The sequence below is a fragment of the Rhizobium sp. P38BS-XIX genome (genome assembly GCF_012641435.1).
In the GTDB taxonomy this organism is placed as follows: domain Bacteria; phylum Pseudomonadota; class Alphaproteobacteria; order Rhizobiales; family Rhizobiaceae; genus Rhizobium.
This window is the reverse complement of record NZ_JABAIJ010000013.1, coordinates 56892-114385: the sequence shown is the minus strand read 5'-3', so window position 1 is coordinate 114385 and position 57494 is coordinate 56892. Positions and strand designations below refer to the sequence as shown.

Here is a 57494-nt window from a genome sequence, read left to right as displayed (position 1 = left end):
TTGCTATCCGTCGTGAACGTGGCGAGTTCGCCGGCGAGCTCGATGCACTGCTCGTAAAAGGCCATCGGATGCATTTTCGACGCATTCGCCGAGATGTGGCGCAACATGGGATCGGCGCGATTGAGAATGTGCAGCAGAAAATAATCGCCAACTTCGGCGGTCCCGCGCACCGTCGGGTCGCCGATGCGCTCCGCAATCGCTTCGGCACGGTGGCGCACGATGCCGAGCAGTTCGGTAATCAGCTCGTTCAACCGTGCTTCGGCGGCGCAGTTGAGGCACGGCGCAATATAATCCGGATCGAGGATGACGGCCTTGTCGGAGCGAACCTCGATGATGCGGGCAAGGCCGATCAGCTCGTAGCCCGCGAGTTCGTCGCCGGTTTTAAGATAGCGCAGGCTCAGGCGGCCGACATCGATCGGCGCCATGAAGTCGGTCTCGATATTGGAGTCCGGCGCCTCATATTGCGTGGCTGTGATGCGAACGCTGTTGCGCATGGCGCTGCCATTTTGCGCGACGTCCGCCTTGCCCGGCTGTCGTGCCGGCAGCGCCAAATAGACGACGGCGTTTTTGGTGCTGTCGTCCAGATCGAGCGGCGGCGGAAGGTCGGCATCGATCGGTGCCTCGAAAGGTGTCCCGTCGGGCAGGATACCACGCAGGTTCGACAAGGCGAACTGGCCGATGGCAAGAGCGCTGCGGTCGATACCGATCTCCGCGACACCCCAAGGATAGGGTGCCAGGCCGCGCGCTGTCGTGCGGACCAGCCGCTCCGTCCAGCGATCTGCCTGCTGGAAATGCTGTACGCGAAGGAACATACCCTCGCTCCACGCCACTCGATTCTCGTTCTTCATCGGGTGTTGCCCGTCCTCTCTGCAATGGGATCGATGTCCTGTTCGTCTTGGCTGTCTGCCGAGGCACGGACGGCCTCCGTCAACAGATCGCGGACGGAAAGATGCTTGCCGTCGCGCTCGAACTGAACCCGATAGTTGTTCCAATAATCCCGGGTGCCCCGCCAAAATCCTTTTCGAGGAGAGGCATCAACCTGCGTCTCAATCATGTGAGGCTCAAACATGTGGCTGGCTTCGCGAAATAGGTTTTCGAGACCCGCATTCAGCGAGGATTGCTTTGCTATGAGCGCGCGAAGTCGATCCGTGAGCCGCTCGGCCCGTTCCCGACTGAAAAGTGATGCAGGGGAATGAAGGCGATCGCCCTCAAGACCAAGGATCGAAGCCTCGTCGCCGAGCGTCTGTTCGAGAATCCCGACCAATGCTTCGAAGCGCTGGAGCGGATCACTTGCTAGCAGCAATGCTTCCTCTTGGGGCTCGATGTGATGATCCTCTGCCGCAAGTTCGGTATCGTTTGCAGGAACGATCGTCTTCGTCGGATCGGTCGCATCACGGCCTGCGCTGCGTGCAACGGCGACCGAGATATGCGTTGCCGCTCCATGCTCCAACTGGCTGCCGAGATTGAAATCGGCATTCCAATCATCCGGCAAGATCGGCTTAAGCCCGTCGATATCCGGCGGCCCGCTCCAGCCGATATCGACATTGCGGCTCGATTGCTTGTCGCTCCGTGTCGATTGGGGAATTGCGGCAATCCAATCCTCTCCGCCGCGCTGGCCGAGAATACCGCTTGCCGTACCGCCGCCAGGCGTAACGTCGGCGAGGATGGAGGAGATCGTCATGGTTTCGTCGCTGAGGCGCAGATCCGCAGAAGGGTCCTCGATATCGCGGTCGGCCTCGCCGGTGATAACGACATTGAACGCCAGTTCGCCAAAGGCGATCTTGGATCTGTCCGCGAGTCTCGCCGTTTCGCCTTCCAGAACGGTGACGCCATCCACGCGCGTGCCGTTGGCGCTCTGGTCGCGCAACAGGAAACCGGCACGGTCGCGTTCAATGATAAAATGAATCTTGGACACCAGACGCTTGGGGTCTTCTACCTGCCAGTCGCAATCCGGAGAGCGTCCGAGCGTGCGCTTGCCGCGCTCGAGGAACCATCCTTTGGTCGCGCCGTTTCCAGAGGTTTGGCGCAGCTCAAGCCGCATGGGCGCCTCCTTCCGTCAAGTGTCCGCGAGCCGAGCGCGGCTCGGCGATGACGGCATCACCGCTATCGCGATCGGCCGCAGCGACACGCGCCCAGCTGTTCCATCCGAGCCGCGGCGGATCACCGTCTTCGCCCAGTTTGCAGAAGGGGATATGCTCTTTCTTCAGCATGACCTGGATATCGAAATCGAGCGTTGGGCCGACATACAGACGGATGAGCGAAAAGAGCGCATCTATGTTGGCGCCCCCAGGCGATAGATCGCGGTATTCGTCGTAATCGACGGGGCCAAGAACCACGCGGAAACTTCCGCCGAAATCATGAATTGCCGTACCGGCCGTCGCATTCACCCCCAGCTGGACACCCTGCGGCTGCCCCATGCAGCTGCGTTCCTGGATCGGAATCGAGAGCCAGCGGCCTTTGAAAAGCTCGATCGCAACGGGCAGTCCCGTAAATTCACGCAGCATGGCTTCCAGGTTGACGGCGTTGCGAGTACGAGCCGAGAAGAAACCGGAAAAGCGCAGGACAAGTTCATTGTCCGGACGAACCTTCTCCCTCAGTCGAGCGGTGCCAAATCCGGCGAGGGAAAAGAGCGTCGTTATGAAGGCGTTACCGGCCCTGCTTCTGTCCCATCTCAGCCGGCGGGCAAGCCGATATTTCTCGCTTGCGTCAACGAAAAGTTCCGTCAGGCGGGCAGTGAAAATATCGAAGAAGCTTGCGAGCCCGTATGCGCGGTTTCGCTCCTCGCGCATGACAAGTTCGTTGTAACTCGGCGGCATGGCCCCGAGCGGACCGAGCAACCCCGCCAGGCTCGCACGCAGCGACGCACCCTTGCCCTTGCGTTTAAAATCGTTGACTGCCAGCGGAGCCGGTGACACGCCGATCGGGGAGGATACCGAAAGATGGTCGCCGACCGTTTCCTGAGCAACGCGAAAAGCCGTCGTCGGCTCGAAGCGACCGGGATCGCTTTCAAGCAACGTCGCGAGCATCGCGCTGTCATTGGGTCGAAGATCGTCCATCGGGTTCAAATCATCCTTTCATCAAAGCAGAGGCCGTTCGGCGGCGCGCGCCGGCCAGACAGCAATCGGCTTCGATTGCCCCTTCATGGAAATGGAGAGGCGCGTGAAACTGTTGATCGAGGTGTAAAGTCCGAAAAACCGGTCGAGAACGCTACCGAACAGATAGGCTGAGGGCCTGTCGATGGCTGCAGGGTCGAATTCCAATTTGACATCCATGCCCGGAACCATGCCGCCGCTACCGAGACGCGTCATCGAGTTTTTCGCCTCGATCCGAACCAATGCATCGGCAAGTTGCCTGGTTTCGCGGCTGTCGCGGAAGGCGTAAAGCGCGAGAATATCCTTCAGCGCGGCACCGTCATTGTCGAAGATCGACAGGTGATTGAGCTGTAGATGCGACATGAGCCGCCAGTTGCGGCCCTGCTGCTCATTCATGCGCACAGACGGCGTCGGTGCTATCAGTGCTTCCACGGCTCCGACGGCCTCGCTGCCGGAAGCAAGCTGCAGATACGGGTGACCGCCACCGAAGGGCAATTGTTCGGGCAGATCGCGATTGAGGCACAGGGAGTCGATACTGGCGATCTTGTCGATAGGGCCGGCTGCCCGGCGCGCGCGATCAACGAAGGCGATGTCCATATCCGAGGTGCCGTCATCGGCGTCGAAACGACGGGCGCATTGCCAGAACAATGAGGATGCACCACCTTTCAGGCTGCGGCCGAAAAAGGGCTGGCATTGCTCTTCCTCGCCGGTGCGACCGGATACGAGCACCTTTTCGATTGTATAAATTTCGCGTGTCTTCTGGCGCCTGGCGTCTGGCAAGACGCGATATTCCGTACGGGTCCCATCAAGCGCAAGTGGCTCGCAGGTCTGCCGAAACAGATTGACCACAGGCGTGGCGTTCAGGACGAAATCCCGGGCGGAAATCGTCCGCTCCAGTTTTGCGCTCGTTTCATCAAGGTAGATGAAGATCTCGAGCGTCTCGCCATCCCAGGCCTTCAGTCCGACAATATCGATGAAGAGAAACTTTTGCGGCAGCGCGAAGAACTCCGTCAAAAGTCGGTAGCCGGCAAAGCTCGATGGCGGGTAAGGCAACATCGCTTCGTCTGGTTCAAAGCCGACCGTCCGAAGAGCCTTGGCCGGCAGCATGACGGGCGCGCGATCGTCCGCATGATGCGCAAGTGCTATGCCAAGCGTATGGTTGGCGAGCAATTCGTGGATTGCCACTGCCTGTTGCCAGGAGGAAGCAATATGCAGACGAAGCCGATCAGGGCCGACTTCGCCGAGCGGCTTGCTAGTATCGCGTGCACGAATGGAAAGACGCAGACAGCCGGCCGCGCCGACATGTGGCGATGGCGGCGCACTGATGGGATGTCCTGTCAAGGAAGCCGAGACGATGTCGATCGGAGCAACGTCCGTATCTTGGGTCGTGCGAAAACGGCAGCTTTCGCCACCGATCGGTTCGGCGAAGATTTCCGTGTGGCGAGGAAGCGTCTGAACGGAAGCGAGCGTATTGCTCGGCGCGAGGCGCACTATGCTCATCGACGGCAAGGGTGCCAGATAATGCGGATAGAGCGTTTCCAGCAGCCCGTCCGTCAACTCTGGAAATTCGTCGTCGAGTTTCTGCCTTACGCGGGCGGCGGAATAGGCAAAGCTCTGGATCAGGCGCTCGACATGCGGATCGTCTGCCACTTCCCCTGTGACGCGCAGTCGGCCGGCGATTTTCGGAAAGGCATCGGCGAAGCGTGCCGCGCGCCGGCGGATCGCGGAAAGTTCGTCATTGTAGCGCTGCAGGAAGCCATCAGCCATTGCCGGCCTCCACCAGGAAGCGCTGCGTCGAAGGATCGATCGTTGACTCGAAGCTGATCGGCGGCATGCCTTCATGCACCCGGAATGTCGCCTGAATGCGCATGCGCAATGCGCGCTCGCCATTGCCGCGGCTTTTCAGGATACTCACCCGCACATCGGAGAGCCGCGTTTCGAAGAGTGCGATCCGTCGCTCGACCAATCGCGCGAGCCGGCTTTTCGCTTCGTCGGTGACGAGGTTTGCCGACACCATGCCATCGACGCCAAACGATACAAGCGCATCGCCAAGCTCCTCATGGATAGAGGGCGGCGCCGTTGGGCGGCGGCGCGTATTGAGCAACGCCTCGAGATCGCGGCGGATACATTCGCGCAGCTCGCGCAACTGCTCGGCCGCCGTCTGTGGAGCGTCCTGCAATCGATCTGGGTTTTCATCGATCAGCCGATCGATGATCGATCTAGCGACGATGCGTTCCCGAGGTCTGTAGCGTTCAAGCGGATCAGCCATGAGCCGAACGCCTCGTTTCATCGGCATTGCTTGCTACTGTTTCCAGTGTCTCCAGGTCATGAAAAGAGACGAGATCATCGCCGGCCAAGAAGCATTTTTGCCCTCTGCCCGTCGTGATGCCGGTTGGTTCATCCACCCATTCGGTTTCGCGGCCAAGCAGCAGCTTTGCGCCAGTCGTGCCATGATAGATCGAAGGCAGGAGAACCGGAGCAATAGCACCGTCGGCAAGTTCCAGCTCGGCTGCCCGAAAAGCGAGATCCCGCGGGCGCGCAATCGGCTCTACACGAACGGCGGTGATCTTGGAGAAGTCGATCCAGAGGTAGGCACCACCCGTCATGATCACTTCAAGTGCGTGTGGAATCCGATCGTCGAGATCGCGGAAGTCCGATACGAGGCGGCCGTTCCAGCTCATGGGTTGTTCGCCCCTGATGTCTTCCAGGGATTGAAGAGCGTCGGCTGCGTCCTTCGAACCATCGCGATGGGCAATCGCGACTTTCAACGCAGCCTGATCGAGGGCTGTCGGGCCGTTGGGGAAGTCCGGCGTGGCTGCCGCATCGAACCAGGCAGATCGGGCGGCCATGGCACGCAACTGGTTGCGCAGCAGGGCGAAGCCCATCGTATCCTCAGGAGCGAATGTCGTGGCCAGATTGCATTGGGCATCGGCGCGCGCATAGTCGCCTGAGAGGATCAGCAGATCGATGAAGAGATGTCTTGCATCCTTGTCGCCCGGCGTTGTCTTCAGATGCGATTTCGCCAGCTCGATCGCTTCATCGAGGGCGTTTTCACGAAGCGCTTCGGCGATCTTGGTGGAGAGGGTCATGCAGACATCCTTTGGGGCGCGTTTGCGGAGCGGGATAGCGTGTGGGTCGTATTTGCCGTCTCTGCGACGAGGTGGAAGCTCGTCGACACATCGTCGAGCTGGAAATGCGGTTGCAGCCTTACGGTGCAGGCAAAAATGCCGGGCTTGCCGGGGATTTCGTCGACGGTGATACCGGCAGAGCGCAGGGGAAAGCGAACGCGCAACGGAACGTCCGCATCGTCATTGCCGAGCGTGTAGCGCGATAGCCAATCGTTGAGCTTGCGCTCGATCGAACCCGCATCGGCCAAACGACCGATATCGTCGCGCATGATGACCTTCAGATAGTGCGAGAAGCGGGAGGCGCAGAGCACGTATTGCAGCATGGCGGCGATGCGCGCGTTCTGTCGTGCCTGTTCGCTCGAATAATGCGGCGGCGCATGCAGCGACTGATTGGAATTGAATATGACCGATGAAGAGAGATAGGTGGTTGCGACTGGAACGAGGCCCAGTTCACAGAGCTGCTGTTCCTGAGTGTTGGTCAGCCTGATCTCGACCGGGGCCTGTTGTGAAAGACCGTTGCTTTCTGTCCCGAAATCGTAGGGCGGCAATTCCTGTGTGCTCAGCATGCCGCCGTCGATTTCATCCTGGGTGACGCCGCGAATATCGGCGAACCATCCGGATTCGACGAAGTTGCGGATGACGATCAGTGCAAAGGCAAAGGCGCCGTTGCCCCATAGCAACGAACTGCCATCGGCGGCGATGTTCTCGCGAAAGGGAAACTGGTCGTCGCGGTCGCGTGCAAATGCTTCGTAAGGCGAGCGCATGAGAACGCGTGGGGCGACAAGACCCAGGAACCGCGAGTCTTCGCGTGAGCGAAGACCGTTCCATCGAATGCGATTGGGATCATAGGCCAGCCAAGAGAAATCCTGGACGCGGTTCAATTCGTCGAAGTCCTGAAGGCCGATCGTCTGCGGTGAGGCGGCTGCAATGAAAGGACAGAAGGAGGCCGCGGCGGCCATGCCGATCTGCGTGAGCGCACCGATCGTGTCGCCCCCATTCGGATCCTGCGGCGATAGCTCATAATCGCCGACGAGCAGGCCGAAAGGTTCTCCGCCCGGCATCCCGAATTCACGGCTATAGATGAGTTCGAACAGGTGGCTTTGATCGAAGTCGGTCGTGCGCTCGAGATGCCGCGAAAGCTGCGCCCAGCTGACGCTGAGAAGCTTTATTTTCACCTCGTCCGATTGCCCGGAATGATGCACTAGCATGCTGAGGCCGCGCCACCGCGCTTCCATCGCCTGGAATTCGGGATGATGCAGTATGGCGTTGACTTGCCGGTTAAGCGCATCGTCGATCAGAGCGATCACGCGATGCACCTGACGGGGCCAGGAGGCTCTCGATTCCATCGTCGTCGCGATCATTGGACTGATTGAAGGCGCGCGGCGGCGGATGACCGCCGCGCGGTCTCTCCCTAGTTCTTGCTCGGGATGCGGGCGACCATTCGGAGCGACGTGGTCAACTCTTCCATCTGGAGCCACGGGCGCATCCAGGCGACGGCGTTGTAGGAGCCGGGCTTGCCCGGAACTTCCTGGACCGTCACCTTCGCATCGCGCAGCGGATACTTGGCGCGAGATTCCTCACCAGCATCGTCATTGGCGTTGACATAGTTGGAAATCCAGCGGTTCAGCCAGTTTTCGCAGTCCTCGGCTTCCATAAAGGAGCCGATCTTGTCGCGGCCCATGACCTTGAGGTAGTGCGCGAAGCGCGAGGTCGCCATCATGTAGGGCAGACGGGCGGAAACCGCGGCATTGGCGGTCGCTTCCGGCTTGTCATAGAGCTTCGGCTTGTGCGTGGTCTGCGCTCCGAAGAATACGGCGTAGTCGGTATTCTTGTAGTGGCACAGCGGCAGGAAGCCGAGCTTGCCGAGTTCAGCGTCTCTGCGGTCGGTGATGCCGACTTCCGTTGGGCATTTAAGATCGAGATCGCCGTCATCGCTGTGAAAGATGTGCATCGGCAGGTTTTCAACCTTGCCGCCGTTCTCGGCGCCGCGGATCGCCGTGCACCAACCACTCTGGGCGAAGGCGTCGGTCAATCGCGTTCCCATGACGTAGGATGCATTCATCCAGCAATAGGAATTGTGCTCGAGTTCGCCCGTCTTGGAATGCTGGGTTTCGTCGAAACCGAACTCATCGATCGGGTTGGTCTTCGGACCATAGGGCATGCGGGCGAGAACGCGCGGAAGTGCGAGCGTGACGAAGCGCGAATCTTCGCTGTCGCGAAGGCTGCGCCACTTGGCGTATTCCACCGTCTCGAAAATCTTTTCCAGGTCGCGCGGACGAGCAAGCTCGCGATAATCATCAAAGCCGAACATGCGAGGGCTTGCGGCCGAAATGAACGGCGCGAAGGCTGCTGCGGCAATAGATGAGATGGCCTGCAGGGTCTGGACGTCGTCGAAGGAATTGTCGAATTCATAGTCGCCGATGATGGCACCCATGGGTTCGCCACCGGGGGTGCCGAATTCGTCTTCGTAGATCGACTTGAAGAGCCGCGACTGATCGAATTCGACGGCCTTCGCCAGATCCTTCGAAACGTCGCGCTTGGACGCGTTCAGAACGCGGATTTTCAGATTGACGCTGGTTTCGCTGTTCTTGACCAGATAGTTCAATCCACGCCAGCTGCCTTCAAGCTTGGCGAATTCCGGCGACTGCATGATCGTAGCCAGCTGCCGCGAGATCTTCCGATCGAGCTCGGCAATCGCGTTGTTGAGGGTCACAGTCAGATTGCGGTCGTAGGTGACAGTGCCCTTCAAGGCCTGATCGGTCAGCGTCCTCAGCAGATCCTGGGCGCGATCCGGTTCAGTTTGGCGAGTGGCGGAAACGATCTGGGTCAGCAGATCTTCCTCTGGCGCAAACTCTGCCTCTTTCGTTTTCAGTTGGCTTTCAGCGCTCATTTTTTGATCCTTACGGAAAATGCGGCGATATCGGTGAGGCTTGCGCGCTTGCCGCTATCGGCTGCTTGAAACGGGTTTGGGCGATCCGCGTTGCGGATAGCCGATTGCGATCAGCTTGCTGCCGGCTTTTCGACGGCACCGAGTTCGGACATCAGCTTCGAAAGATCCGCCTTGTTCTGCAGGACATCTTCGAGTAGGCGCTCCAGCTCTTCCGAACGGTCCGCCTTGCTCATGAGATCGCGCAGCTGATTGCGGGCGTCGAGGAGTGCCTTGAGTGCCGGGACCTGATTGACGACCGATCCCGGTTCGAAATCGTCCATGCTCTCGAATTTGAGCGAAACCGGAATCTGCGAGCCATCGCCTTCCAGCGTGTTCTCAACCGAAATATTCAAGCCGGGGGTCATGCGGCGCATGACGTCGTCGAAATTATCGCGGTCGATCTGTACGAACTTGCGCTCACCAAACGGCTTCAGAGGCTGGGTCGGATTGCCTGAGAAATCGCCGAGGACACCGACGACGAAAGGCAATTCCTTGACGACCATCGCGCCTTCGGTTTCCACTTCATACTTGATGTGGACCCTTGGCTTGCGCACCCGCTCCAGTTTTTCATGAACACTAGCCATAAGCTTCTCCTTCAATCCCAAGCGGCAAAACTTGCCTTGTCAAATGTGGCACAACCCGATTTTGGAAAGGGCCAGTTGCAAAAAGTTCAGTCAGGCGGTTGTATCGATCACCCGCTCTTGTTCGATTTGAGCTGGATCCCAGCCGCCGTCAGCACGGCATTTCGCGTCTGTTGCTCAGGCAGCAATTCCGCCAGCAGCTCCGAAAAATCCATGCGTCCACGCCGCACCATCGTCTCGATGGACATCGACATCGGCGAGTGCGGCTCGGTCCGGCGGAAATAGCGCGCAACGGTCAGCAAAAGTTCAAATGCCTCCTCACGCGAATTGATCGTCTCGGCAGTTACGGTCTTCACGCGGGGCTGCGAAGTCTCTTCCGAGCCTGTCGGTGCCTCCGTAGGCCCTTCGGACGTTTGAGCCTCGATACCTGCAAGCGAACGCAGTGCAGAGGCTGCTTCATGAAGGACGTTGTGCGTGTTGGAACTCGGTGGCGCCATAGCCCCGCAGCGCTCGTTCAGGATCGCCACGAGCCGGTCGAAAGCCGCAATGCAGCCGTTGAGATGGTCGAGATGCGCGCTCATCGCAGCCGTGCCGGTCTCGGCGATGGCCTGGTTCAGTTCATCGCGCCGTCTTGTCTCATTCGGACGCTGTGAAAGCTGGAAATCCCAAAGGGATAACTGGCCGAATTTCATGCCGGGAACGAGTGGTGAAAGCCGGATAGCCTGGATGATCGTGCCTTCGCCGCCCACGCCATTCAGGCCTGAAAGAGGAGCCAGGCGTTCTTCCATGTCGTCGTCGCCGACCGAATGAAATCTCTCCCAATGCTTGTCTAAAAGCGACGCAATTGCATCGTAGACATCCTTCAACCCTTCGAAACCCCGTAAGCGTAATTCTGCTTCGGCAAGCCACGCTAATACTTCGAGATCCTTACTTTTTGAAGAAATAATCTGCAATCCCAGATTGCTTACGTCTGACCAAGCAGGTGGAAGGCTAATATTTTCACCAGGAGATATACCTCGTTCTGCAGAGCGGGCCTGGTTTCTGGCGTCCTTTATTCTATAGTATATTTCCCGCAACGAAGTACTTTCGCGCATGTTTTCTCCACATGGCGCGTTTTCTTCAAGTGGAGTCTCTATGTCACGGACATTGAGCAGGGGCTTAACTCCAAAAAATCAACTACATTGTTCAGGCGCAAGATAGTTATGGCGATATATTCCATTGTCAACCATGTATATTCTGCAACGGAATTGTGACAACGCCGATTTCGTAAGACCTGAAAAATTTAATGTTTGCGGTCTGGACACATTTCGATAAGCGCCCTAGTTGTTGCACCGGCATGGAGGATACACCTAGTTAGAAACCTAAGGAGGAGATTTCCACGTGTCTAACATCGATCTCAATCGTCTGATCAGAACGCTTGAGCCCGAATTGCGTGTCGGTCTTGAGGCTGCGGCGTCGCTTGCTGCGCGCGAACGGCATGCTACCGTGGATGTCGCAAACTGGCTACGCGTTCTACTCGACGTATCCGAAGTTTGCTCTTTTTTTGAAGAACTTAACGTATCTTCACAGGCGTTGCGTTCCGAGCTTGATACCGCCATTGCGGAGTTGCCGCGCGATGGTGGCTCGGCGTTGGTTCTCTCTCAAAATCTACTGGCGCTGATGCGCGAGGCCTGGCTGGTTGCATCGCTTCAATGCGGTCGTAAAACGATCGCTCTTGCCGACCTTCTGACGGCGCTTACCGACGATCAGTCGCTGCGAATCATGGCGCGTGGGATGGCGCCCTCGCTGCGGGATCTGGACCGAAACGCGCTTGAAAAGCGGTTGAGTGCAGCGTCGTCAACTGCCGATATAGCGGCGATGCCATCGCAAACCCAACCAATCTCGGCTGGCGAAAACGAATTTTTGCGTCTCTATACCCGCGATATGACGGCCGATGCCAAGCTCGGTCGCATCGATCCTGTCATCGGGCGTGATCGGGAACTGCGCCAGGTGATCGATATCCTGATGCGTCGCCGTCAGAACAATCCTATTCTCGTGGGCGAGGCTGGCGTCGGCAAAACGGCTGTCGCAGAAGCTCTGGCTCTCGAAATCGCCAACGGCAATGTCCCGGACATGCTGAAGCCTGTGCGTATCCTCTTGCTGGATCTCAGTCTGCTCCAGGCCGGAGCGGGCGTGAAAGGCGAGTTCGAACGGCGCCTGCATGGCGTCGTGGCCGCGGTGCAGGCGTCTTCCGAGCCAATCATCCTCTTCATTGATGAGGCGCATGGTCTGATCGGCGCAGGTGGACAGGCTGGGCAGGGCGATGCCGCCAATATCCTGAAGCCGGCGCTTGCGCGCGGCGAACTGCGGACGATCGCAGCCACCACATGGAGCGAATACAAGCGCCACATCGAAAAGGATGCGGCTTTGACCCGGCGTTTCCAGGTCGTTCAAGTGCTGGAGCCGGATGAAGAGACGGCCATTCGCATGTTGCGTGGCGTGGTCGACAGTTTCAAAGCGCACCACAAGGTTCGCATTCGCGACGAGGCACTCGCAGCAGCCGTCCTGCTTTCGGCCCGCTATATTCCAGCGCGGCAACTCCCTGACAAGGCGATAAGCCTAATCGACACCGCCGCCGCCGCCGTTGCGCTTGCCAAACAGACGGTACCCGAGGCTTTGGCAAGCCTTCGCCAAGAGCAGACGATGCTCGAGAGCGAGGCCGAAGCGTTGTCGGCGGAGCCTCCGACGTCCGAAATCAATGAACGCCTCGTCATCATCGGCAACGAGAAGGCCGAGGTCGTAGCTGAGATCGAGCGTCTTCAGGCCAAGCTCGATGAAGAGCTTCGATTGTCGCACGAAGCCGACCGCATCGAGGCTTTGCTGAAAGATCAGGACGGATCCGCGGAGGGCGAGGTCGCCCCGCGCGGCGACAACGTCGCGCTTTTCCCACCGCATGGTTCTTCGCCGGAGGTGATCAAGGCCGCCTTGGCACAGGCGGAGCGAAACCTCGCAGATTTCGCCGGTGAAATGCCGCTTGTTCCTCGTGTTGTCGACAAGGAAGTCATCGCGGCTATCGTCGCGCGCTGGACCGGCATTCCGGTTGGCAAGTTGCTGACGGACCAGGTTCAGACCGTCAAAACCCTGGACGCGAGGCTGAAGGAGCGTGTTCTGGGACAGGACGGCGCTATCGACCGGATTGCGGCTGCGATGCGCTCGGCACGCGCCGGACTTTCCGACCCGCGTCGTCCGCCGGCTGTCTTCCTGCTCGTCGGTATGTCTGGAACGGGCAAGACGGAGACGGCGCTTTCGCTTGCGGATCTCCTCTATGGCGGAAGTCAGTATCTGACGACCATCAACATGTCGGAATTCAAGGAAGAGCATAAGGTCTCGCTGCTCCTTGGTTCGCCTCCCGGTTACGTGGGCTATGGCGAGGGCGGGGTGCTGACCGAGGCCGTACGCCGCCGTCCCTACGGCGTCCTGCTTCTGGACGAAATCGACAAAGCGCATCCCGGTGTGCAGGAGGTGTTTTACCAGGTGTTCGACAAGGGCACTCTGCGCGATGGCGAAGGCCGTGACATCGACTTCAAGAATACGACTATCGTGATGACGGCCAATACGGGCTCGGAATTGCTGACGGCGCTTGCCGCCGATCCCGATACCATGCCGGAGGGCGAAGCGCTCGAGGCATTGCTGCTCCCCGAATTGCAGAGGAATTTCAAGCCCGCTTTCGTCGGACGCACAACGGTTCTGCCCTTCATGCCTTTGAACGGCGAGACGCTGAGCGGCATTGTCGACATTCAGATCGGCCGGATTCGTGACCGCGTCGCCGCCTCTTACGGCACGACGGTTGCTCTGTCTTCGGAGGCGCGTAACGCGCTGGTTGCTCGCGCCACGGCAAGCGAAATGGGCGCCCGCGCGATCGAGACCATGATCGGGCGCGACCTTCTACCAGAGCTGTCGACCTTCTTTCTCGATGCCGTGGCGGCAGGGCAGAAGGTTGCCGGCATCACTATCGGTTTTGGAGACCATCGGTTTCTCGTCGAAGAGAGCCCGAAGGTCCAAGAGGAATTCGCTGACCGCGAAAATGGCGGCACGGCGAATGAAGCAGCCCCGGACGAACACAATGTCCGGATGCGGCATTAGACGGAAAGGTAAACCGCCTTGCAGCGACAAGGCGAATTTAATCCCAACAGGAGAGTTGAGAGCATGCCGATTTATCTGCAAATCGACGGAATTCAGGGCGATGCAACCCACGAGCAGCACAAGAAGTGGATGGACATCGAAGTCATCCACTGGAACGTCTCGCGCAACATGAAGACTTCTGCCGGTTCGGCCGCGAACCGCGAAGCTTCCGAGCCGACCGTTTCGGAAGTCATCCTGACCAAGGTCAGCGATTCCTCGTCGACCAAGCTGTTCCAGGAAGCATGCTCCGGCCGCACCGGTAAGCAGGCCGTCATTCACCTCGTGACGACCGGCAACCCGGGCGACACGTACATCGAATACACGCTGACCAACACGCTGCTTGCCAGCTACTCGGTCGATTCCAATGGTGATCGCCCGGTCGAAACGATCAAGCTCAACTTCACCAAGATGGAAGTGAAGTACACCCCGTTCGACGACTCGCAGGCACCGCAGTCGCCGATGATCGCTTCTTACGATCTGGCCACCACCAAGGCCGCCTGACGATAGCAACGTTTTCCGGCGCGTTGAAAATGAACGCGCTGGAACGATGTTCGAAGGCAGATCGCCGCTCAAGCGGCGGTTTGTCTGTTTTCGACATTGTTTTTCATCGAGGTCGCCATGGTAGATTTTTCCGTTTCGTCGCCGGCGCTGCAAATGGAGCCGGTGAAGCAGACTGACCTTCCGCCGATGCGGCGTGCGGGTCGCGGTCCGTCATACGATTATTTCTCCTATCCAAGCGGCCCACGGGAATTCGCGGCCAGAAACCAGGCCCTGGGAGCCGCGGCATCACTTTTCCGGATGTTTTCGGAGAAGGCCAACGAGATGTCATTGACGCATTGGCTGCAACGATGGCTCCGCAATAATGAAGCCAATATCATCGCGAAGATGGATGGCAGCCACCATTCCGTTTTCATCGCCCAATTCAATTATTCGGTGACCGATGGCGAGACGCGCGCCTACATGGCACGAGGAGCCTACCTTCTGGGCACCGTCGCCTCGCGCGCCGAAATCGGCAAGATTCTCACGCCGCAAGTACTGTATGGCCCCGGGATGCATGAGACGCTGCCAAACGGAACTTTGTTCCAGATGGTCTACCTGGTCGGTGGCCGCAAGCAAGCGCTCGGAAGTGCCGGCAATGCCGGAGCCGCAAGCGCACGAGTAGGATGACGAGCAGATGAACGACCAGCCTTCGGCTAATGATTTCATTCAGGCGACCCGAAATCTGCGGGTTGTCTCGCCGCTCGGTACGGATCAGCTCCTGCCTGAACGCGTGATGATAACGGAAGGCGTGTCCTCGCTTTTCGAGATCCGTCTGGCCGTTCGCGCCAAACGTGAGGTTATCCAACCGCAGGATCTGATCGGCCGCCTTGTCGACATCTCGATCGAGGTTCAGCAATCGGAAGATGGCGGCGACGGCGTGCGCCGTCCGTTCAACGGTCTGGTCACGTCTCTTCAGGAGGGGCCGCCGATCACGCGTGGGCTACGCTCCTACTCGATGATTTTGAAGCCGCAGATGTGGCTTTTGTCGCAACGTTCCGACTGCCGCATATGGATGGACAAGACCAGTCTCGACATCGTCGAAACCCTGTTTTCCGAACACGGCATTCCAGCGCCCGACGTTTCCGGCGTCGTGACGCCTCCGCCGCCTCAGCATTATTCAGTGCAGTGGAACGAAACGGACCTGGACTATCTGACCCGCCGTTTTGAAGAGGATGGACTGTTTTACTGGTTTTCTCATGATAATGGCAGCCACCGGCTGCACGTTGCCGATGGCGCGAACTCATGGGCCGGACCATCGCCATCAGCTGAAGGTGAAACCCGGGTGCGCCTTGCGCAAGGCTCGACCGATCGCAACCATATCAGCGAATGGATGAAGCACTACGCCTATGTGCCCGGGCAACGCGCCGGCGCCGACTGGAATTTCGAGACGCCGCAAATGGTGCCGGGAACGACGACGCCGTCACTGGTGCAGATGCCGGGTGCCATGAAACGTGAACTCTATGAATATCCAGCTCGTATCTCAAGCGTTGCCGAGGCCGAAAGGGCGCAGAAGCTGCGCATGCAGGCGAGCGAAGCGGATCACAATCGCGTTCTCGGGGAGTCTTCCTCGCGAATATTGGAAGCCGGGCGCCGCTTTACACCTTACGAGGTGGCACATCCCGAACATGTGTACGAGGAGCATGTGATCGTCCGCGCAACCCATTTTGCGGTCGATCCCTCCTATGAAACCAATATGGATCAGCCGGAATATACCAACGAATTCGAGGCTGTACCGTCACGCGTTGCGATGACGCCGCACCGCAAGACCGAGCGCCCGCGCATCCGCGGTACGCAGGTGGCAATCGTGGCAGGCCCGGCGGGAGAGGAAATCCATCCCGATCAATATGGTCGTATCAAGCTCTGGTATCCATGGGATCGGCGGGCAAAGAAGGACGGATCGGATACTTGTTGGGTGCGCGTCGCCCAGAATTGGGCCGGTGGAACATGGGGCGGCCAGATCATTCCGCGTATCGGCATGGAGGTCATGGTCGCCTTCATCGATGGCGATCCTGATCGGCCGCTGATCACCGGCATGGTTCCAAATCCGGCAAATAGCGTGCCCTACACGCTGCCAGCGAACAAGACAAAGTCTACATTCCGGACACAGACACACAAGGGCACCGGCTTCAACGAACTGACATTTGAAGACGAAAACGGCAGCGAAGAGATTTATATGCACGCGCAGCGAGATCACCGCGTGCATGTCGAGAACTCACACTCGAAGCGCATCGATAACAACCAGGCCGAGTCTATCGGCCACAATAAATCAATCGAAGTTGGCAACAACCATCATGAAGTCATTGGTGGCAACATGACTTTGATGGTCGGCCCGAACATCCTGCAGAAAGGTGTGACGGCGGCCATGGGCATATTGCGTGATACGGTTGGCAATGTGCTCACCAGCAGGCTCGGCGGCTTTACCGACATGCTGGGCTTTCTTTCGCAAGCCACGATGGGTGAGGGCAATATGATTGTCGGCGTCGGCAAGAACAAGGCCGAGACCGTGATGGTGTCATCCACGGAAATCGTCGGTGCCGCAAAGGCGACGACAGTCGGCGGCGGCTATCAGCTCACCGTCGGCGGCGTCAAGAATGAGAGTGTCGCGATGGGCTCGTGGGAAGAAGTCGGTCAAACGAAAGTGTCGATGATCGGATACAAATACGAGATCATCTGCGGAAAATCTCGGTTTGTCATGGAGCGCGACGGGACGATCACCATTGAAGGCGTCAAGCTGAATATCAAGCAGGATACGTCCGTCACCGTGAATGCCGGAAAAATCAATATGAATTGAGGATGTGATGGCGACAAAATTCCTCACTGGCGGCTGGGAAGGCGACGAGACGGACAATCAGCAGAAACGCGATGACCGTCGGAAGACTTTTTGGGAAGAGCTCGGCGTCACGCCTGCCCGGGATACGGCCGAGATTGATATTCCGGTCGCAGACCGTATGGCGCTTTATCAGTCGCTTGTTCAGCAAACCGTGTCCGGTCCCGTGGACAATGCCCAGATGAGAGCGATAACGCTTGTTGCCGCGCAGGCGATCGGTGGCATGACGCTTGGCTCGCTTGATCCAGGTGTGCCGAGCATGGCGTTCTCATGGAACGAACTGCTGCCGATCGAGATGAAGAAGTTCTTCATGCAATGGCATGTCACCGCGTTTGAAGCCTCCAAGATGGGCGGTGAATAATGGGCCCCAATAGCGGCGCAGCAAATAATCTCGCGAGTGCCGGGAGCAACCCCGGCGCGGGCGCCGATATTACCAAGGGCACGCATGCCGACAATGCATGCTCCATCGTCGCCTATACCGGAGAGAAATTCTACGAATATGTCGCTATCGCCAAGATGGTCTATGTGCTTGCGACGGACGAGGAAGCACGCAAGCAATTGATGTCGGGCATTTCCGAGAGCGGATTTGGCCATCTCATGTCCGGCTATGGCTACTCCCAGATGGCTCAGAGCAATTTTCAGCTATCTGCCACCGAGCAGATCCTCAGCTGGTTCGGACTGGGGGACAAGTCAAAAGCTGAAAAATATGCCAATGACGGCATGAATATGCAGCTTTTAAGCCAGTCCGAATATAGCAAGGCCGCCGATGCGATCGCCGGATATTTCAGCGAAACATGGAATGCCATCAAGAAGCGCTTCACCCAGTGCGGTTGGCTTTATGGAATTGCGACACTGACGGTTGATGGTGTTTTTCTGGTCGGTGACCTCGCGCTGGGCGAGGGCATCAGCGCCGGTGCCAAGGCGATGTTGAAATCGCTCAAGGTTTTCGTCCGCGTGGTGAAGGCTGGTGAAGAGGGTGCAAAGGCTTCGAAAGTCGTCGTCGAGTTCACGCACGCCTCCGGTGGTAAGGTCGAGCGTGAATTTGCGACGGAGCAACTGGAGAAAGAATTCGGCAAGCCGGAAGAGCATCATCCGGGGGTGAAGACCGAAGATCCCAATCACAACCCTTCGCCGCAGAATGACGCCAAGAATGGCGAGGCGGCAGCAAAGCCCAAGACCAGCAAGCTGACGCGCGGCAAAAACGACAACGAGATTACCTACGATCCGAAAACAGGCCGGCCGATCAATGCGCAGGGAACTTTGCGCGAAGATTTCGGCGCGACGACCAGAGGTGACAATGCCACGGCCGTTGGGAAGCTTGGTGACCCGGGCGATCACGGCGGCCACCTTGTCGCGCACAGGTTTATGGGAGATACGCCTGATTATGGTATTGCTCCACAGGCCGGCAATCTGAATACCGGCGCCTGGAAAACCATGGAGAATGAGTGGGCGGACTGGATAAAAAAAGGCTATGAAGTCGACTATAAGGTCGAAGTGTATCCGCCTGGGTCCGTTCGCCCCGATAGTTTCAAGTCTACTTATACGGTTCGTGATCCGAAAACAGGTGCCATCAAGTACAAGAATTCGCAGAAATTCAAGAACAAGGCCGGTGAGACGTTCAAACGAATCCCCTTCAGAGAGATGAATTGAAGATGACCGAAAATATGGCACTCATGGGCGATATCGCCCGAAACATCGTCACCTGCGGCGAGCTCGATGGCGTCGATTGGGTGGAAGTTTCCGCGATCTTTGCTTTTGACGATGATGGCGACGTGAATAGCAGCTACGGTTACGCTTATGATGCGCAGGGTGAGGCGCATGCGGCGGCCTTCCTTTACGACGACGTCGAAACCGCAGTGAAGGCATACCGTGAATGGCTTAAGCAGGAAGGCGATAAGGGCATGATCAAAATGCTCTTTCAATTCAATCGCGAAAGCAGAAAAGTGAATGCCGATTTCGAGTATGCGGACGCCAATCGTTGGCAGGTCACGCCAAAGAATGTCGATACCATTACGCACCAGCTGAAACCAAATCTGGGCTAGGGCTAAGCCTTAAGATGCGCCCTGGTTTCCGTCGCCAGTTGTCCGGAAAATAAAGCACAGGACATTCCGGCGCCTTGAAGGAAAGCGGAAACGTTCCGGAGGATCGGAAAAGGACATGAATGAGGACCAGCCTGAATCGTTGTCTCGGGCCAGACGAAAGCATCATACCACGATTATATTGAGGGAGGTGCTCGCGGATGATCGGCTTTCCGATCCCCGCTGGTCTTCGCTGTCTTTACGATTTTTGCTGACCAATCATGGGCGTAACTTCGGAAACACGGGCTATGCCTATGATGAAGAGCGCAACTGGTGGGCGCTCGCATTCCCCACCGCGCGTCTTTATCCGATGGTGCTTGCGTATGTCGAGGAGAGCTTCGGCGGTTCGCCAGACAATGTATGCAGTGTGCTTTTGCAATATCAGAAGAGCACAGGCAGAGCACTTTTGACGATCGAGAAGGAGATACCGCCCTATTGGCCGGTCACCAAGCGGGCTGCGGGGGAAGCCGCCATAGCCCTTAAACCTGATTTCTCACCTCAGTCGTGATTTTCGTCGACGCTATTGATCTTGACGGATCACTCTAATCCAACAGTTTTCCCTCAACGAACGTATCCCGCATCGCTCGCAGAATAATCACTGCTGACGCCGCGCCCGGATCGACGTGACCCAACGAGCGCTCTCCGAGACGTGCCGCGCGGCCACGGGCTGCTACCATGGAGCTTGTGGAATTTGCGCCGGTTTCGGCGGCCTCGAGAATGGCATTCCACATGACGGCAGCCCCACGTGCATCGTCTGTTGCCTTGAGGGCGGCTTCGGCGGCGGGAATCCAGGCGTCGAGCATCGTCTTGTCGCCACGCTGGCCCTTACCGCGCTGCTGAATGCCGGCTCGCATTTCGTCGATGATCATGGCCTGGCAATTTGGAGAGAGGGATTCGTCGCTCTTCAGTGCTTGTGAGGCGCGGCGAAAGGCTGTCGCGTAAAGAGGGCCGGTGGACGCGCCGACGGCGTCGAGAAAGGCGGAGGCTGCGACGGAGAAGATCTCGGATGGCAAAACTTGCGCGGGATCGAGTTTTGCCAGTTCAGCATTCACCGCCATGAAGCCGAGGGACATGGTGATGCCGTGATCGGCGTCGCCGATTGCGCCATCCAGCTCCGAGAGCCGGTCCTTTTCGGCATTGATCGCGATTGATATGCGCTGGAACATGGTGCCCAGGCATCGCGCGGCTTTTTCCGACATCGTCTTCCTCCCGCCCCCGGTCATTTTTATTGCTGCCGGGTACATTCTTATAGGTTCATCCGACCCTCAGCGCGAAGGTGTCGCACGGATGGTAGAGCATATCAGTCAATTCCTGATCGAGATGCAGAATGGATATGGAAGCGCCGGCCATATCGAGCGATGTACAATAATGTCCCACCCAATTCGCCTCGATCTTGATGTCCTTGGCGCTTAGCCGCTGCTCGACGCGACGGAACAGGATATAGAGCTCCATCAGCGGCGTCGCGCCGAAGGAATTGATGAGCACGGCCACTCGGTCGCCCGCGACGGGCTTCATCTCAGAAAAAATCCGGTCCATCACGCGATCGGTGATCTCGTCCGCGCTCATCATCTTTTCACGCGTAACACCGCGTTCACCGTGAATGCCCATGCCGAATTCGATATCGTCAGGTCCGATCTCGAAGTTATGGCGCCGGGTCTGCGGCAGTGAGCAGGGCTCCAGTGCTACGCCCATGGTGAAAGTCCGGTCATTGGCCTTGCGTGTGATTGCCTCGCAGGCGTCGAGCGACAGGCCTCTGTCGCAGGCAGCGCCGGCAATCTTGAAGATGAAGAAGTTGCCGGCAACGCCGCGCCGTCCCTCCCGATCCTCGATCGGCGAGGACGAGATATCGTCCGTCGTCAGGACGGTGCGGACATCAATCTGCTGCTCCTGCGCCATTTCCGCGGCCATTTCGAAGTTCATGACGTCGCCGGCATAATTCCCATAGACGAAGAGTACGCCTTCGCCGCCGGAAGACGCCTTGGCACATTCGAGGATGGGTGTTGGAGGCGGTGAGGAGAAAATGTTGCCGATCGCAACTGCGTCCGCAAGGCCCTTGCCGACATAGCCGAGGAAGCAGGGTTCGTGACCTGTGCCGCCGCCGATCACCAGCCCGACCTTGCCCTTCCTCGGACCATTGCGCGCCACCAGCGCTCGGTTTGATCCCTTGATCGGCAGGATATGCGAGGCATGCGCCTTCACGATGCCCTCGAGCATCTCGTCGACGACATCGTCTGGATTGTTGAGGAATTTCTTGATGTGCGTTCGATAGCTGCTGGGCAGGGCAACGCTGTTGTCCACTCTTGGACGCTGCTGAGCTTTCTGATCGAACTCGGTGACACCGTCAGCATTCAAAATTCCGCGGCCTGTGGCTGCATCGGTGATCAGTACGTTGATGTAGCCACCGCGCAAGGCGGCGAGAATGCCCGGGACCTTATCGAAACCGCCGGCAACGGCGATCCGCAGGCCGATGGATTTCAGCATGTCCAGGGATATGCCGATGGTGCGATCGTCAAGCGGTCCTGCGACCGGTTGGCCCTTGGCATCAATAAAGCGACCGGCGAGGACGCCGACGGCGTTCTTCGCGAGATAATCCTGCAGCGAAACGGACTCGAAGAGGCCGCTGCTGTGAATCGTGGAATTCGGTCTTAGCGATGCGACGCCGAAGATCGCCTTGTTTGCCTTGGAGAGCGTGGCGAACTGGTCTTCGACCAGCGGCTCGCGCAGCAGGATGTCACGGACTTCCGGGGTCGAGACGATGGCTGGTGCCGTGATGTTGATGAGCTTGCCGTCCGTCGCGTTTGCAAAGGCTGCGGCACAGAGTTCCGGCGTATAGGCAAAGCGGGCGCGCGTGCCGCCGGTTGCCTGGACGATGGTGACGTCCTGCAGGTTCGGCACATTGGCTTGTTCAGCGACGGCGAGAACGGTTCGGCCCCATGCGACAGCCAGCGTGTCGCCGGATTTAAGCAGCCTGGCAATCGCCTGCGCACCGGCGGTTCCAAGACGATCGATCAGCGGCCGGGAGCCGTCATCGCTGGGCACGACGAGACAGTCATGCAGGCCGAAATGGCGCTTGAGCTCCTGGGCGATGGAGAGCGAACTCAGGCGGGACGGTTCGAGCGAGATATTGACGATGCCGCGGCTGCGGGCGTCGGCGAGATAGCTGTTCACGGTTGCCCGAGAAATGCCCATGATTTCGGCGATATCGCCTTGGGTCTTGCCATCTTCGTAGTAAAGCCAACAGGCCCAGACGTATGGGTCGTCGCCATAGCGCAGCGGCATGCTGTCGGACGCATCAGGAACGCCCGCTTTGCTTACGCTATGTTTGCCGACCGAAGATACCTTGCCTGTCATGACGATTCACTGTTCCCATTTTCCGCCAGAAGATGGAAGCATTGGAGCAGGTTTGCAAATGCTTCTTCTTCGAAGGGAGCGGCGCGCGACCCCGTGGTGGAGCACGAGATCGCGCAGCCTTGGGAGAGCCTTGTTATTGAAGGCGCGCGCGCGCGCCCTCGGAAAGCTCCTTCAGAATGATCGCGCAAGAGGTCGCGCCCGCATCCAACACGCCAAGCGAACGCTCGCCCAGCCGGCTGGCGCGACCGATCTTGGCAACGAGATTGAGCGTGGAGTCACGACCGGCCTCGCCTGCTGCGACCAATGCGTCGAGCGCTTCGGCGAACGATTTGCCGGCTGCGTTGGCGGCGTCGAACGCTTCGATTGCTGGAACCAGCGTGTCGAGCAGCGTCTTGTCGCCGACCTTGGCCGATCCGATCGACTGAATGCCTTCGAGCCCGGCATGCAATGCCTTGCTGTAGGCTGAGCTATCGATGGCTTCCATGCCTTCCAGTTTCTCGGCGATCTCGGTGAACATGACGCCGTAGAGCGGACCCATGGAGCCGCCGATTTCGGTCATCAGCACTGTGCCCAGCGTGTCGAGCGAAGCTGACAACGACTGGTCCTTGCCCTTCAGACGTTCGGCAGCCATGCCGAAGCCCTTGGCCATGTTGACGCCGTGATCGCCGTCGCCGATCTTGCCGTCGATCTCGCTGAGATAGGCACGGTTCTCGACGATGCGATCGGCCATCGCCAACACGATGTCACCTGATGTTGCGTTGTTGAATGTCTGCATGCGTGCGTCCCCCTCAGAGCAGCGTCGTGCACTCGACCTCGACGTCCAAAAGCTCTTTCAGCTCCTCGTCGAGCGCCAGCACGGTGAGCGTCGCGCCGACCATTTCGAGCGACGTGAAGTAGTTGCCGATATAGGTCTTGTAGATCTTCAGTCCCCGTTCGGAGATCTTCGTCTCGATCGTGTCGTTGAGGATGTACAGCTCGTTGACCGGCGTCGCGCCGAGACCCGATACGAGGACGGCCACTTCCGTTCCCGCTGCCAGATTATGGTCGTCGAGCACGATCTGGCACATGTCCTCGGCAATCTCTGCAGCCGTCTTTAGCGGCTCAACACGAACGCCGGGTTCGCCATGATGGCCGATACCGACTTCCATCGTGCCGGGTTCGATCTGGAAGTTCGGATGCCCGACGGCGGGCAGGGTGCAGGGGCCAAGACCGATGCCGACCGAACGGCAATTGTCGATCGCCTTCTGCGCGGCAACACGGACTTCCTCGAGGCTTGCGCCCTTGGAGGCCTTGGCGCCTCCAACCTTCCACATGAAGATTTCGCCGGCGACGCCGCGGCGCTTCTCGCGTTCCTCGGGCGGTGCGGAGCAGACATCGTCGTTGGCGACCACGGTCGCGACTTCGATGCCGTCCTTAGCGGCCAGCTTGGTTGCCATCTTCACGTTCATGTTGTCGCCGGCATAGTTGCCGTAAAGGCAGATGACGCCGCGGCCGCCATTGGCTTCACGAATGGCATCGTGGAAGCTCTTGGCCGTCGGAGACGAAAAAAGTTCGCCGACTGCGACCGCATCCAGCATGTTCTTGCCGGTATAGCCGATGAAAGCCGGCTCATGGCCCGAACCGCCGCCGGTGATTACGCCGACCTTGCCGGCATGCGGAGCATCCTTGGCGATGACGACGCGCGGATTTTCGGCGACACGAACGATATCCGAGTGTGCCTTGATGAAGCCTTTTACAGTATCTTCAACGACTTCATCGGGATTGTTGATGAACCGCTGCATGGTCTCTCCTGTCGAATTGTCGAGCGTTTGCGCTCAAAGAATGGTGTAGCCGCCGTCGATCAGCAGATCGGCGCCGTTGATCATCTCCGCGCCGGACGAAGAGAGGAAAACAGCCGCGGCTGCGATCTCCTCCGGAAAAGCGAAACGGCCGGTCGGGATGCGCTTCTTGGCGGCCTCGCCTTTTTCACCGGCCCAGGCCTTCTTGCCGAGTTCGGTCAGCACGATGGTCGGCGAGATGGTGTTGACGTTGATGCCATGCTTGCCCCATTCGGCGGCAAAGGTCTTGGACATGCCGATGACACCGAACTTGGAGGCGCAATAAGCAACATGCTCTTCGATGGCGACCGTGCCAGCCTGTGAAGCGAGGTTGACGATCTTGCCACCCTTGCCGGCGGCGATCATGGCGCGACCCACGGCCTGCGTGACGAGGAACGTGCCCTTGAGATTGATGTTGATCGTCTTGTCCCAGTAGTCGAGCGGCAGATCTTCGGCAGGGGCAAGGAAGACGACACCAGCGCTGTTGACGGCGATATCGATGCCACCGAACTGCGCGACAACGTCGCTGACGGCCTTATTGACCGAGGCGGGATCGGAGACATCGCAGACGAATGCTGCAGCACCGCCACCGATTTCGGATGCCTTGGCCTTTGCCATGTCGACATTGATATCGAGAACGGCGACTTTTGCGCCCTTGGAGGCGAATGCCGTCGCCACTGCGGCACCGATGCCGGAGCCGCCGCCCGTAACAAGCGCTGTCTTGCCTGAAAGCGGGAAGTTCAAATCAATGTCTGGGGATGTCTCGGTCATCTTCTTCAGCCTCTGTCCAGGGGGGTGAAGCGGGGCGAAATTCGCCCCGCCGCATTGGTCTTACTTGCGGGTTTCAAGCAGCTTGTCGACGTTCTCAGCCGTTACCGGGGTCCACGGAACATTGTAGTTCTTATCCTTGCCATCGTTAAACGGCATGGCCGGATACTGTTCCCAGATCTTGGATTCCGGCTTGTAGTTGCCTTTCTTGGCGGCAAAGATCGCGAGATCGAGGGCACCTTGTGCCTGTGCGCTGGCGTCCTGCAGGATGGAGGTCATCGTACCTTCCTTGACGGCATGGAGCGCATCGGTGATGCCGTCGATGCCGGCAATGGCGAAGTCCTTGACGTTGAGCTTGGCAGCCTTGATCGCCTCGATGGCGCCGAGAGCCATCTCGTCGTTCTGGCCGATAACACCATTGATCTGGCCGGGGTGCGAGGTCAGCCAGTTTTCCATCAACGTCTGGGCTTCAGCACGCGACCAGTTTGCGGTCTGGTCTTCCAGAACCTTCACATTCGGGCACTCGGCAAGCGCCTTCTTGTTGCCTTCCAGGCGCGAAATCTGCGCCGACTGGCCGATCGGGCCTTCGAGGATGACGACGTTGCCCTTGCAGCCGATCTTATCGAGAACGGTCTTGGCTTCCATGTAGCCGGAGATCGTATCGTCGGAGCCGACATAGGAGGTCAAGAGATCAGAGTTGACGCGGGTGTTGGAGCCGACGACCGGGATGCCGGCGTCATGAGCGGCCTGAACGGCTGTCGCTGCAGCCTCGATATCGATCGGCACGAAGATGATCGCGTCAAACTTCTGCGTAATCATCGTGTTGACCTGTTCCTGCTGAACAAGCGCGTCATAGCGGCCGTCGAAGATGGTCAGATCGACGTCGCCGTTCTTGACGGCGGGATGTTCTTTCAGTGCTGCCGACCAGATCTGCATGAATTCGGCGTTGAGGCCGTAGGGTGCGGCGCCGATTTTCAGTTTTTTGTCCTGAGCAAGAGCTGGCGAAGCCAGAATCGCCGTCGCGGCAGCAAGAGCAATCAATAATTTCTTCATTATAAGTCTCCTCCGTTGAAAGTCCGGCCGTCGCCTCGACGCGCCGTTTGGTTTTCCGAATGCGAGCACTGGAATGTCTTTGGGCTCAGCTGCCCAGATTTCGCTTTTGATCGAGCATGACGGCGCCAACGATGAGCGCGCCCTTGAGGACCTGCTGGTAGTAGGACTGGATGCCCATCAGATCGAGGCCGTTGTTCATGACGCCGATGATCAATGCTCCGATCAGGGTGCCGGTGATGCGGCCGACGCCGCCGGAGAGGCTGGTGCCGCCGATAACGACAGCCGCGATCGCGTCGAGTTCGTAGGCAATGCCGGCCTGCGGCAGGGCGGAACCGGTGCGAGCAGCAAGGATCATACCTGCAAGCCCGGAGAGACCGCCGGAAATCACGTAGACCAGGAAGCACAGCTTGCTGACATTGATGCCCGAGGTGACGGCGGCATGCGGGTTGCCGCCAACGGCATAGATGTACCGGCCAAAGCGGGTGCGGTTCAGAACCCACCAGGCGACGATGAAGACGATGGCAAGCAGGATGACCGGCATCGGGATCGACAGAACGCTACCGGTGCCGATCCAGCGGAAATCGGGCGTCAGAGCCGGAACCGGCTTGCCGCCGCCATAGATGAGGGTGAGGCCGCGGGCGGCAGACAGCATGCCCAACGTTGCGACAAATGCGGGAACGGCAAAGCGCGAGACGATAAGACCGACCATGGCGCCGCAGGCGACACCTACGAGCAGACCGACGGCAAGCGCGACATAGGGCGGGTAGGGCGCACCAACGATACCGGCCGTTGCCGAGGTCGTCGCAAAGCTTGCGCTGACGATGCCTGTCAGCGCGACCACGGAGCCGACCGATAGATCGATGCCGCGCGTCAGGATGACGAAGGTCATGCCGATCGCCAGCACGCCGTTGATCGAGGTCTGCAACAGGACGTTGGAAATATTGCCGGCCGTCAGGAAGTATTCGTTCGAGAATGACAGGACGATGGCGAGCAACAGGAAGGCGAGAAAAATCCCGTATTCCTGAATAATCAACCTGCGCCGGTCCGAGCCGAACCACGAGTTGGATTGATTGTTGTCAGTGGCGGACATTGCAAATACCTCTTGTTGCCGGGCGCTTCATTGTTGTCTTCGTGCGCTGTCGCATTCAGGTCGACAGATGCACGAGTGATTGCGCGTCGGCCTCCTCCCTCTTGAGAATTCCGGCTGACCGTCCCTGCCGCATCACCAGGATGCGGTCGGACATGCCGAGAACCTCGTCTATTTCGGATGAGATCATGATCACGGTGCCGCCTTCGGCGGCGAAGTCGCAGATGATGCGATAGATTTCGCGCTTTGCGCCGACATCGACGCCGCGCGTTGGTTCGTCGAGGAGCAGCACCTTCGGCTTGCGCAGGAACCATTTGCCCAGCACGACTTTCTGCTGGTTGCCCCCGGAAAGACCGGAGACCGGCATGCTGTCGCGCGCCGCCTTGATACCAAAGCGCTGGATCATGTCCTGGCTGGCACTGGCCTCGGCCTGTCGATCCATCGAAAAACGCGGGCTCATTTCAGGCAGGCTCGCAAGGCAGATGTTGTTGCGGACGCTGTCGATGAGGTTCAGCCCCGTCAGTTTGCGATCTTCCGTGACAAAGGCGATGCCGTGCTGCATGGCTTCGGCCGGCTTGCGCACGGTGATGGGCGCTCCTGCAAGCTTGATCTGGCCATTGCTGATGGCATCGACGCCGAAGATGCAGTTGAAGATTTCGGTCCGGCCGGAGCCCATCAGGCCGTAAATGCCGAAAATCTCGCCCTTGTGTGCGGTAAACGAGATGTCGTTGACTTTGCCTTCTGCGCTGAGACCGGCGACTTCCAGCCCAGGCGTTGCCGTTGGCACGTTGGTCTTGATGTATTCCTCGCCAAGCTCGCGGCCGACGATCATGCGGATGAGACCTGGCCGGTCGATATCGGCAAGCGCGCCGCTGCCGACATAGGACCCGTCGCGAAAGGCGGTGTAGGAATCGGCGATCTGGAAAATTTCAGACAGGCGGTGCGAGACGTAGACGACGCCTTTGCGCTCCGCCTTCAAGCGCTCGATGGTCGCAAACAGCTGCTGCGCTTCCTTCTCGCCGATCGCCGAGGTGGGCTCGTCCATGAAGATCACTTCGGCATCGTGGCTGAGCGCCTTGGCGATCTCGACCAGCTGAACCTGGGCAACCGAGAGGTTCATCATGAATTGCGTGGCGCGGATGTTGAACTGCAGCCGGTCGAGCAGCGCCTGCGCGTTGCGGTTCATCGTCTTGAAATCGATGCCGCCAAAGCGGGCAGACGGCTCACGGCCGAGATAGATGTTCTCCGCAACCGTCATGTGCGGGATGGGGCTGAGTTCCTGCTCGATGATGGCAATGCCGGCTGCAAGCGCTTCGGCCGGGCTTGCATAATCCACATCCTTGCCGCGACGGCGAATGGAGCCGGCATCGCGCTTGTGAATGCCCATCAGGATCTTGAGGAAAGTCGACTTGCCGGCACCGTTGCCGCCGCAAAGGGCATGAACGGAGCCGGGCCGCAGCTGAAAGCGCCCATCGCGTAATGCCGCAACGCCGCCAAAGGACTTTTTCAGCCCCTCCACTTCAAGCAGGAATTCCACTTTCCCCTCCGCACTCCGGATGATGGAACAAACATCGACGACATCGACGATCATTGCTCAGCACCAATGTTGACAATATTCGAAGTGGTTTCGACAAATGTCAATATGGCTTTGCGGATTTTGACGATGTGACCCTGCGGGCGCGCGCTTTTGGTCGTCTGATAGCTAATAAGTCAGCTTAGATTTCGTACTTAAACCGCTGATTTATCTTCGATAAATTTTACATGAGTGAGCGCGCTGGTGACCGTCAAGGCCTTGGGGCGCAGAGAAGCTGGCGCGTTTGCGTAGGTTGCCGTTCACAGTAGCATGTCATATGATGAATTTAGAGGCGAGCGCCGCTGTCATGCGGTGTCGCTATATGGTCCGATTAGATTGGGATATGATGGGCGGTCAGGGACGACAGAGATTGGCGCAACAAGTTATCGATCAGCTACGTTTGCAGATCGAGACAGGCAAGCTGCGGGCCGGCGCCCAATTGCCCACGGAACCGCAGCTGGAGGCGGCCTATGGCGTCAGTCGAACGGTCGTTCGCGAAGCGATTGCCGATTTGCGGGCTGCCGGTCTCGTTCGGCCTATCCAAGGTAAGGGTGTCTTTGTGTCGGAGGCGGCAACCCGGTCTGGGTTGACGCTCACGCCTGTCGAAATCAGGAGCATCCCGGAGACTCTGGAATTGCTGGAGTTTCGGATGGCTGCCGAAGGAGAAGCCGCCGCCATTGCGGCCTATCGCCGGACGGCTGAGCAGGAGGCGGCGATCGCCGCGGCGAACCGCAAGATGGCAATGAGAATGGAGCAGGGGCTTTCCACCATAGAGGCGGATTATGAGTTCCATCTGGCGGTCGCTATCGCCACCAACAACCGTTTCTATGTGGATGTCCTCCGCCATTTTGGTGCGAGAACCATCCCGCGCGGACAGTTCCCCACTCTGCCGGAAGCAAATGATCGTACCTACCTGGAAAAGGTTCATTTGGAGCACGCGGAGATCCTGGCAGCGATCGCGGATCAGGATGCTGAGCGAGCACGCCAGGCGATGCGGGCGCACATGCTCGCGAGCCAGCGACGTTATCGTTTTCTCGCGGAGCAGCAGCCGGATTAGGCTCGACTCATCAGTTAAGTCATACTATGTCATATGATAGGAATTTGACGGGAGGAGTGTTGCGTGTACTTGGGAACGCAGGTTGCCGTGCGAGATGACGATGATTATCGGGTTTTCGCGCAGTTGGGCGTCAAGCATATCAGCGCGGACCCACCCGGAAGACCCGATAGCTGGACCTTGTCAGACCTCCAGCGTCACCGGGACAAGGTCGAGAGCTTCGGTCTCGTCCTGGATATGATCCAGCTCCCTTTGCCGTCACGGCCGATCGAGAATGCTTCCTATCCCGATATCCTGCTTGCCGGACCGGAGCGCGACCGCCAGATCGACGCCGTGTGCAAGTTGATCGAGGATGTTGCCGCCGCGGGCATTCCCTCCGTGAAATACAATCTCAACCTCATCGGCATTCCGCGCACACCGGATGAGCCGGGCCGCGGTGGCTCGATGAACGCGAGCTTTCGCTGGGAAAAGGCCGACCATCAAGCGGCGCCCGGACTTGCCGGAGTATTGGCGGAAGACGAAAACTGGGAGCGGATCGACTATTTTCTGGAACGGGTCGTTCCTGTCGCAGCGAGCAACCGGGTTCGGCTCGCATGCCACCCGCATGATCCATATACTCCACCTGGATATCGCGGCGTCACGCGTGTGCTCGGCTCGGTCGAAGGACTGAAGAAATTTGTACAGATGCGAGAGAATCCCTACCACGGATTGAATTTCTGCCAGGGCTCCATTGGAGAAATGTTGGAAAACCCGCGTGAAGAGATCGACGAAATCATTCGCTGGTTTGGCACGCGCGGCAAAATCTTCAACGTCCACTTTCGCAATATCAGAGGAGGGAAGTTGTCGTTTATGGAGACTTTCCCCGAAGAGGGCGACATGGACATGGTGCGCTCCGTTCGAACCTACAAGGATGTCGGCTATCGCTACATGCTGATGCCTGATCACGTGCCTCTGATCAGCGGTCGTGATTCGAGCGGCGTCGCGTTCGCGTTTTGCTACGGCTACATCGCCGCCCTCCTTCAGGCGTTAGAGCAAGCCTGAATACCGCCCACGAACGATCAAAGAGGATTTGCCATGAACCCGAATGAATTGAAGGAAGTAGTCGGCAGCGGGCTGCTGTCGTTTCCGGTTACTCATTTCAACCAGGATCTGACATTCGACGAGGCCAAGTATCGCAGCCACGTCGAATGGCTGTCGGGCTACGACGCCGCGGCGCTTTTTGCCGCCGGTGGTACGGGTGAGTTTTTCTCCCTCAACCCCTCGGAAATCCCGCAGGTTGTGCGCGCGGCCAAGGCTGCGGCCGGCAGCACGCCGATTATCTCCGGAACCGGTTATGGCACATCGCTTGCCGTTGAAATTGCCAGGTCGGCTGAGAAGGCTGGCGCTGATGGACTGCTGCTGCTGCCGCCCTATCTGATGTTTGCGGAGCAGGCGGGTTTGATCGCGCACGTCAAAGCGGTCTGCAGGGCCGTCGGCATCGGCGTTATCGTCTACAATCGCGACAATGCTGTGCTTACCGCCGAGAGCTTGGCGCGGCTTGCGGATGAATGCCCGAATCTCATCGGTTACAAGGATGGCGTCGGCGACGTCGACAAGGTGATCGAGATTACCACGACGCTGAAGGATCGTCTCGTTTATGTCGGCGGCATGCCGACCCATGAGGTCTATGCGCAGGCCTATTTCGCGGCTGGCGTGACGACTTATTCGTCTGCCGTTTTCAACTTCGTGCCGGCTCTGGCGCAGCGCTTTTATGCCGCTCTGCGTTCGGGAGATCAGGCGACCGTCGATACGATCCTCAAGGGCTTTTTCTTCCCGCTGGTCGCGCTGCGCAATCGCAAGAAAGGTTATGCGGTGTCGATCATCAAAGCCGGCTTGCGCGTGCTCGGTAAGGATCCGGGGCCGGTCAGGCCGCCATTGACCGATTTGACGGCTGAAGAAATGGCGGTGCTCGAAAAGATCGTCGGCGCTGCCGGCTGATCTTTGCTAGAAGGCGAGCTCGAGCCAGAGCCGCAGTCGGGGAAAGATGACCATGAATCAAAGCGAATCCCATGAGCCTCGCCGGATGGTCGTCTACGTTTCCACCGGCACGACAGGGACCATTGATGTCTATGGAATGGATGCGCAAACGGGCAATCTGACGCCGGTATCACGGTTCGAAACCGGCGGAAGCGTCATGCCGATGGCGATCGGGCCGGATGGAAGGCATTTATATGCTGCCATCCGGTCGGAGCCTTATCGGGTGTTGACGCTCGCGATAAATCCCGTGACCGGCGAGCTTAAACATGAAGCGTCTGCGCCGTTGCCTGAGAGTATGGCCTACATTTCGATGGATCCCAAGGGCCGGGCACTTCTGGGTGCCTCCTATGGCGGCAATATGGTGGCCGCCTTGCCCATCGGCTCGGAGGGATTGGTGTCGCAAAGCGGAGCGCAAGTGATTCCGACGGGGCGCAATGCGCATTCTATCGTGACAGACCGAAGCGGCAGATACGTCTACGCCACCAATCTCGGCTCAGACACGGTTCTGCAATTCGTCCTCAATTCCGAAACGGGTTTATTGGAAGCGAACGAACCGCCACACATCGCGACGGGTAAGGGATTTGGCCCCCGCCATATTATCGTGTCGCCAGATAACCGACATGTGTACGTTCTGACGGAGCTGACCGGACATGTCATTCACTACGCGCTCGATTCGACAACTGGCGTATTGACCGAGGTGGAAAGCGTCTCATCCGTGCCGGAAGGCGCTGATTTGTCTCCCGGTCTTGCGCCTCCATTGCCCTCAGCGAGAGCTGTGTCGTCGGTACATGCAGACGATGGCAAGCCGAAGATCTGGGCGGCCGATATCGGCATTACGCCCAATGGCAGGTTTCTTTACACCACCGAACGGACGACGAGCACCATCGCGCTCTTCCGTATCGGGGAAGACGGAAGATTGAGCCGTGTCGTCCATTATTCCACGGAGCGTCAGCCGCGCGGCATTCGCATCGATCCGGTGGGGCGATATCTGGTGGCGTCAGGCGAGAAATCCGAAAACTTTTCGGTGTACTCCATCGATGCCGCGAGCGGGGAGCTTGCAATCCTTGGCAGATATCCCGTGAGTGTCGGCGCCAACTGGATCGAAATCGCCACACTTGCCTGAGCTTGCTTTGCATCGGGATCGGGCGTCGTCAGTGTGAACGAGCCTGTGGCGCCATGCCGGCGATAAGCGCCTCTACTTCCGGCGCGGGAAGAGGTCTGGCGAACAGAAAGCCTTGGAACATCTCGCATCCGGCACCGGCCAGAAAATGAGCCTGTTCCTCGGTTTCGACACCTTCGGCGACCACCTCAAGCTCAAGCGTCCTGCCAAGCGACACGATGGCAGATGTAATCGCCATGTCGCCGGCCTTGCTAGGGATATCGGTGATGAACGAGCGATCGATCTTCAGGCGGGAAAGAGGGAAGCGGCGGAGTGTGCTGAGGCTGGAATATCCCGTGCCGAAATCATCGATCGCTAGGCTGACGCCAAGCGCCTTCAATTCATGCATTCGTTCTATCGCGCCTTCGACGTCGCGCATGATCAGGCTTTCCGTCAGCTCGAGTTCAAGCCATTGCGGGTCGAGGCCGGCAGATTGAAGCGCGGAAGCGACCTGGCTTGTCAGAGAGCTTTCGAGGAACTGTCTTGCCGACACGTTCACCGCTACACGCAATGGCGATAACTTCCGATCCTGCCAGCTTCGCGCCTGCTCGCACGCTTTACGCAGCACGATATCGCCGATCGGCACGATAAGGCCTGTCTCCTCCGCCAGCGGTATGAATGCACCCGGCAGCAGAAGACCTTCCGAAGGATGCTGCCATCGCACCAGCGCTTCAACGCCGATGACATTGCCGCTGCGCGTGTCTTTTTGCGGTTGATAGTGTAGCACGAACTCGTCGCGCTCGACGGCGCGACGCAATTCCTCGATGCGTGTCAGCTTGTTGCGCGCTTCTTCTCCCATGGAGACATCGAATATCCGAACCGCATTGCGTCCGGCTTCCTTCGCGCGATAAAGAGCCATGTCGGCATTGGCAAATAGCTCCGACGCGGTATCGCCGTGTTTGCCGGAGCAGGCGACACCCACGCTGCACGTAATCCGGATTTCGACGCCATCGATCGTCAGCGGCTCGGCGATGCCTTCCAGGATACGTCCCAGGCGGGCGGCAATCGGATCGGAATCTTCTTCTTCGAGGACGATAATGAATTCGTCGCCACCGATCCGCGACACAATTCCGTTGCTGCCGGTGCGCGCCGATATCCTCTGCGCGACGACCTTCAGCAATTCGTCGCCGGCAGCGTGCCCGAGATTGTCGTTGACCAGCTTGAAGTTATCCAGATCCACGAAGGCCACGGCGATAGCCTCCTTTTCACGCGAGGTTCGCTCGAGGCGATCGACGAGTTTGCGGTCAAGTAGCGTACGGTTCGGCAATCCGGTCAGCGCGTCGTGCTCTGCGAGATAGGCGATGTGCGCGATGTCCTCATGCCTGTCGATCGCAATGCCAACGGTTTGCGCGACGCCCGTCAGGAATTCCGTGATGCTGGTTTCATCGCCGACGGCTTTCGTCGTCATCAGGCTTCCGTGACGGCCGCCATCGCGCGAGAAGATGGGGAACTCGATGGTTTCTCCTGCCAGCACGTCAGCCTTGCTGCCGTTGACGGCAAAACTGATACGTCTGCCGTCGAGCAGGCGCTCGAGAAGGGCCCGCGCATCCTTCAGGAAGGAAGCAAGGTCGACACCTCTTGCAACGTCCTGCAGCAGTTTGGTTTGCGCACTCATCAGTTCCTCGGCGCGCTTGCGGGCCGAGATATCTCGTGATGCGCCAACCACGCCGATGATGTTGCCGCCGCGATCGCGCAGGGGCACGCGAGACATCATCAGCCAGCCTTCCCCTTTCAGTCGTCGCTCTTCGACACCGAGATCGGGCTTGCCGGTATCGATGACGCGTTGCTCGACTTCGTCGATCTTATGCGCATCCGCCATCGGATGGATCTCGGCATCGGTAAGGCCAATCAGCTCCTCGACATGTGTGAAGCCGTTGTTGATGACGATGGCTTTATTGGCAAAGAGGAAGCGACCTTCTCGATCCTTCGCATAGATGAAGTCCGGGACATAATTGATCATGGCTTCAAGCCACTCGTATCGCTCCCTGAGCGACAGATACATCGCCCGGAGCGCTTCTTGAGAATGCTGGCCTTCGTCTTTTGCGTCAGATTCCGTGGCTTTTGACGGTATATCCAGCTGCTGCGTCATGAGTGGTCTCTCGCTTGGTCGCCGGAGGATATCGACAACCAGTTATGCAACTGTGAAAGCTCCGCTACATTTTTGCCATAATGACGACGGTGGCAAATCACATCACATTGCGAACATGCAGCGCCGTCATATGGCCGAAAAGCATCGCCTTTTTCGAGGTGCGCTAGCGCAGCTGTTTACCGATGCGTTCGGGATTGCGAGACGCTAGCACGGAGACCGATACTCCGATGATGTTTGCGCGTTTAACGAAGCCGTCACCGTTGAAATACTGCGGATAGCGGCTGTCCATGGAATTGTCGCGATTATCGCCGAGCACAAAATAGCTGTCTTCAGGAAGGGTGACTGGTCCGAAATCGCGTATGACGCCGGACGAAGGATCCGATGACATCAGGATCGAGTAGCGACGACCCTCCGGCGTCGTCTCGGTATAGATGTTCCCGGAGAAGGAGTCCGACGTGACTGTTTGTCCTGTTGCTACGTTCGCCAGGGTCGCGCCGTTGATGCGGACGTGGCCATCTCGCATCTCCACGGTTTCTCCCGGCAAGCCGACGACCCTTGTGATCGCGATGGTTTCACCGGCATCGTAAAATTGCGCCTTGTGCACGATGATATCGCCACGGCTGATGGGGCTGTATTCCAGGATCTGGGCGGCAACCAGCTCGCTCTCCTCAATGTTTGGTGACATTGACGAGGAGGGGATCGTGAATGGCTTTATGCCGCAAAGATCGCGCTTCATTCGGGCAACATCGCAATCACGGGGCAGCATGGGCGACAGGCCGGTGATGGCACGCTCTGTCATGGATGCTATCGACTGGGTATCCGCCGTCCAGCCTTTCGCCCGTGCCAACCAGATCGGAAATGCCGGCGAAACAAGTGTTTTCGCAGCCATTTCACGAGCATCTTCTCCCATCGCGTTGGAGGTCAGTGCTGCAATGGCGAGAGGCAGGGAGAGTGCGAGAATGCACAGTGATTTGATCGGCGGCAAGAACATCGCTTTCCTATGGCAATCGGAGAACATCGCCGCCGTCGCCTCAAGCGGGTTGCGATCAATATTTGATGAGCAGCGAAATATCGCTGCTCATCCGTTCATGCATGATGATTTCTACTGATAGTACAGCCTGTTATCAGGGCAACTTGATCTCAAGCGTGATCATGTAGTTGCTGTAATTGGGGGGAGTGTAATCCCGGGCGCCTGGTCCGAAAGTCGGTATGCGCGGCGGTGTTGTCGGCGGCTTCACATCCGGCCTCCACGAAGCCTTCACTGTGAATCTATCATTGGGGTGAAATGACAGATCGAGCTGACGATTCTGCTTGCCGCCGTCACGGGTGCGCTGGCCCGCCAAAGACCATTTCTCGTAGGAAGCCTCCAACTTTTCGGTAGTGGCTGTCCCGTTCCGCTCATAGCTGCCGCTTAAGGCAGCTGGACCGTCCTTGGCCGCCAACGAATAGGCTTGGCCCTTCACCTTGCCATCGAAGTCGGTTGTGATCGTTGCGTTGGCGTCGAGTGAGCGGTTGCCGTCCGAGAGGCGCCCGTGGATATCGAAGATGACCGTGTTTTTGCCGACATAAATGCCGCCGATCGGGTTCGTACCATTCGTCTTGAAGCCGATATCGCTCTTGGTCTTGCTGTCGAGAATGATCGGACGTGGCGCGGTCGTAAAATACTTCTTGAGCAGATCCTGCTGTGGCTTGGTGGGCGCGACAGGCTTGCCCGATGGATCGAAGGCTCCCATCACCGTGCAACGGTGGCCGCTGACCCAACTGTTGACCGCAAAGATCAGGCTCCCGTCATCGACGACGCCGGCAATCCCCTGATGCAGGCTATTTTTTATATTGTAGCGACCGCAGCATGAAAGCGGGTTATCGCCCGTGGCGTCGAAAGAGCTGCCGCTGAACATGACGCCTGTCTTCGTATCTCCGCCCAATATCGGGCAGCTCGAGAGAGGTATCAGGCGAAAATTATTGATATCGTTTTGCGGTGTCTGGCCCATCGGCCTGGTAAGTGGTGCTAATCCCATATTTGACCTGCCATTTTTCAAGCTGTCGACGAATGATGGAAAATCGACTTTCGCAAATGTTTGCGTGCGATTGCGTCGGACAAAGAGCTGATGCGATCTATGCGTGTTCCGACACACGGAAAGTAGGAAGGCGACCTTATTTGTCCAGTCGAAAAGATGCGGAAAAGAAGGTTCTTTCTTATTGATCGGCAAGTGGCAGCAGACAGCGATTCTGCAGATGCTGTATGTCGGAGTTCATGAGGCTTACGACACCGCCGGTGCGTAGCCCTCGCTCACATGCCGCTCCTTCGAGCGAACCAGATAGCCGATGTTGCGCACCGCCCGGATTTCGACACTGGCGCCCGCCTGGATGAGCTTTCGGCGAATGCGGGAGATGTGCGCGTCCAGAGCGTTCGATTCGATTTCGTCTTCGAGCGCATAAACCGATTCGATCAGATTGGATCGCGTGACGATCCGGCTTGGACGGCGCATCAGCGCCTCCATGACCAGATATTCCCGACGAGAGAAATCCACCAACGATCCGCCGATGGAGATCTCGTTGGTCTGGGATGCAACGCTCAGATTGCCGAAATTGAGATACTTGTCCGACAGCGTGGGGCCGCGTCTTTGCAGCGCGCGCATGCGAGCAAGCAGTTCTTCGATTGCGAATGGCTTGCCGAGATAATCGTCGGCACCACGCTCCAATCCTTCGACGCGTTGATGGACGTTGCAAAGTGCCGTCAGCACGAGGATTGGAACGGATTGTTTGCGCCGCCTGAGTGCCGCGACGAAATCAAGTCCGTCACCATCAGGAAGTCGGCGATCCAGCACGAGCGCATCATATGTTCCGCCACAGATCATGCCTTCTGCATCTGCGATCGTTCGCACATGATCCGCAAGGACATCATGACGTTTCAGTGCCTCCACCAAGGCGCGGGCCATCTCCGCTTCGTTTTCGAGCAGCAGGATGCGCAAGTTGCTTCACGCAGCGGATGGCTTTGCGCCACCCATCCTTTCAATCAGGATCGAATCCAAAAAAATCACTCTTGTGCCGACCATAATTTTCCCCGGGATCATCACGGCGCAAGGGTGAAGACGGATTGTCAAGGAATGGCGAAGATCTGATCAAGACCGGGTTCAGAATCTGGGGTCGATTCAAGGCGATGCGCTTCATAAAGGCGCCGCATTTATATCGCGGATCTGACGATGGCCGGTCATCTCAATGCGGCAGATTTTGCGCGAAATTTACCGGATGTTAACCATAAATATCGTTCTCTATGGGCGTGCAACATCTCGTTGTAGAGAGCTTTTTCAATGCTGGCTGCCGCCCGCGCCACCCTGCGCATTTCGACATTTCTGGTGCCCATTTCGGCTTGTTTTACGCCGGCAGTCGCCATTGCGGCATCGTTGACGTGGACGGGAGCCGTCGACGACAATTGGAACAATGCTGGAAATTGGTCATCGGCATCGGTCCCGGATTCGCTGAGTTCCGCTATCATCGATGACGGCAATCTTCCTGCCGAAATTCTGGCCGGCAACTCCGCCGCTGCAAATGATCTGACCGTGGGGCTTGATGGCGACGGCGCCTTGACGGCTCTCGGTGGGCTGACGACCTCGTCTGCCGTGCTGGGTTCTCATACCGGCGCAACTGGTCTGTTCGACATGACAGGCTCCAGTGCCGTCTGGCAGAATCATGGTGCGCTCATTGTTGGCGATCAGGGAACCGGCACGCTCACGATTACCGCCGGCGGGCAATACCAGGGCGACGGACCGGTCTATATCGGCAATGTAGCCGGCGGTGTCGGCAGCATCGTCGTCAACGGTCAATCGACCTTTACGCTCTCGGGTGGTCAGCCTCTCTTCATTGGATATGGCGGGCAGGGCACTTTTGACGTGACATCGGGTGCGACGGCGAGCACCGGTGACGCGACACTTGGCTACGGTGCGGGTAGCATCGGTAGCGCCACGGTATCCGGGGCGGGTACCAGCTGGTTGGTCGACGGCGATCTGGTGATCGGCGGGAGCGGCAGCGGAAGTATGGAGATTTCCACCGGCGCTATCGTTTCGAGCGACAACGGCACCATCGGGCTTGGAAGTGGCGGAACAGGCTCGCTGACGGTTTCTGGGCTCGGTTCGCAATGGACGACGAGTGGTCTCGTGACGGTCGGTTCGCGCGGAGCCGGCACGCTCTCGATCTTTTCAGGCGGTACCGTTTCGAGCGCCTCTGCCATCGTCGGCCGCTTTGCCGACGGTTCCGTCACGGTTGGTGGTGTCGGCTCTCTCTGGAACACGGGAGCACTCTTCATCGGCGGTGACCACACCGACGCGGATAGCGCCGGCGCAAACGGCAAGCTGGATATCAGCACCGGCGGACAGGTGACGAGCAGTTCCGCTGTCATTGCCGACGGCAAGAATTCGGTTGGTGCGGTGACGGTTGATGGCGCGGGATCGCACTGGGACATCAATGCCGATCTCGGGGTCGGAAATGAAGGCAGCGGCTCTCTGACCGTATCGGGTGAGGGCGGTGTCAGCGCTTCGACGGCAACACTCGGCAAGGAAAGCTCGTCGAGCGGCAGCGTCGTCGTTGTTGGAAGCAGCAGCCATTTCGATATAAGTGGTGATGTCGAAAATGGCGTCGCCGGTTCTGGTTCGCTCAAGGTCCTGTCGGGGGCAGGCGCTTCGACCGGCAATGCTTCGTTCGGAACAAGCGCGGGCGGCAACGGTCAGGCGCTTGTCAGTGGCGCCGGAAGCCATTGGGATATCAATGGAGATCTTGATCTCGGCAGCGCGAGCGGCGGCGAGGGGAGCCTTGCGGTTTCGTCTGCGGGCTCAGTGAACAGCCAAGGTGCGAACATTGGTGCAGTCGCCGGTGCGAGCGGCTCCGTCACAGTCACCGGTTCGGGATCGGCCTGGAGCAATCAAGGCAATATCGATGTCGCAAATGCCGGAAATGGCAACTTGGACGTCATTCAGGGCGGCAAGGTCGGCACCGCCAGCGCGACGATTGGCGATGCCGCCGGAAGCAGCGGTGCCGTCACCGTGACCGGGGATGGATCCACCCTCTCGGTCGCCAATACACTCACCGTCGGCAAAGCTGGCGACGCCAGCCTGACCTTGAGTGGCGGCGGCGCGGTTTCGGCCAACGAATTGACGATTGCGGCCCAAACCGGCTCAACCGCTGCGGTGAATATCGGTTCGGCGCTCGGGCAGACCGCAACGGGTGCTGCAACGCTCGACGTCAATGCCATTCATTTCGGCAATGGCAATGGTTCCCTCGTTTTCAATTTTGCGGGTGCGCCGCAGTCCCTGGATGCCAAGATCGACGGCAACGGCTCGCTCTATGTGACATCCGGCAACGTGACCTTGACCGGCAACTCCGGTGCTTTCAGCGGACTGACGAGCGTCACCGGCGGCAGCCTTCTGGTCGATGGCACGCTTGGTGGTACGATTGAGGCAAGCGGCTACGGAACCTTGGGGGGTACGGGCACGATCGGCTCGACCCTTTTGGGGGCAGGGGCGACGCTGTCTCCCGGTAACAATGGTATCGGCACGCTGACCGTCGACGGCAATCTGACGGCACAAACCGGCTCCACAATTCTGATCGAAGGCAATGCAAGCGCCGCGGATCGTATCAATGTTACTGGCACCGCCAGCTTGAACGGCGGGACGCTCTCGCTCGTCGGTGCGGACCTGAAGGCTTTTACGAACTACACCATCCTATCGGCGAATGGCGGCATCTCCGGTGGTTTTGACAGTATCCGATCCAACTATGCCTTCGTCACGCCCGTTCTTGACTATTCCGGCGGCACCATCGATCTGACGCTGGAGCGCAATGGCATATCCTTTGCGAGTGCCGGAAGAACGGCCAACGAACGTTCCACAGCGCAGGGTGTCGAAAGTTTGGGCATGTCGAACGTGCTCTATGGAGCGGTAGCCGTGTTGAGCGCCGAGGAAGCTCCTAATGCGCTAAAGCAGCTGGCCGGAGAAATTCATACCTCGCTTGCGAGTACGGCCTTCGACAACGGTCGCTTCTTGCGCGATGCCGCCATCGATCGCCTTCGCGATGTGCAGGGTGGTGTAGCAAATACAAGCGCCCAGGCCGGAACCGCAGGTGAGACGGCTTCTGCTTATACCAATCCTGACCACGGCAAAACGGGCTCGCAACGCGCCATCGACGATATTCTTGCCGACCCGGCAAGTGGTCTCGTCACATTCTGGAGCGCACCTTACGGCGGCTGGACATCATCGGATAATGGCAGCGGCAACACCGGTGGTGTGTTGTTCGGATTGGATGCCATGCTTGATACGTCGGCCTGGCGTGTCGGCGCACTTGCCGGCTATGGACGCAGCCGCTTCAGTCAATCCGGCGTTTCGGCGCATGCCGATACCGACAACTACAATTTTGGGCTCTATGCCGGCAGGCAGTGGGGCGACTTGGCGCTTCGCCTTGGAAGCACGTATACGCTGCAATCCGTTTCGACCTTGAGAAATATCGATTTCTCCGGCTATTCCGACGCCCTGCGATCCGACTATCATGCACAGACGGCGCAGGCATTTGGCGAATTGGCTTATGCCACCGCCTTGGGCGATACTCGTCTGGAGCCCTTCGCGAATGTCACGTTTACCGATGTTTGGACGAACGGTTTCTCCGAACGCGGAGGGGCGGCCGCTCTCAGTGGTAGCGCCGATCAATCGGCTGTCACCTTCGCCACATTCGGCGCCCGCGCCGAACGGAGAATCTCGCTTGGCGATATGCCCGGCAGGTTCTACGGAACGCTTGGCTGGCGGCACGCTTTCGGCGATCTGGATATGACATCGCAATTGGCTTTTGCGGGAGGCGATATCTTCACGGAGAGCGGCACTGTGGTCGATCGCGACTCGCTTGTGGTTGATGCAGGATTCGACCTGGCGCTCAGTCAGCAAGTATCACTCGCATTGAATTACAGCGGCAGCTTCGGAGCGGAAAACCAGGCACATCTTTTCAGATTGCTCTTGCAGGCCCGCTATTGAACGCATTTATAGCTGCCACCAGAGCGCGAAACTGCGCCAAATATCTAGTCCGCGCGACGTGAGTGCTCATAGTGCCTTCGGCCGCCTTGCGGGCAGGGGGTAAAAGCAGCTAAAGCCGGCGCAAGAGCAACTGCAATCGCCAGAGGGAAATCATGAATCTTCGCAAAGTCGGTACGGGCGAAAATCTCGTGCTTGCCGGCGTTCTGCTGATGCTTCTCGGCGATTTCACGTTTTCGCTCAACGACGCGATGGGCAAGTGGCTGGTCGCGAGTTTTTCCGTTGGCCAAATTTTGGTGGTGCGCTCGCTCGGTTCCTTCATTGTTCTTGCGCCGATGATTGCCCGACAAGGGAGCGACGCCTTATTTCGTCTCGAACGTCCGCCGCTACAGTTTTTGCGGGTAGTCATGGCGACAGGCGACGTCGCACTGTTTTACGCTGCGGTCGCCTATCTTCCGCTCGCCGATGTCATGACCTTCTACATGGCCGGCCCGATCTATGTCGCGGCGATCTCGCATTTCTTCCTGGGCGAGAAAATTGGCTGGCGACGCTGGCTCGCGGTTTTCGTCGGCTTCATCGGTGTCCTGATCGCGCTCAGACCGTCAGCGGCGATGCTCTCCTGGCCATCGATTTTCGGCCTTGGCGGTAGTCTGGCCTTCTCGCTGACGCTGGTTCTGGCCAGGCGTCTTCGGCAGACGAACGATGCAACACTTGTGACGTGGCAGACGGTTGCTGCGCTGGTCACAGGTCTCGCACTCAGTATCGGTAACTGGCGTTTAGCGACAGCGTTTGACTATGGAGCCATGCTTGCGCTCGGCGTCGTTGCCGGCAGCGCGCACATGATGATCACTCGGTCGTTGAAAATGGCGCCGGCATCGCTGCTCGCGCCATTGCAATACAGTCTGTTGATCTGGGCAATCGCGCTCGGCTTCCTGTTCTTCGGCGATGTTCCCGACGCGCAAATCATCATTGGATCCATCATCATCGTGCTTGCGGGCCTGTTCATTTTCCACCGCAAGAACCTGACCGGTACGATCCCGAAGGACGCCGTTCCGCGTGATGGCCATTAAATCAAGGTAAGACTAGCGAACGCCGATCTCGGAATTTCGCCACCGGCGCTCAGCTATCCCTGAGCCTCCTCCACTTCATGAGATACCCGAATCCGGGTCCAATCAGTATTCCGGCAATGACCCATTCCATGAGTGTGAGTGGTCGCTCATCCGGATCGTGTCCCGTCACATATAGAAAAAGAAAGAAGGCGATGACGCCGGCAATTATCATTGCCAGTGCCAAAAATAGGCTCTTGCGAGAGCTTTGCATGAAATCCCATCTCCAAGGCGTGCTTTAATCCGGTCATGAAGTAGCGGACTTTGTCGCTTCGGCAAGCGATCGTCATGGCTGTGATGTCAGCCTCTGTGGTCTGTCATTTGGCGGCGCATGTACAAAATGGCGGGCGTTCATTCGTATTGAGCTGCATAGGAGAGCAGGCCATTTCATCCAATTGAAATCATGGCCGTTATTCTCCTCGTTGCATTCGAGAATGGAACCCACCCCGGTCGCACACGATTATCAGATAATCTGTGTTATGGAACTAAACCGCGTCCTCCAAATCAGCCCAGAACGCCTCGGAGATGTTCATTTCCGCCCAGGCGAGATTCTGCGCTATGCGCTCGACATTGCTCATGCCGAGCACGGCCGCCGAGACGATCGGGTTTCGGAATGGAAACTGGATTGCGGCCGCCTGCAGCGGTATGTCATGGCGCTTGCACACATCCTCAATTCTCTTGACCCGCTCAATGACGTCCGGCGGAGCTTTGCCATAGTCATAGGTTGCTGCGGCGCTAGCCGTGCCCGTCGCCAGAATCCCGGAGTTGAATACGCCCGCCACGACGATCTTGACGCCCTGTTTCGCTGCTTCTGGCAGCAGATCGGCCTCGGCGTCGCGATCGAGAAGCGTATAGCGCCCGGCCATCATCACGGCGTCCAGTGAGCACGCCCGGATGAAGCGGGTCGCGACGTCGCTTTCATTGACACCGACGCCGATGGCTTTGATGTGGCCCCCTTTGCGCAAATCGTCGAGTGCGCGATAGCACCCCTCGATCGCTTCGTTGAAGCGTCTCTCATAACCATCGCCGTGTGTGAACCTGTCGACATCATGGATATAGACCAGATCGAAATCGGCGATGCCGAGCCGGTTGGCCGATTGCTCAAGCGAACGCATGGTGCCGGAATAGCTGTAGTCGAAGACGGGTTTCAGGCGAAGTGGTGAAGCCCACAGGCCATAGTCGACCGTCTCCCCATAAGGCGGCACCATGTAACGGCCAACCTTGGTGGAGACTGTCACGGTTTGGCGGTCGATGGTCCGCAGGAAGCGGCCCAGGCGAAGTTCGCTGAGGCCATGCCCGTAAAGCGGCGCGGTATCGAAATAACGCAATCCGCCGTTATAGGCGCTGGCGAGAACGTCGGCCGCCTGCGTTTCCGTTACGTCTCGATAGAGCGTGCCGATGCCACTCGCGCCGAAGCCAAGGTGCGAGGCAAAGCCGATACGGCTTCTGGATGGGGCGCCGCTCATGCGCCCCGCTCCTGAAATTCCGGAAGCTGATAGACCTCGATGGCGTTCAGCCCAAAAATCTTCTTCTTATCCGTGTCCGAGAGGTCCTTGAGGCATTCCTGCAGGGCATCGACCACTCTGTCATAGCTTGCAGCCACAAGGCAGACCGGCCAGTCCGTGCCGAACATGCAGCGATCGGGGCCGAATACGTCGAGAACTTCATGGACGTAAGGCTTCAGGTCTTCCGGCGTCCAGGTCTTCCAATTGGCTTCCGTAACCATGCCCGACAGTTTGCACCAGACATGATCACGCTCGCTGCGGAACTTGCGGATCAATGCGGCCCATTCGCCGAAGCCGTTATTTCGGATTTCCGGCTTTGAGATGTGATCAAGCACGAAGCGCATATCGGGAAATGCTTCGGCCGTCTGGATGCAGGATGGCAGTTGCGGCAGGTTGGGAACGAGATCGTAGACGAGGCCGGCCGATTGAACCGTCGCCAAGCCACGCTTGACGTCGTCTCGCAGCAGCCAGTTCGGGTCGCTCTCCGTCTGGATCAAATGCCGGACGCCGACAAGCCATTTGCCGTTTGGCGACGCCTGCAGTTCGGCAAGCGTCTGTGGCAGTTTGCTATCGGTCAGGTCGACCCAGCCGACCACACCGGCCACGAAGTCGGTGGAGCCCGCCGTCCTAATGAAATCCCAGGTCTCTCCGAGATCGTTCCATGTTTGAACGAGAACGGTTCCGCTCACGCCATTTTTCTGAAGGCTCGGTCTGAGATCCGCCGGTTCGAACGTTCTGTTGATAGGCTCGAACGGGCCGCTCAACCAGCCATAATCGCCGCCGCTGCTTGGGTCCCAAAAGTGATGATGGGAGTCAATGATTGGACTTGTCATGGATGGCGTCCCCTTACCAGCGCTGATGGACATATTGCTTGATGTAGGTGTCGTAGATCGACCTGATCTCCTGCATCGCGTCAGATGAAATTGCCGGAAGGCCTGCTGCTTCTGCGTTTGATTGCGCTTGTTGCGGATTGCGGGCGCCGGGGATCGCGACTGTCACGGCGTCGAACATCAGGATCCAGCGCAGGGCGAATTTCGCCATTGTGCTATCACCCGATACCAGTGGACGGACCTTTTCTACGGCTTCGAGGCCGACCTCGTATGGAACTCCGGAGAACGTCTCACCGACATCGAAAGCCTCGCCATTGCGGTTGAACAGGCGATGGTCGTTGGCTTCGAATTTGGTGTCCTTCTTGAACTTGCCAGATAGCAGGCCGCTTGCGAGCGGTACGCGGGCGATGATCGCGACCTTCTTCTCTTCCGCCTGCTTGAAGAAATGCTCGATCGGGCGCTGGCGAAATGCGTTGAAGATGATCTGTATGCTGACGACGCCCGGATACTCGATTGCCTTCAGCGCTTCTTCGACGCGCTCGACGCTGACACCGTAATTGCGGATCTTGCCCTGCTCGACCAATTTGTCGAGCCGCTCGAACACTTCCGGATGGTAGTAGAGATCGGTCGGCGGGCAATGGAATTGCACGAGATCCAGGCAATCGGTCTCGAGATTCTTGAGGCTGCGATCGATCCAGGATGTCAGGTTTTCGGCGCTGTAGCCATCGACCGATTGGGCAGGAAGACGGCGGCCGGCCTTGGTGGCGATAAACGGGCGTTCGCCGCCGCGCTCGCGCATGACCTTGGCAATCAACTGCTCGGAATGGCCGTCGCCATAGACGTCTGCCGTGTCGATGAATGTCACGCCGGTATCGAGCGCCTTATGAAGCGCGGCCAAAGCCTCGTCGTCGTTGACCTCGCCCCAGGCGGCACCGATGGCCCAGGCCCCGAAGCCGATCTCACTGACCTTGCGGCCTGTTCGGCCGAATTCTCTCGTACGCATCTCTCACTCCCTCGTCTGCGGTTGCCGGTCAGGCCGGCTTCCTCTGTTTGGACTTGCTTGACATTCGCAGTCAAGGTAGTTATCAGAAAACAGGGTTGTACGACAACCCGGTAAGTACGCAAAATCTACATTGGGAGGATGAGATCGTGCGATCGGCGGTATTGGGAGGCATTTCACTTGCGCTCGGCCTCAGCGCATCTGCGCATTTGGCTTTGGCGGAAGATACGATCAAGATCGGCGTTGTTGCCGCTGAATCCGGGGCTTTCGTCTCAGCCGGGCATACGCTACCTGCGGGCGTCGGGCTCGCGGTCAAGGAAATCAACGACGCCGGCGGCGTCAAGGTTGGCGACAAAACCTACAAGATCGAGCTCTTGAAGCGCGATGATCGCACGGACATTTCGACGGCGATCGCAGCGACACAGGAACTCGTGCGCGACGACAAGGTCGCAGCCATCTTCGGCTCGGAAACGCATGACTTCACCCTTGCGATGACGAAGATCACGCAACCCGCGAAGGTCATTCAGATCGCAGGTAACAGCACGCTTGCGAAAATCCTGAACCCGCAATCCGTGGCGCCGGGCGGCGAGGATCATTATCTTTTCCAGTCCGAGCCCCAGGAATTTCAGCGTTCCGGCTCGACGGCGCGCGGCGTGCTCAGCCTGCTGACCCCATTGGTCGGCCATCCGCTGAAGAAATCCGTCGTCATTGTCGGCAATGATGCGACCGGTCAGTTCCTGACGTCCTACTACGTCAAGGCATTGAAGGCCGAAGGTCAGGAAGTGCCTGAGGTCATCTCTTATCCGCCTGACACGACGGATTTCTCGCCGTTCCTGACACGGGCGAAGAGCCTCAATCCGGATGTGGTTCATTTCTGGTACAACGGCGACTCGACGCTGGCCGCGCTGCCGCAGGCATTGGAACTCGGCGTTGCGCCGAGCTATTTCCTGTTCGGCGTCGACCCGGGCATCTGGAAGCAGCGCGGGCTGAGCGCAGACGTTCCGGTCGCAATGAGCTGCGTGCCGATCTGCTGGGGTGAATCCTCGAACGCCAATGCGAAGACCTATTTCAAGAACTACTTCGCAGCCGGTGCTCCCAAGGGCGTAACCTCGTCTGTCTCCCTGCTCTACTACGACTATGTCCACATGCTCGCCGAGGCCTGGGAGAAGGCCGGCTCGCTCGATCCGGACAAGACGGTTGCCGCCATGGAGTCGCTCCACCACAAGGGTGTCGTCTCCGACGACCTGTCCTTCAACAAGAGCCATCAGGTGACACACGCAACGGAAGTGTGCGCGGCGGCGCCTGGAGGCGATATTTCCTGCGCCATGCAGCAGCCACCTGCTGAGGCGCCTGCCGAATAATTGCCGATGCACTCCCGCCGGCCCTTGCCGGCGGGAGTTTCGTCACAGAAACGGACGGGCATAAAGGCCTGCGCAACAGCGGGACACAGCTGTGGATATTCTCTTTCAGCAACTTCTCAACGGTCTATCGATCGCAAGCGTCATTACGCTGATCGCCGTTGGGGTCACCCTGATCTTCGGATTGACCGGGATCATCAATTTTGCCCATGGCGAGTTCCTGATGGTTGGTAGCATCGTGACCTGGCTTGCGGTGCAGGCCGGGCTCGGCTTCTTCGTCGCGCTGGTGCTGGCGATTGTCGCGGTGGGCGTTATGGGTTTCGTTCTCGAGCGAGGCCTCTTCCGATTTACGCTCACGCGGCCGACCAACGGCTTTATCGTGTCTCTCGGCCTGATCGTCGTGCTGCAGCACATTGTCATCTTCTTTTACGACCCTAACCAGAAGAGCATTCCGAGGCCCCTGTCGGGCATATGGAATGTCGGCGGCGTTCGTATCGCGTCGGTGCGCGTGATGGTCATTCTGGTCACGATCGCTGTCGTCGCCTTGACCTTCACGATGGTAACGCGCAGCCGCTATGGTCGCGCGCTGCGTGCCGCGGTGGACGATCGGGACACGGCCGCGCTCATGGGCATTCCGGTTCGCCGTTACATCACCGGTGTTTTCGTGCTTGGAAGCGCGCTTGCCGGTCTCGGCGGCGCCTTGCTGATCGCGCTCTTTCCGATCACGCCCTTCACGGGCGGCACGATGGTGATGAAAGGTTTTGCGGTGGCGCTGATCGGCGGCCTCGGAAATCTCACAGGTGCCGTGGTGGCAGGCCTTATTCTCGGTATCGTCGAAGGCTTCAGCGCCGGCTACGGCTTCTCCGAATGGACGGACGCCTATTCTTTTGCCCTGATGATCCTGGTGTTGCTCTTCCGCCCGAATGGCCTCTTCGGCGGGACAAGCGGTCCGAAGATGGCCTGAGGAACGAAAGTCAAGATCATGAATAACTCGCTTTCCTCCTTCCGTTCCCTCGTTCCTGCGCTGGTCGTGCTTGCCCTGTTGGCGATCATGCCTGCTTTGGGACCTAGCAACCGAATGCTCTCGCTTGCAATTTCGGCTGGCATCAACATCGTGGCGCTCTATGGGCTTTCCGTTCTCTTCGGACAGACCGGTATTCTCTCGATGGGCCACGCAGCCCTCGTCGGCGTCGGGGCCTATGCTGCGGCGATCCTTGCGCGTGACAGCGGCATCGGTTTCTGGCTTGCGCTGCCGCTCGGCGGCATTCTTGCCGCCATTGCCGCAGCTGTGATCGGCATTCCGTCCCTTCGCGTCAGCGGCCACCACTTCGTCATCATGACCTTTGCCTTCGGTCAATTGCTGACGATCGTGCTGACCAACAGCGGGGATTACACCGGCGCTGCGACCGGTCTCGACCTGCAGCTTCCCGTCAATTTCCTCGGCGCGCGCGCCGACGACCTCCAACCCTATTATTTCATCGTGCTGGCCTTCGTGACGTTGAGCGCAGTGGCGAGCTGGGCCATTATCAATTCGCCCTACGGGCGTACGCTGCGCGCAATTCGCGAAAACGAGAAGCTTGCGGCCTCGCTCGGCATAAATGTCGGCCGTCACAAGATCGGTGCTTTCGTTGTCAGCGGCGTCTTTGCCGGCGTGTCCGGCGTGCTGCTCGCCTATTTCCTCCGCCACATCTCGCCTAGTCAGTTCGCTTCGTTCCCGAGCATCTACCTGGCACTCATGGTGATGATCGGCGGGGCACGGCTTTTGCTTGGACCGATCGCGGGCGGCATTCTCGTTTCCTTCCTGCCCGAAGTTCTGAACCTGGATCCGGTGGAATCCCGCATTCTATATGGCGTGTGCCTGATCGCCGTAATCCTGCTGCTTCCAAACGGGTTGATCGCCGGATTAATCGACGGCTGGCAACGGCTCTTGCACGGCTCGGTGACGAAACGGGAGAGCCAGTCCGCGAATAGCAAGCATGCCTCGGAGGCTGGCCGATGAATGCGATCCTGGAAATCAAGGGCCTCAAGAAGCAGTTCGGCGGCCTGACTGCCTTGTCCGGTGTCGACCTATCGATCGAGGAAGGTGAAATTCTGGGTATCGTTGGCCCGAACGGCTCGGGAAAGACGACGCTCTTCAACGTTATTACCGGCGTCCATAAGCCCACGGACGGCAAGGTCAGTTGGCGCGGTCGCGATATCACCAGTCTGGCAGCTCACGAAATTTCCGGCACGGGAATAGGCTACACCTTTCAACAGGCCATGGCCTTTCCGGGCCTGAGCGTGTGGGAGAACGTGCAGATCGCCTGCGAACATGCGCGCAATACCGGTCGCCCCTACCCTTGGACGACACCGGCCGCGCTGCTCGACTTTGTCGGACTGACCGCACTTTCGGCGGAAAAGGCCGGCGTGCTTCCGTTTGGCAATCTGCGTCTGCTCGGCATCGCTCTTGCCTTGGCGACGCGTCCGTCACTCATTCTTCTGGACGAGCCTGCCGCCGGGTTAAACGACAGGGAGACGGCCACTCTCGTTGGTCTGGTCAAGCAATTTCCTGGTCATGGCATCAGTGTCTGTGTCGTCGATCACGACATGAAGCTGATGCAGATGCTCTGCGAGCGGCTTGTGGTGCTGGATTTCGGCTCGAAGATCGCCGATGGGCCGACCCAGGCGGTGCTTGCCGATCCGAAAGTGCTTGAAGTCTATCTGGGAGGTGCGCTGTGAGCTTGCTCAGCCTATCGAATATCACCACAGGCTATGGTGCGACGGCGGTAAACCGCGATGTCTCGTTGACGCTGGATGAAGGCGAAATCATCACCATCCTTGGCCCCAATGGTGCCGGCAAATCCACGCTGCTGAGAACTATCGTCGGCCTCGTCAAACCCCGGGGCGGCAAGGTCGTCTTCGCAGGCGAAGACCTGACGGGGCGCACGCCGGATGTCATGGCCAAGCGCGGCGTGGTTCTGGTGCCGGAGGGCCGGCGCATCTTCGCGGATATGTCAGTCGAAGAAAATCTGCGCCTTGGCGCCTATACGCGCCGCGACGCCGATGCGGTCGAGGTCGACGTGAAGATGATGGAAAGCTTCTTTCCGATCCTTGCGGCCAAGCGGCAGCAGAAGGGCGGTTCGCTGAGCGGCGGTCAGCAGCAGATGCTGGCCATTGCGCGGGGGCTGATGGCGCGGCCGCGCGTCCTGTTGCTCGATGAGCCTTCGCTCGGGCTTTCCCCGCTGCTCGTCAAGGAAATTCAGGCGATCATTCTTGATATCGGCAAGACCTTCGGCGCGTCGGTTCTGCTTGTCGAGCAGAATGCGGGCCTTGCTCTCTCCGTCGCCTCGCGCGGCTACCTCATGCAGAACGGTCGCATTGCAACTTCGGGACCGATATCGGAACTGAAGAACATGTCCCTGATGCGTGAACTCTATCTCGGCGGCGTGACGGAGCAGGTGTGATTATGAACGAAGTTGCTCTTTCCTATGGACGCGGCCACCTCGATGTCACGCTTCCCTTGGGTTCGCAGCCCACCGTGATCCGCAAGCAGGCCCTGCCGAAGCTCGACGAACCCGTGGCTTCCATTCTTTCCGCCCTGCAAAACCCGATCAGGTCAGCGCCTTTGGCGGAGCTGGCAAAAGGAAGGAAGAGCGCCTGCATTCTCATCTGTGACATCACGCGACCCGTTCCGAACGGGCTTTTTCTGCGCCCAATGATCGAAGCGATGCTGTCAGCGGGAGTACCGAAGGACGGTATCTCGGTACTGGTCGCAACCGGTCTGCACCGCCCGAACCTTGGCGAGGAACTTGCCGAGCTTGTCGGCGATCCCTGGGTCCTGGAAAATGTGCGTGTGGAAAACCACTACGCTCGCGACGAAGCCGCACATGTCGATCTCGGCTTTACGAAAACGCGCCAGACACCGGTGAAGCTCGATCGCCTCTTCGTCGAGGCCGATTTGCGCATCGCAACAGGACTTGTCGAGCCGCATTTCATGGCCGGTTGGTCGGGTGGGCGCAAGGTCATCGCGCCAGGCGTCGCGCATCACGAGACAATCCGGACATTCCACTCCGCGCGCTTCATGGAAGATCCGCTCGCGGTTCAATGCAACCTCATCGGCAATCCGTTGCACGAGGAGCAGCTGGAAATCGTCCGCATGCTCGGCGAGGTCTATGCGCTCAACACCGTTCTCGACGAAGAGCGCGACCTCGTCTGTGTCACCTTCGGCGAGATCATTGCCAGCCATCAGGCGGCTGTCGATTTTGTGAGTGCTGCCACGAGCATTCAGCTTCAGCGAAAGTTCTCCACCGTCGTGACCTCATCTGCCGGGTATCCGCTCGACAAGACCTATTATCAGACGATCAAGGGCATGGTGACGCCGCTCGATATTCTTGAACCGGGCGGCACGCTGATCATCGCATCGGAGTGTTCGGAAGGCTTCGGCTCGCCGGAGTTTCGCGAGGCGCAGGCGAGATTGGTCGAGCTTGGGCCTGAGCGCTTTCTCGCGACGCTAACGGCAAAAAGACTTGCTGAAATCGACGAGTGGCAGACAGAGATGCAGCTGAAGCCAATGCGTCTCGGGACGGTCGAACTCTATACGACCGGTCTGAGCGGCGAAGACCGCAGGCTGACAGGCGTGCAGGTGATTGGCGATCTGACGGATGCGATAGAACGTAGCATCGCCAGAAGCGGCGATCCTGCTGTTGCCATCATTCCGGAGGGGCCATATGTCGTGCCGCGCCACGCGCTTTGACCGATTATCCGTGCAGGCTGGCGTCCCGAAGCTCTTCGAAGCGGGCCGTGCTCTTCGACAGATGATTGCGCAATGCCTTGCGGGCAGCAGCCTCACTGCCATCGCGGATCGCGTTGAAGATGGCATGATGTTCCTTGCGCATGCGCGTGGCATGGCGCTGCCGTTCGGAGACGCTCATCTTGTCGAGACGCGCCCACTGACGCGGCACCATGGCGGTGCCGAACGTATCGAAAAGGCGGCTGTAATAGGAATTTTGCGTCGCGACCAGAATGGTGCGATGAAAAGCGAAATCCTCTTCGGCGCCGTAACCGCCCTCCTCGATGGCGCGATCCAGGGCGTCAAGGCGGTCCTGCATGCGCGCAAGATCTTCGGGCGTGCGGCGCAACGCTGCCAGCCCGGCTGCCTCGTATTCGATGCCGATGCGCAGTTCCAATACCCGAAGAACTTCGTCGATGGATTGCAGGTCGTTTGGAATGATGGAGAAAGACCGTGGCATCGGGTCGTTGGAGACGAAAGCGCCGAGACCCTGCCGGGTGGTGATCAGGCCCTTTGCGCGCAGCGTGGCCAATGCCTCACGCACGATCGTCCGGCTCACACCCGTCGCTTCCATGATCGCCTGTTCGGTCGGCAGACGTTGACCCGGCTTCAGGTCGCCGGATTCGATCTGCGTGATGAGGCTGTCGGCGAGCCCGCTGCGCAGATTGGGCGTCTGCGGGATCGTGTTGAAAACGGCGTTGTCCCTGTCCTTCATTCTGTCTCGAAGTCCATTCTCGCTATCTGGTGGTTAGCCAACGATATCGTTGCTAACCCATACCAATGGAAAAAGCAAAAGCGCGCGTGATGGTACAACCGAAAACAACCGGGAGGAAATAATGAAAGAGAAAATCGGGTTCATCGGTATCGGGGCAATGGGCGCCGGCATGGCGTCGAACCTGCTTGCCAAGGGATGGCCGGTCACTGTGGTGGCGCATCGCAAGCGCGACGCGGTCGAGCAGCTGAAAGCACATGGCGCATTAGAGGTCGCGACTGCCCGGGAACTGGCCGAGGTGTCTGATGTAATTATATTCTGCGTCACAGGATCCGAGCAGGTTCGTCAGCTTGTTTCCGGGCGCGACGGGATCATAGCGGTGGGAAAGCCGTTGCTGCTGATCGATTGCTCGACCTCCAATCCGGCTGAGACCATCAAGCTTTCAGAGGAGCTTGCGCAAGTCGGAATCACGCTTGTCGATGCACCGCTGGCAAGAACGCCCAAGGAGGCGGCAGAAGGCACGCTGGACGTCATGGTCGGCGGCGCGCCGGACGCAGTCGCAAGGGCACGCCCGATCCTGGAAGCGTTCTCCGCGCGCATCGTTCCAACCGGCGGCGTCGGCACTGGCCATACGATGAAGCTCCTCAACAATTTCGTATCGATGGGCTATTCGGCGATCTACTCGGAGGCGCTGATGCTGGCGGCAAAGGCCGGGCTCACTCCGCAGGTCTTCGACAGCGTGCTGCGTGGCAGCCGCATGGATTGCGGCTTCTATCAGGCGTTCTTTGAATTCGTGCTGAACAGGAACGAGAACGCCCAGCGTTTTGCCATGGTCAACGCCCTGAAGGACATGAGCTATCTCGCCTCCTTCGCACAGTCCGTCCAGGCGGCAAATCCTGTCGGTGCGGCCGTTCGCAACAGTTTTGCTGCGGCTGTTGCGTCTGGTCGAGGCGAGTCCTTCGTGCCCGCGCTGTCCGACATCGTTGCAGGTCTGAACGGCGTTTCGCTTGTCCCATCGCAAGAGCCCGCGAAATAGTAGAGGCCGATCATGCTTGAGGTGCATCTCGACCCCGTCGGCGGCATTGCCGGAGACATGTTCGTCGCAACGCTTCTGGATTTTCGGCCGGATCTCGCAGCGGGCTTGATCGAGGCGCTGTCATTTTGTCCTTTGATCGACGGGGTCGAGTTCGAGCTGGCAGCCCATAACGACGGTATACTGACCGGAAAGCGCTTTGTCGTGCGCCGGCACGGCAGACGTGCGGAAGTGGAAAACGAACACCAGCATCACCATCACCATCATCGTGGCGGTCACCATCACCATCGCCACGATCACCACAATCACGCCGACCATCATCACGTTCATTGGCACGAGATCCGGGAGGCGCTCGACGGTTCTGATCTCGACCGCGAAACGGTGGAGCATGCGATCGGCATCTTCACACATCTGGCGGAAGCGGAAGCGAATGTGCATGGGGTCGATCCCGAGCATGTCAGGTTCCATGAGGTTGGAGCCTGGGATTCGATTGCCGACATCGTCGCCGCTGCATGGCTGATTGCTCGCATCGGCGCTGTCCGCTGGACGGTTGGAGCGCTGCCGCTTGGCTCAGGTCGAGTGCGCACGGCCCATGGTCTGCTGCCGGTCCCCGCTCCCGCAACAGCGCTACTCATGCAGGGCTTCGCGACAATCGACGATGGCGTTGCCGGAGAGCGGGTAACGCCGACTGGCGCAGCAATCCTGCGCCATCTGTGCAAATCAGACTTAGCCGTCCGCAGCCCGAGGCGACTTGTGGCGGCAGCTCACGGTTTTGGCACGAAACGCCTGCCGGGGATCAGCAATTGCCTTCGTTTGCTCGCTTTCGAGCCGGTTAAAACATCCGTTCCCACAGATCAGGTTGCCGTTCTCGAATGCGATATCGACGATCAAAGCGGCGAGGATCTCGCGCAGGCGATCGATAATCTGCGTGCAAGTGAGGGCGTGCTCGACGTGGTGCAGATGCCGGTATTTGGGAAGAAGGGGCGGATGATGACGCATCTTCGTATTCTCGCCGCGCCGGCAGCGCTTGAGGATACGCTCGCGGCCGTGTTCGACGAGACGACGACCATCGGTATTCGCCATTCCCTCATGGAGCGCAGCGTTCTTCGACGCGAAGCGACAACGACGGAAGTCGGTAGTCGACGTCTTCGCGTCAAGCTTGTCGAGCGGCCATCCGGGCGCACCGCAAAGCTGGAGGCGGATGAGCTTCATGATGTTGCCGGGCATGCCGCGCGTTCGAGCCTGCGTCGATTGGCCGAAGATCGCATCGAAGGGGATGAGGAATGAGGCAGAGACTGGAAGCCGTATTGTCTTCACTGCCCGCCTGTGCCGTTGCCGTGAGCGGTGGGGTCGATTCCATGACACTTGCGGTTATCGCCCACCGTCTGCTCGGCAGCGCGCGGGTTGCCATAATGCATGCGGTTTCCCCAGCGGTGCCGGCCGAAGCGACGGAGCGCGTCCGCCTTGCAGCTGAGCGCGAAGGCTGGGACCTTCGTATTCTCGACGCGGGCGAATTCGCCGATGATAATTATCTTCGCAATCCGGTGAACCGTTGCTTCTTCTGCAAGGGCAATCTCTACGGCGCTATAACCCGAATATCTGATCGGCAGGTTCTCTCGGGCGCCAATACCGACGATCTCGGCGAATATCGGCCGGGACTTGATGCAGCTCGCAATCATCAGGTCCGCCATCCCTATCTGGAGGCAGATATCGACAAGCAGGGCGTGCGCGCACTCGCCCGCGAACTTGGCCTTGGGGATATCGCTGAACTCCCAGCGTCCCCTTGTCTTTCCAGCCGCGTCGAGACCTCGATTGCCATCGAGCCGCAAACGCTGAGAGCAATCCATGCCATCGAGCGACTGATCGACGTCGAGTTGAAACCTCAAACCGTGCGTTGCCGTGTCCGGCGCACTGGCGTGGTGATCGAGCTCGACCCGCAAAGCCTTGCCCGGATGGAGGCGGCGAAAGGCACGGAGCTTTCAGACGCAATCACGGCACTGCTGCCCGCCAGGCTTGCGGGCGGGGCGATCAACTTTGAGGCCTATCGCAACGGCAGCGCTTTTGTGGGAGTGAAGCAGTGAGCGGCAACGATGTCGTCTTTGATTTTGAGCGCGCGGAGCGCATTAGGCTTGACGAGGCCGTTTTCTGCGAAGGCAAGAGCAGCGGGCAGATTGCCTCGATCCTGGTCGATGCGCGAGCGCGGGGTGCAGGTCTGTTGTTGACACGGCTCGACCCAGGAAAACTATCCGAGCTCCCGAACGAGCTGAGAGACGATATCGATTATTGCGCCCTTTCCCGAACCGCCTTCTTTGGGCCGCTGCGTGCGGTTACCGTTGAAGGGACAATCGCGATCGTGGCTGCCGGAACATCGGATGCCGGTGTGGCGCGAGAAGCGGCGCGCACGTTGCGCCACGCGGGTGTGGAGGCAAACCTGATCACAGATGTGGGTGTTGCCGGTCTGTGGCGTCTGATGGACCGCATCGAAGACATACGACGCCACCCGATCGTCATAGCGGTTGCCGGTATGGATGCGGCACTTGCCAGTGTGCTTGGCGGCTTGGTCGCCGGTGTCGTGATCGCGGTGCCGACCTCCGTCGGCTACGGTGCATCGGAGGGCGGACGCACGGCTCTCAACGCCATGCTGGCCAGCTGCGCGCCTGGGATAGCCGTTTGCAACATCGATAACGGATATGGGGGTGCTTCAGCCGCGCTGCGTGTTATCTCCATCATTGGAGTGCGCTGAGCTTCGATCTCGTCATGACGGATCGCTCTCGAAATCCTGCTTTCCAAGCGCGCCGGTCAGGAAATGCACGAGCCCGAAGGGAGCGCTTTCGCCGAGACATAGATCGAGGATTTGACGTGCATCCGATGCCTC

52 protein-coding genes (2 of these 52 cut by a window edge) are annotated in these 57494 nt (G+C 58.8%); 25 read left to right on the top strand and 27 right to left on the bottom strand.

Annotated elements, in window-relative coordinates:
* From tssK to tssA, 10 genes are all read right to left on the bottom strand, one after another.
* On the bottom strand, positions 1–848 hold the 5' portion of the coding sequence (tssK, locus tag HGP17_RS29260) for a type VI secretion system baseplate subunit TssK (protein WP_168814698.1). Its footprint begins 493 nt before the window's first position; the window shows 848 of its 1341 coding nt (coding positions 1–848); it begins with the start codon at positions 846–848; its stop codon lies off the left edge, out of view.
* Positions 845–2041 carry an FHA domain-containing protein gene (locus HGP17_RS29255; RefSeq protein WP_168814689.1) on the bottom strand — a complete coding sequence of 399 codons (1197 nt, stop codon included), beginning with the start codon at positions 2039–2041 and terminating at the stop codon, positions 845–847. Before HGP17_RS29255 ends, tssK begins: the two co-directional genes overlap by 4 nt.
* The gene (gene tssG, locus HGP17_RS29250) at positions 2031–3056 is read right to left on the bottom strand and encodes a type VI secretion system baseplate subunit TssG (protein WP_168814687.1); all 1026 of its coding nucleotides are present in this window, start codon (positions 3054–3056) and stop codon (positions 2031–2033) included. The genes HGP17_RS29255 and tssG overlap by 11 nt, the downstream gene beginning before the upstream one ends.
* A 21-nt stretch (positions 3057–3077) precedes the next feature.
* The gene (gene tssF / locus HGP17_RS29245; protein WP_168814685.1) at positions 3078–4859 is read right to left on the bottom strand and encodes a type VI secretion system baseplate subunit TssF; all 1782 of its coding nucleotides are present in this window, start codon (positions 4857–4859) and stop codon (positions 3078–3080) included.
* Positions 4852–5361: a type VI secretion system baseplate subunit TssE gene (gene tssE / locus HGP17_RS29240; protein ID WP_168814674.1), complete on the bottom strand. Its 510-nt coding sequence runs from the start codon at positions 5359–5361 to the stop codon at positions 4852–4854. The genes tssF and tssE overlap by 8 nt, the downstream gene beginning before the upstream one ends.
* Positions 5354–6181 carry a type VI secretion system accessory protein TagJ gene (locus tag HGP17_RS29235; RefSeq protein ID WP_168814672.1) on the bottom strand — a complete coding sequence of 276 codons (828 nt, stop codon included), beginning with the start codon at positions 6179–6181 and terminating at the stop codon, positions 5354–5356. Before HGP17_RS29235 ends, tssE begins: the two co-directional genes overlap by 8 nt.
* Positions 6178–7566 (bottom strand): type VI secretion system contractile sheath large subunit, encoded by a 1389-nt coding sequence (gene tssC, locus HGP17_RS29230; RefSeq protein ID WP_168814670.1) that lies wholly within the window; start codon positions 7564–7566, stop codon positions 6178–6180. The genes HGP17_RS29235 and tssC (HGP17_RS29230) overlap by 4 nt, the downstream gene beginning before the upstream one ends.
* 65 nt (positions 7567–7631) lie before the next feature.
* Positions 7632–9110 (bottom strand): type VI secretion system contractile sheath large subunit, encoded by a 1479-nt coding sequence (tssC, locus tag HGP17_RS29225; RefSeq protein ID WP_168814660.1) that lies wholly within the window; start codon positions 9108–9110, stop codon positions 7632–7634.
* 110 nt (positions 9111–9220) lie between these two features.
* Positions 9221–9733 carry a type VI secretion system contractile sheath small subunit gene (gene tssB, locus HGP17_RS29220; protein WP_168814652.1) on the bottom strand — a complete coding sequence of 171 codons (513 nt, stop codon included), beginning with the start codon at positions 9731–9733 and terminating at the stop codon, positions 9221–9223.
* A 107-nt stretch (positions 9734–9840) separates the two neighbouring features.
* Positions 9841–10884 carry a type VI secretion system protein TssA gene (gene tssA / locus HGP17_RS29215; protein ID WP_205926188.1) on the bottom strand — a complete coding sequence of 348 codons (1044 nt, stop codon included), beginning with the start codon at positions 10882–10884 and terminating at the stop codon, positions 9841–9843.
* Between the two features lie 226 nt (positions 10885–11110).
* Between tssA and tssH the strand changes: the two genes are divergently transcribed.
* The 8 genes from tssH to HGP17_RS29175 all read left to right on the top strand — a co-directional run bounded on the left by tssH (position 11111) and on the right by HGP17_RS29175 (position 19844).
* Entirely contained in the window at positions 11111–13852 is a 2742-nt protein-coding gene (gene tssH / locus HGP17_RS29210; RefSeq protein ID WP_168814642.1) for a type VI secretion system ATPase TssH, read from the top strand.
* A 63-nt stretch (positions 13853–13915) separates the two neighbouring features.
* Positions 13916–14392 carry a type VI secretion system tube protein Hcp gene (locus HGP17_RS29205; RefSeq protein WP_168814641.1) on the top strand — a complete coding sequence of 159 codons (477 nt, stop codon included), beginning with the start codon at positions 13916–13918 and terminating at the stop codon, positions 14390–14392.
* Between the two features lie 117 nt (positions 14393–14509).
* Positions 14510–15058, top strand: coding sequence for a hypothetical protein (locus HGP17_RS29200; protein WP_168814640.1), 549 nt, complete (start codon positions 14510–14512; stop codon positions 15056–15058).
* 7 nt (positions 15059–15065) lie between these two features.
* The gene (gene tssI / locus HGP17_RS29195; protein ID WP_168814639.1) at positions 15066–17222 is read left to right on the top strand and encodes a type VI secretion system tip protein TssI/VgrG; all 2157 of its coding nucleotides are present in this window, start codon (positions 15066–15068) and stop codon (positions 17220–17222) included.
* A 7-nt stretch (positions 17223–17229) separates the two neighbouring features.
* Positions 17230–17619, top strand: a complete 390-nt coding sequence (locus HGP17_RS29190) for a hypothetical protein (RefSeq protein ID WP_168814635.1) — start codon at positions 17230–17232, stop codon at positions 17617–17619.
* Positions 17619–18908 carry a DNA/RNA non-specific endonuclease gene (locus HGP17_RS29185; RefSeq protein ID WP_168814633.1) on the top strand — a complete coding sequence of 430 codons (1290 nt, stop codon included), beginning with the start codon at positions 17619–17621 and terminating at the stop codon, positions 18906–18908. The genes HGP17_RS29190 and HGP17_RS29185 overlap by 1 nt, the downstream gene beginning before the upstream one ends.
* A 23-nt stretch (positions 18909–18931) precedes the next feature.
* On the top strand, positions 18932–19300 hold the full coding sequence (locus HGP17_RS29180) for a hypothetical protein (RefSeq protein WP_205926177.1): 369 nt from the start codon (positions 18932–18934) through the stop codon (positions 19298–19300).
* Between the two features lie 115 nt (positions 19301–19415).
* A complete protein-coding gene (locus HGP17_RS29175) occupies positions 19416–19844 on the top strand; it encodes a hypothetical protein (protein WP_168814631.1) in 429 nt (142 codons plus the stop codon).
* Between the two features lie 34 nt (positions 19845–19878).
* Here the strand turns inward: HGP17_RS29175 and dhaL (HGP17_RS29170) are convergent, their stop codons facing one another.
* The 8 genes from dhaL (HGP17_RS29170) to HGP17_RS29135 form a co-directional block, all read right to left on the bottom strand.
* Positions 19879–20535 carry a dihydroxyacetone kinase subunit DhaL gene (gene dhaL / locus HGP17_RS29170; protein WP_168814629.1) on the bottom strand — a complete coding sequence of 219 codons (657 nt, stop codon included), beginning with the start codon at positions 20533–20535 and terminating at the stop codon, positions 19879–19881.
* A gap of 55 nt (positions 20536–20590) precedes the next feature.
* Entirely contained in the window at positions 20591–22687 is a 2097-nt protein-coding gene (locus HGP17_RS29165; protein ID WP_168814627.1) for a bifunctional sugar-binding transcriptional regulator/dihydroxyacetone kinase subunit DhaK, read from the bottom strand.
* Positions 22688–22820: 133 nt separating this feature from the next.
* Positions 22821–23462, bottom strand: coding sequence for a dihydroxyacetone kinase subunit DhaL (dhaL, locus tag HGP17_RS29160; RefSeq protein ID WP_168814626.1), 642 nt, complete (start codon positions 23460–23462; stop codon positions 22821–22823).
* A 13-nt stretch (positions 23463–23475) separates the two neighbouring features.
* On the bottom strand, positions 23476–24468 hold the full coding sequence (locus HGP17_RS29155; protein WP_168814625.1) for a dihydroxyacetone kinase subunit DhaK: 993 nt from the start codon (positions 24466–24468) through the stop codon (positions 23476–23478).
* A 33-nt stretch (positions 24469–24501) separates the two neighbouring features.
* Positions 24502–25275 carry an SDR family oxidoreductase gene (locus tag HGP17_RS29150; RefSeq protein WP_168814624.1) on the bottom strand — a complete coding sequence of 258 codons (774 nt, stop codon included), beginning with the start codon at positions 25273–25275 and terminating at the stop codon, positions 24502–24504.
* A gap of 60 nt (positions 25276–25335) precedes the next feature.
* The gene (locus HGP17_RS29145; protein ID WP_168814623.1) at positions 25336–26325 is read right to left on the bottom strand and encodes a substrate-binding domain-containing protein; all 990 of its coding nucleotides are present in this window, start codon (positions 26323–26325) and stop codon (positions 25336–25338) included.
* A gap of 85 nt (positions 26326–26410) precedes the next feature.
* Positions 26411–27415, bottom strand: coding sequence for an ABC transporter permease (locus HGP17_RS29140; protein WP_168814622.1), 1005 nt, complete (start codon positions 27413–27415; stop codon positions 26411–26413).
* A gap of 55 nt (positions 27416–27470) precedes the next feature.
* Positions 27471–28949: a sugar ABC transporter ATP-binding protein gene (locus HGP17_RS29135; protein WP_168814621.1), complete on the bottom strand. Its 1479-nt coding sequence runs from the start codon at positions 28947–28949 to the stop codon at positions 27471–27473.
* 382 nt (positions 28950–29331) lie between these two features.
* Between HGP17_RS29135 and HGP17_RS29130 the strand changes: the two genes are divergently transcribed.
* The 4 genes from HGP17_RS29130 to HGP17_RS29115 all read left to right on the top strand — a co-directional run bounded on the left by HGP17_RS29130 (position 29332) and on the right by HGP17_RS29115 (position 33178).
* Positions 29332–30042, top strand: coding sequence for a FadR/GntR family transcriptional regulator (locus HGP17_RS29130; protein WP_168814792.1), 711 nt, complete (start codon positions 29332–29334; stop codon positions 30040–30042).
* A 63-nt stretch (positions 30043–30105) separates the two neighbouring features.
* Complete coding sequence (locus tag HGP17_RS29125) at positions 30106–31080, top strand: mannonate dehydratase (protein WP_168814620.1); 975 nt, start codon at positions 30106–30108, stop codon at positions 31078–31080.
* A gap of 33 nt (positions 31081–31113) precedes the next feature.
* Positions 31114–32016: a 5-dehydro-4-deoxyglucarate dehydratase gene (gene kdgD / locus HGP17_RS29120; protein WP_168814619.1), complete on the top strand. Its 903-nt coding sequence runs from the start codon at positions 31114–31116 to the stop codon at positions 32014–32016.
* Between the two features lie 52 nt (positions 32017–32068).
* On the top strand, positions 32069–33178 hold the full coding sequence (locus HGP17_RS29115; RefSeq protein WP_168814618.1) for a beta-propeller fold lactonase family protein: 1110 nt from the start codon (positions 32069–32071) through the stop codon (positions 33176–33178).
* A gap of 28 nt (positions 33179–33206) precedes the next feature.
* Here HGP17_RS29115 and HGP17_RS29110 read toward each other — a convergent pair whose 3' ends face one another.
* Positions 33207–35303: a GGDEF and EAL domain-containing protein gene (locus tag HGP17_RS29110; RefSeq protein WP_168814615.1), complete on the bottom strand. Its 2097-nt coding sequence runs from the start codon at positions 35301–35303 to the stop codon at positions 33207–33209.
* 163 nt (positions 35304–35466) lie between these two features.
* On the bottom strand, positions 35467–36102 hold the full coding sequence (lepB, locus tag HGP17_RS29105; protein WP_168814613.1) for a signal peptidase I: 636 nt from the start codon (positions 36100–36102) through the stop codon (positions 35467–35469).
* Here lepB and HGP17_RS29100 point away from each other — a divergent pair.
* The gene (locus HGP17_RS29100; protein WP_168814611.1) at positions 36101–36412 is read left to right on the top strand and encodes a hypothetical protein; all 312 of its coding nucleotides are present in this window, start codon (positions 36101–36103) and stop codon (positions 36410–36412) included. The two genes, lepB and HGP17_RS29100, sit on opposite strands and share 2 nt — an antisense overlap.
* A gap of 15 nt (positions 36413–36427) precedes the next feature.
* On the opposite strand, the gene HGP17_RS29095 is transcribed toward HGP17_RS29100, so the two are convergent.
* Together HGP17_RS29095 and HGP17_RS29090 are read right to left on the bottom strand one after the other, a co-directional pair.
* Entirely contained in the window at positions 36428–37201 is a 774-nt protein-coding gene (locus HGP17_RS29095; protein ID WP_168814609.1) for a hypothetical protein, read from the bottom strand.
* Between the two features lie 363 nt (positions 37202–37564).
* Positions 37565–38275, bottom strand: coding sequence for a response regulator transcription factor (locus HGP17_RS29090; RefSeq protein ID WP_168814607.1), 711 nt, complete (start codon positions 38273–38275; stop codon positions 37565–37567).
* A gap of 339 nt (positions 38276–38614) precedes the next feature.
* Between HGP17_RS29090 and HGP17_RS29085 the strand changes: the two genes are divergently transcribed.
* Both HGP17_RS29085 and HGP17_RS29080 read left to right on the top strand, forming a co-directional pair.
* Positions 38615–42310 carry an autotransporter domain-containing protein gene (locus tag HGP17_RS29085; RefSeq protein WP_168814605.1) on the top strand — a complete coding sequence of 1232 codons (3696 nt, stop codon included), beginning with the start codon at positions 38615–38617 and terminating at the stop codon, positions 42308–42310.
* A 152-nt stretch (positions 42311–42462) separates the two neighbouring features.
* On the top strand, positions 42463–43377 hold the full coding sequence (locus HGP17_RS29080) for a DMT family transporter (protein ID WP_168814596.1): 915 nt from the start codon (positions 42463–42465) through the stop codon (positions 43375–43377).
* Positions 43378–43898: 521 nt separating this feature from the next.
* Here HGP17_RS29080 and HGP17_RS29075 read toward each other — a convergent pair.
* The 3 genes from HGP17_RS29075 to HGP17_RS29065 are packed head-to-tail and all read right to left on the bottom strand — an operon-like array spanning position 43899 to position 46751.
* Positions 43899–44879, bottom strand: coding sequence for an aldo/keto reductase (locus tag HGP17_RS29075; protein WP_168814594.1), 981 nt, complete (start codon positions 44877–44879; stop codon positions 43899–43901).
* Positions 44876–45751 carry an amidohydrolase family protein gene (locus tag HGP17_RS29070; RefSeq protein WP_168814592.1) on the bottom strand — a complete coding sequence of 292 codons (876 nt, stop codon included), beginning with the start codon at positions 45749–45751 and terminating at the stop codon, positions 44876–44878. The genes HGP17_RS29075 and HGP17_RS29070 overlap by 4 nt, the downstream gene beginning before the upstream one ends.
* 13 nt (positions 45752–45764) lie before the next feature.
* Positions 45765–46751, bottom strand: coding sequence for an aldo/keto reductase (locus HGP17_RS29065; RefSeq protein WP_168814590.1), 987 nt, complete (start codon positions 46749–46751; stop codon positions 45765–45767).
* 146 nt (positions 46752–46897) lie between these two features.
* On the opposite strand from HGP17_RS29065, the gene HGP17_RS29060 reads away from it, so the two are divergent.
* The 6 genes from HGP17_RS29060 to larA all read left to right on the top strand — a co-directional run bounded on the left by HGP17_RS29060 (position 46898) and on the right by larA (position 52838).
* Positions 46898–48109 carry an ABC transporter substrate-binding protein gene (locus HGP17_RS29060; RefSeq protein ID WP_168814588.1) on the top strand — a complete coding sequence of 404 codons (1212 nt, stop codon included), beginning with the start codon at positions 46898–46900 and terminating at the stop codon, positions 48107–48109.
* 91 nt (positions 48110–48200) lie between these two features.
* A complete protein-coding gene (locus HGP17_RS29055) occupies positions 48201–49070 on the top strand; it encodes a branched-chain amino acid ABC transporter permease (protein ID WP_168814585.1) in 870 nt (289 codons plus the stop codon).
* 18 nt (positions 49071–49088) lie between these two features.
* Entirely contained in the window at positions 49089–50105 is a 1017-nt protein-coding gene (locus HGP17_RS29050) for a branched-chain amino acid ABC transporter permease (protein WP_168814583.1), read from the top strand.
* Positions 50102–50824, top strand: coding sequence for an ABC transporter ATP-binding protein (locus HGP17_RS29045; protein WP_168814581.1), 723 nt, complete (start codon positions 50102–50104; stop codon positions 50822–50824). The genes HGP17_RS29050 and HGP17_RS29045 overlap by 4 nt, the downstream gene beginning before the upstream one ends.
* The gene (locus tag HGP17_RS29040) at positions 50821–51549 is read left to right on the top strand and encodes an ABC transporter ATP-binding protein (RefSeq protein WP_168814579.1); all 729 of its coding nucleotides are present in this window, start codon (positions 50821–50823) and stop codon (positions 51547–51549) included. Before HGP17_RS29045 ends, HGP17_RS29040 begins: the two co-directional genes overlap by 4 nt.
* A 2-nt stretch (positions 51550–51551) precedes the next feature.
* Complete coding sequence (gene larA, locus HGP17_RS29035) at positions 51552–52838, top strand: nickel-dependent lactate racemase (protein ID WP_168814577.1); 1287 nt, start codon at positions 51552–51554, stop codon at positions 52836–52838.
* 4 nt (positions 52839–52842) lie between these two features.
* Here the strand turns inward: larA and HGP17_RS29030 are convergent, their stop codons facing one another.
* Positions 52843–53589, bottom strand: a complete 747-nt coding sequence (locus HGP17_RS29030; protein WP_168814575.1) for a FadR/GntR family transcriptional regulator — start codon at positions 53587–53589, stop codon at positions 52843–52845.
* Positions 53590–53638: 49 nt separating this feature from the next.
* On the opposite strand from HGP17_RS29030, the gene HGP17_RS29025 reads away from it, so the two are divergent.
* Genes HGP17_RS29025 through larB form a run of 4 tightly spaced genes read left to right on the top strand, consistent with a single transcriptional unit; the run spans position 53639 to position 57362 of the window.
* Entirely contained in the window at positions 53639–54622 is a 984-nt protein-coding gene (locus HGP17_RS29025; protein ID WP_281412803.1) for an NAD(P)-dependent oxidoreductase, read from the top strand.
* 12 nt (positions 54623–54634) lie between these two features.
* Positions 54635–55906, top strand: coding sequence for a LarC family nickel insertion protein (locus HGP17_RS29020; protein ID WP_168814573.1), 1272 nt, complete (start codon positions 54635–54637; stop codon positions 55904–55906).
* The gene (locus HGP17_RS29015; protein WP_168814571.1) at positions 55903–56700 is read left to right on the top strand and encodes an adenine nucleotide alpha hydrolase; all 798 of its coding nucleotides are present in this window, start codon (positions 55903–55905) and stop codon (positions 56698–56700) included. The genes HGP17_RS29020 and HGP17_RS29015 overlap by 4 nt, the downstream gene beginning before the upstream one ends.
* The gene (gene larB / locus HGP17_RS29010) at positions 56697–57362 is read left to right on the top strand and encodes a nickel pincer cofactor biosynthesis protein LarB (RefSeq protein ID WP_168814569.1); all 666 of its coding nucleotides are present in this window, start codon (positions 56697–56699) and stop codon (positions 57360–57362) included. The genes HGP17_RS29015 and larB overlap by 4 nt, the downstream gene beginning before the upstream one ends.
* A gap of 12 nt (positions 57363–57374) precedes the next feature.
* Here larB and HGP17_RS29005 read toward each other — a convergent pair whose 3' ends face one another.
* Positions 57375–57494, bottom strand: the 3' end of a protein-coding gene (locus HGP17_RS29005; RefSeq protein WP_168814559.1) for an NAD(P)/FAD-dependent oxidoreductase. It continues 1032 nt past the right edge of the window; the window shows 120 of its 1152 coding nt (coding positions 1033–1152); its start codon lies off the right edge, out of view — the gene reads right to left on this strand; its stop codon occupies positions 57375–57377.

Excerpts from the sequence above, each read along its gene's own strand:
- HGP17_RS29115 (WP_168814618.1), top strand. The coding sequence starts at position 32,069 with ATGAATCAAAGCGAATCCCATGAGCCTCGCCGGATGGTCGTCTACGTT.
- HGP17_RS29095 (WP_168814609.1), bottom strand. The coding sequence starts at position 37,201 with ATGTTCAGCGGCAGCTCTTTCGACGCCACGGGCGATAACCCGCTTTCA.
- tssC (WP_168814660.1), bottom strand. The coding sequence starts at position 9,110 with ATGAGCGCTGAAAGCCAACTGAAAACGAAAGAGGCAGAGTTTGCGCCA.
- larA (WP_168814577.1), top strand. The coding sequence starts at position 51,552 with ATGAACGAAGTTGCTCTTTCCTATGGACGCGGCCACCTCGATGTCACG.
- dhaL (WP_168814629.1), bottom strand. The coding sequence starts at position 20,535 with ATGTCGGAAAAAGCCGCGCGATGCCTGGGCACCATGTTCCAGCGCATA.
- dhaL (WP_168814626.1), bottom strand. The coding sequence starts at position 23,462 with ATGCAGACATTCAACAACGCAACATCAGGTGACATCGTGTTGGCGATG.
- HGP17_RS29190 (WP_168814635.1), top strand. The coding sequence starts at position 17,230 with ATGGCGACAAAATTCCTCACTGGCGGCTGGGAAGGCGACGAGACGGAC.
- HGP17_RS29080 (WP_168814596.1), top strand. The coding sequence starts at position 42,463 with ATGAATCTTCGCAAAGTCGGTACGGGCGAAAATCTCGTGCTTGCCGGC.
- HGP17_RS29185 (WP_168814633.1), top strand. The coding sequence starts at position 17,619 with ATGGGCCCCAATAGCGGCGCAGCAAATAATCTCGCGAGTGCCGGGAGC.
- tssE (WP_168814674.1), bottom strand. The coding sequence starts at position 5,361 with ATGGCTGATCCGCTTGAACGCTACAGACCTCGGGAACGCATCGTCGCT.
- HGP17_RS29030 (WP_168814575.1), bottom strand. The coding sequence starts at position 53,589 with ATGAAGGACAGGGACAACGCCGTTTTCAACACGATCCCGCAGACGCCC.
- HGP17_RS29015 (WP_168814571.1), top strand. The coding sequence starts at position 55,903 with ATGAGGCAGAGACTGGAAGCCGTATTGTCTTCACTGCCCGCCTGTGCC.
- HGP17_RS29175 (WP_168814631.1), top strand. The coding sequence starts at position 19,416 with ATGAATGAGGACCAGCCTGAATCGTTGTCTCGGGCCAGACGAAAGCAT.
- HGP17_RS29100 (WP_168814611.1), top strand. The coding sequence starts at position 36,101 with ATGGATGCTATCGACTGGGTATCCGCCGTCCAGCCTTTCGCCCGTGCC.
- tssG (WP_168814687.1), bottom strand. The coding sequence starts at position 3,056 with ATGGACGATCTTCGACCCAATGACAGCGCGATGCTCGCGACGTTGCTT.
- HGP17_RS29155 (WP_168814625.1), bottom strand. The coding sequence starts at position 24,468 with ATGCAGCGGTTCATCAACAATCCCGATGAAGTCGTTGAAGATACTGTA.
- HGP17_RS29205 (WP_168814641.1), top strand. The coding sequence starts at position 13,916 with ATGCCGATTTATCTGCAAATCGACGGAATTCAGGGCGATGCAACCCAC.
- HGP17_RS29140 (WP_168814622.1), bottom strand. The coding sequence starts at position 27,415 with ATGTCCGCCACTGACAACAATCAATCCAACTCGTGGTTCGGCTCGGAC.
- HGP17_RS29130 (WP_168814792.1), top strand. The coding sequence starts at position 29,332 with ATGGGCGGTCAGGGACGACAGAGATTGGCGCAACAAGTTATCGATCAG.
- tssC (WP_168814670.1), bottom strand. The coding sequence starts at position 7,566 with ATGGAATCGAGAGCCTCCTGGCCCCGTCAGGTGCATCGCGTGATCGCT.
- tssF (WP_168814685.1), bottom strand. The coding sequence starts at position 4,859 with ATGGCTGATGGCTTCCTGCAGCGCTACAATGACGAACTTTCCGCGATC.
- HGP17_RS29065 (WP_168814590.1), bottom strand. The coding sequence starts at position 46,751 with ATGCGTACGAGAGAATTCGGCCGAACAGGCCGCAAGGTCAGTGAGATC.
- HGP17_RS29165 (WP_168814627.1), bottom strand. The coding sequence starts at position 22,687 with ATGACAGGCAAGGTATCTTCGGTCGGCAAACATAGCGTAAGCAAAGCG.
- lepB (WP_168814613.1), bottom strand. The coding sequence starts at position 36,102 with ATGACAGAGCGTGCCATCACCGGCCTGTCGCCCATGCTGCCCCGTGAT.
- HGP17_RS29110 (WP_168814615.1), bottom strand. The coding sequence starts at position 35,303 with ATGACGCAGCAGCTGGATATACCGTCAAAAGCCACGGAATCTGACGCA.
- HGP17_RS29050 (WP_168814583.1), top strand. The coding sequence starts at position 49,089 with ATGAATAACTCGCTTTCCTCCTTCCGTTCCCTCGTTCCTGCGCTGGTC.
- kdgD (WP_168814619.1), top strand. The coding sequence starts at position 31,114 with ATGAACCCGAATGAATTGAAGGAAGTAGTCGGCAGCGGGCTGCTGTCG.
- HGP17_RS29085 (WP_168814605.1), top strand. The coding sequence starts at position 38,615 with ATGCTGGCTGCCGCCCGCGCCACCCTGCGCATTTCGACATTTCTGGTG.
- HGP17_RS29020 (WP_168814573.1), top strand. The coding sequence starts at position 54,635 with ATGCTTGAGGTGCATCTCGACCCCGTCGGCGGCATTGCCGGAGACATG.
- HGP17_RS29075 (WP_168814594.1), bottom strand. The coding sequence starts at position 44,879 with ATGAGCGGCGCCCCATCCAGAAGCCGTATCGGCTTTGCCTCGCACCTT.
- HGP17_RS29180 (WP_205926177.1), top strand. The coding sequence starts at position 18,932 with ATGGGCGATATCGCCCGAAACATCGTCACCTGCGGCGAGCTCGATGGC.
- HGP17_RS29235 (WP_168814672.1), bottom strand. The coding sequence starts at position 6,181 with ATGACCCTCTCCACCAAGATCGCCGAAGCGCTTCGTGAAAACGCCCTC.
- HGP17_RS29070 (WP_168814592.1), bottom strand. The coding sequence starts at position 45,751 with ATGACAAGTCCAATCATTGACTCCCATCATCACTTTTGGGACCCAAGC.
- tssB (WP_168814652.1), bottom strand. The coding sequence starts at position 9,733 with ATGGCTAGTGTTCATGAAAAACTGGAGCGGGTGCGCAAGCCAAGGGTC.
- HGP17_RS29145 (WP_168814623.1), bottom strand. The coding sequence starts at position 26,325 with ATGAAGAAATTATTGATTGCTCTTGCTGCCGCGACGGCGATTCTGGCT.
- HGP17_RS29200 (WP_168814640.1), top strand. The coding sequence starts at position 14,510 with ATGGTAGATTTTTCCGTTTCGTCGCCGGCGCTGCAAATGGAGCCGGTG.
- tssI (WP_168814639.1), top strand. The coding sequence starts at position 15,066 with ATGAACGACCAGCCTTCGGCTAATGATTTCATTCAGGCGACCCGAAAT.
- HGP17_RS29150 (WP_168814624.1), bottom strand. The coding sequence starts at position 25,275 with ATGACCGAGACATCCCCAGACATTGATTTGAACTTCCCGCTTTCAGGC.
- HGP17_RS29045 (WP_168814581.1), top strand. The coding sequence starts at position 50,102 with ATGAATGCGATCCTGGAAATCAAGGGCCTCAAGAAGCAGTTCGGCGGC.
- HGP17_RS29255 (WP_168814689.1), bottom strand. The coding sequence starts at position 2,041 with ATGCGGCTTGAGCTGCGCCAAACCTCTGGAAACGGCGCGACCAAAGGA.